This window comes from Archangium sp. (genome assembly GCF_036277355.1).
Taxonomy (GTDB): Bacteria; Myxococcota; Myxococcia; order Myxococcales; family Myxococcaceae; genus Archangium.
This window is the reverse complement of record NZ_DASUNC010000042.1, coordinates 56,128-111,168: the sequence shown is the minus strand read 5'-3', so window position 1 is coordinate 111,168 and position 55,041 is coordinate 56,128. Positions and strand designations below refer to the sequence as shown.

Genomic DNA, 55,041 nt, shown 5'->3' with positions numbered 1-55,041 from the left:
CCCGCGGCTGGACGTGCTGCTCAACAACGCCGGCCTCGTGCTCGACCGGCGCAAGGTGACGCCCGATGGCTTCGAGGCCACCTTCGCCACCAACCACCTCGCCCACTTCCTGCTCACGAATCTGCTGATGGACCTGCTCACGAAGAGCGGCCCCTCGCGCGTGGTGAACGTCTCCTCCGAGGGGCACCGCATGGGCTCGCTCGGCTTCCTCGATGACCTGCAGGCCGAGCGCGGCGGTTACAGCGGCATCAAGGTCTATGGCAACTCGAAGCTGGCCAACATCCTCTTCTCCCGGGGCCTGGCCAGGCGGCTGCAGGGCACGAAGGTGACGGTCAACAGCCTGCACCCGGGCGTGGTGCGCACCGGCTTCGGCCTCAACTCCGAGGGCTTCTTCAAGCACCTGGTGAAGCTGGCCGCGCCCTTCATGCTCTCGGCCGAGGGCGGCGCCCGCACCTCGGTGTACCTGGCCGCCTCGCCCGAGGTGGAGGGCGTGAGCGCGAAGTACTTCATCAAGAGCAAGGTGGCCCGCGAGTCCAAGGCCGCGCGGAGCGACGAGGGCGCCGAGACACTGTGGCGCAAGAGCGCCGAACTGACGGGGGTGGGACGATGATCGATCTCTACACGTTCACGACGCCCAACGGGCGCAAGGCGTCCATCGCGCTGGAGGAGCTGGGGCTGCCCTACGAGGTCCACGTGGTGGACATCACGAAGGGCGATCAGTTCAAGCCCGACTTCCTCGCCATCAATCCCAACAACAAGATTCCGGCCATCGTGGACCCCCAGGGGCCGGGCGGAAAGCCGCTGTCCGTCTTCGAGTCCGGCGCCATCCTGCTCTACCTGGCGGAGAAGACGGGGAAGCTGCTGCCGGCGGACCCGCGCGCGCGCTCCGAGGCGGTGCAGTGGCTGATGTTCCAGATGAGCGCCGTGGGGCCCATGCTGGGGCAGCTCGGCCACTTCAAGCGCTTCGCCCCGGAGAAGATTCCGTACGCCATCGAGCGCTACACGAAGGAGTCCGAGCGCATCCTGGGCGTGCTGGACAAGCACCTGGCGCAGCACGAGTTCCTCGCGCCCGAGTACTCGGTGGCGGATATCGCCACGTACCCGTGGCTGGCCGGCGCGACACAGTTCTACCCGGAGCTGCTGCCCGCGGTGCCCAACGTGCGGCGCTGGATGGACACCGTGGCCGCCCGCCCGGCCGTGCAGCGCGGCATGAAGGTGCCGGAGCTCGAGTAGCCGCCCAGGTGCCTGGCTTGAGGGGCACCATGAGTGAACCCGCCACGCCCTGAGCGCGGGCCTCGAAAGTCGTCGAGGTGAAACTCGCCCCCGGGGGCTCTTGTCCCCGGGAGCAGTCCGTCCGAGCCTCGGCACCATGACCACGGACCTCACCCGCATTCCGCTGCGCGGCAAGGACGGCTCCTTCCACGTCGTCGTCGAGTCGCCCCAGGGCGCCACGGTGAAGCTGAAGTACGAGCCGAAGCTCGGGGCCTTCACCGTCTCCAAACCGCTGGTGCACGGGCTGCGCTACCCCTTCGACTGGGGCTTCATCCCCAGCACCGAGGCCCCCGACGGAGACCCGCTCGACGCACTGGTGTATTGGGATCAATCCACCTACCCCGGCGTGGTGCTCCCCTGCCGCGCGCTCGGCGTGCTGAAGGTGGACCAGAAGAAGAAGCGGGGCGGTGGCCGGGAGCGCAATGACCGGTTGCTCGTCGTTCCCATCATCGCGGCACGCGCGGAGAACCTGAGCTCCATCCAGGAGCTGTCGCGCCGGGAGCGCCAGGAGCTGGAGCACTTCTTCACCGCCGCCGTCGCCTTCGCGGACAAGGACGTGCGCATCCTCGGCTGGGAAGGCGCGGAGGCCGCCGGGAAGATGGTCGGCAAGGCCGCCAGCGTGTACGAGATGAAGGCCCGGCGTTAGGAAGCGTGGAGTCATGCCTCACCCCACTCCCATCCGCGGGCTCGGCCCGGACAGCCGCCTGGAGGAGGCCGCCCGCCGCCTCGTCTCCAGCCGCCTGGCCGACGTGCGCCACGAGCAGGACACGCTCGACGGGCAGCTCACCGAGGACGCTATCCATGACATGCGCGTGGCCACCCGCCGCCTGCGCGCCGCGCTGAAGGTGTTCCGCCACCTGGGCGGACTGGCGCCGCTGGAGCGCGAGGTGAAGAAGCTCCAGGACGCCCTGGGCGAGGTGCGCGACATCCACGTGCAGGGAGCCTGGCTGAAACAGGCGGCCCGGAAGGAGAAGCCGGCGAAGCGGGCCGGCTTCGAGGCCCTGCGCACGAGCGTGGAGTCCCAGCTCGGTGCGAAGGAGCAGCAACTGCGGCGCGTGCTGAAGCGCTGGGACGCGCGGACGGTGCCCGCGCTCCTGGACGAGGCGGCGCGGTTGGAGGGACCCGGCCGGTATGGAGGCCAGCGTGTCCGCCGTCAGCTCCGCCGCCGCCTGCGGGAGGTGCAGCGGCTCATGGAGGACTACGCGGCCGCACCGGACGCCCCCACGGCCCATGAGCTGCGCAAGGAGGTGAAGAAGCTGCGCTACGAGGCGGAGCTCTTCCGCCCCGCCATGCGCCGGAGGATGGAGGCACTGCTGGAGGCGCTGGTTCCCCTCCAGGAGCTGCTGGGCGAGCTGCACGACTCGGATGTGCGGTTGGGGCTGCTCGAGGGTTTCGCCGCGAAGGGCACCGCCGCCGAGCGCACCGCCGCGCGCCAGTTGCAGGAGCGCGTCCGTGAGGAGCGGGCCGAGCGCGCCGCCCGGACGGCCCGTGAGCTGCAACGCTGGCACGCCGAGCGCCTGACGCGCGGCCTGCGCCAGTTGTTGGATTGAAGGGGCCCTGCACTCGGGACTACCCATGCGCACCGTTTGCGCGTAGAGGAGGCGCCCCCATGGCCGCCTGCGGACTCGACTTCGGAACCAGCAACACCGCCATCGCCCTCCCGGACGGGACGGTGCTCCCCATCTCGCCCGGTTACAGCGACCCCCGCCTCTACCGCTCCGTCATCTTCTTCCCCGAGGACGAGCGCGAGGTGTACACGGGCGCCCCGGCCATCGCCCGCTACCTCGATGACCACACGGGCCGCTTCATCCAGTCCGTGAAGTCCTTCCTGCACAGCGCCTCCTTCCGCGCCACGCAGATCCGCGGCCGCACCTGGCTCATCGAGGACCTCGTCGCCCTGCTGCTGCGCCGCGTCCGCGAGGCCGCCGCTCCCCACACCGGCGGCGCCCCCGAGTCCGTGGTGCTCGGCCGCCCCGCCCTCTTCTCCCCGGACCCCGAGGCGGATGCGCTCGCCGAGCAGCGTCTGCGCAAGGCCGCGGAGATCGCCGGCTTCACCCACATCCAGTTCCTCATCGAGCCCATCGCCGCCGCGCTCTCCTACGAGGCCCAGCTCACCCGCGACGAGCTGGTGCTGGTGGCCGACTTCGGCGCCGGCACCACGGACCTCACGCTCATGCGGCTGGGGCCCTCGCGCCGCGGCAACCCGGACCGGCGCGCGGACGTGGTGGGCTCCACCGGCGTGCGCATCGGCGGTGACCGCTTCGACGCCGAAATCATGCGCTACAAGCTGCTGCCCCGCTTCGGCGCCGGCTCCACCTACAAGGTGCGGGGCTTCAGCGACAAGCGGCTGGCGGTGCCCCAGCACGTCATGTCCAAGCTGCTCTCCTGGCACGAGATGTCCTTCATCCGTGAGAAGTCCACCCAGGAGCTGCTGGAGCTGATGCTCGAGTCCAGTGACAAGCCCGCCGAGGCCGAGGCCCTGTACGACCTCGTCATGGACAACCTCGGCTACCGGCTCTTCCGCGCCATCGAGGCCGTGAAAGTGCAGCTCTCCTCGCGGGAGGAGGCCACGCTCGACTTCGAGGAGGCCCGCATCCACCTGCACGAGCCCATCACCCGCGCCGAGTTCGAGGCCGCCTCCGAGCCCCTGCTCACCGAGCTGCGCCAGGTGACCGAGGGGCTGCTGGAGCGCTGCGCGGGCGCCGGCGAGGTGGACGCCGTCTTCCTCACCGGAGGCTCCTCGCAGATTCCCGCCGTGCGCCGGCTCTACAGCGAGCGCTTCGGCGAGGAGCGGGTGAAGACGAAGGACGCCTTCACCTCCGTGGCCGAGGGCCTGGGGCGGGCCGCGGCGTCCGCCTGAGCCCGCCGCGCCTCAGTGGCGCTGCACCCAGTCGAGGAGGGGCGTCCACACCGCGCTCTGCGCATCGCCGGCCAGGAAGAGGTCCGCGTGGCCGTAGTCCACGGCGCGGTACGTGCCCGGCAAGCGCTGCACCACATGGGCCGAGACGTCCGTGCTCCCCAGCAGGGAGAGGCTGTGCAGGCCGTAGCCGCCCACGCCTCCCGCGGCGCCCACGTACAGCACCGGCACCCGCACCTGCGCCAGGTTGTCGTCATACGGGACGTCCGGCGCACCGCACCACATGGCCAGGGTGTCCACCTGCTCGCCGATGCTCTGGTAGGGCGAGGCCTGCAGCAGGGTATCGAAGAAGAAGCGCTCGTCCGTCCAGGAGAGACCGGTGGGCAGGCCCTCCGCGCTGAACTGGCCGCCCGTCCAGTGGTAGGCCGGGATGACGGGCGGGGTCTGGAAGGCGTGGGTCGCCGCGCCGAAGAGGAGCGCCACCTCCCGGTTCGTGCTCCCCGCCAGAAGGCTCGAGGGCGCCGTGGGCTGGCTGATGGCGAGCCCCGCGAGTCCCTGCAGCGTCAGCCCCAGCATGCCGCCCTCGTACTGCCCCGAGGCCTGGGCCTGCGCGAGCGCCGCATGCGTCTGACACGCCGCCTGGCGCTCCTGCGTGGCACCGGGCGCGAACGCGTAGGCCATGTCCACGGGGATGAAGCCGCTCACGTGGCGATTGTCCGGCGGCTGCTGCGTCTCTTCATTCAGGTAGGCGTAGGAGACGGTGGCCCCCCGGCTCCAGCCCAACAGCGCTATCCGCCCCGAGCCGGCGCCCGTGTACGCACGCCACCCGCGCGCCAGGTACAGGCCCTTCCCCACGTCCCGGGCGTGCAGGCCCAGGTTCCAGTCCTTCATGAAGGAGAAGTCCGTCGTCCCGGCCGGCACGTTCACCCAGCGCAGGTCGATGCCCCACACATCCACGCCCTTGCGCGCCAGGAAGACGGCGATGGACTGACTCGCCGGCACCGCCGCGCTCCCCGCACTGGAGAGGAACGCGCCCCGGAACCCCAGGGCATCTCCATGCACCAGGAAGATCGACTTCTGCGTGCGCACCGGCGCCCACGGGCCCAGCTCGCGCACCACCCGGTGCAGGGTGATGGTGTCGTAGCTCCCAGGACCCACCCGCACGCGGTAGCTGTACTCGTAGAGGTCGTCCACCAGCTGCCGGCGCTCGGCATTGCCCAGCGTGCAGGGCTCGTCGGACGCGACCTCTCCACACTGCTCGTCGAGGCGAGCCGCGTCCCAGCGAGCCTCCCGGCGCTCCCACCTGTCGTCCTCGGCGCGAGCCTGCTGCGCGAAACCCAGCGCGCCCATGCAGAGCCACGCGGCCATCCTGCTCGAAATCCTCATACGGCGTTCCTTCCTCATGGAGCCCCCCCTATACAGGAAAACTGGTCATCCCAGTCAACCCTGACAACCCCAATCCCTGTCTTTCTTCAGCGGGATGTGAGGTCTTCTTGGAGGGCTCCGAGGAAAGACAGCTCAGCGCGTGCCGGAGAGCGCCGCGGCCTCGACGACGAGGTCCGCGTAACGGTTGCGAGGATCCGCGGGCAGGGTGCCATCGCGGGAGTAGAAGGTGAACTCGTCCCACTCATCCGGCCGCGAGTCATTCGCGAACATCCACGGGCCGCTGGCGCCCGCGCCGATGCGCCACGCACAGCGGAACCAACCGCGGTACATGGCCCGCCGCTCATCCAGCGAGAATCCCTCGGCGTTGCGCAGGGCGAACTCGCCGATGAACAGGGGTTTGCCCACCTCCCGGGCGATGGCGGCGTGCTCGGAGAACCAGTGCGCCCCGGCGCGGGCCGTGTCGTCCCGCTTCACCCCGTAGAGCTCCGGGTAGAAGTGCACGCTGGCGAAGTCGATGAAGGGCGAGGCCGTGTTGCGGCGGAAGCTGCTGCCTCCCTCGAAGAAGGGAGAGGACGCCGCGCCCCGCCAGAAGCGCTCGTCATAGCCCGCCAGCGAGGTGTCGAATCCCTCCTCCCCCGTGCCCACCAGGTGCCCGGGCGCGTACGCCTTCACCACCGCGGCCACCTCGTCCACCCAGGCGCGCATGGCCGCGCCCTCCGGATCCAATCCCTTGCCCCGGGGCTCGTTGAGCAACTCCCAGGCCAGCACGGCCGGGTGTTCCCCATAGCGCAGCCCGTCAAAGGTGTTCTCGCGCGAGAGCAGCCGGGCCACGTGCGCCTTGTAGTGGTCGATGACCGCACGCTCGGTGAAGAAGCGCGGATCTCCCTCCACCGGCGAGGGCAGCCCCGCCCACTCCACATAGCGCCGGGCTCCTCCATAGGCATCCCAGTAGTTGCCCAGTGGCAGGACGAGCTTCACGCCGTACGCGGCGGCGCGGGTGAGCACCAGGTCCAACCCGCGCAGGGAGACCTCGTCGTACTGCAGCGGTGCGAGTTGGATGGCGGAGTCGCCCCGCTTGTCGGCCGCGTCGTTGTAGCCGATGGTGCGCACGGCGTGGGCTCCGAGCGCCGACACCTTGGCGAACGTCTCCTCCACGGCGGGGGACTCGGTGCGGCCCCGCCGCAGGTCCCTCGCGGCCTCCTCCTGGAGGTAGTAGGCATTGAGCACCACCGCCGCGGAGGGCGCCGCGCCCAGGCGCATCGCGGGCGCCTCGGGGCAGTCCGAGGCCTCGTCCTGGAGCAACTCCAGGGAGTCCTCGCCACACCCCACCGCCGTGAGCAGCACTACCCACAAGACAGGAGCACGCATGCGCGACTCGCGGCGGAAGGGCACCATGCCCGAGCCACCGGAGCCTCACCTCCAGGCTACCGCGCACTCTGACACGGTGCCGCACTCCCGTGCCTGTCTTGTTGGCCCGTGCACGTCTTCATCGTCCCACAGACTCCGGGCTCACAGACCGAGCGCCTGACGCACCTCGGCCACCTGACGCGAGGCCCAATGGCGGCGGTGGTTCTCCAGGGTGGTGAAGCTGCGCGGCTCCATCCGGTCGATGTAGAGCATGCCATCCAGGTGGTCGATTTCATGCTGGAGGATGCGGGCATACCAGCCCCGCGCCTGGAGGGTGATGGGCTCGCCGTTCTCGTTGAAGGCCTCCACGCGCACGGCGCGGGCCCGCCGCACCAGCGCGGAGAAACCGCTGACGCTCAAGCAGCCCTCGAAGAACTCCACCGGCTCCGGGTCCTCCACGGTGAGGCGCGGGTTGATGATGACGTGGAAGTCCACCGGCTCGCGCTCCCGCGCGGCCAGCTCCTCGGGCGAGAGGGCCGCCTGGTACTCGGCCCGGTCCTCGATGACCGCGAGCCGCACGTCCACCCCCACCTGCGGCGCGGCCAGCCCCACTCCGGGCGCATCCCGCATCGTCTCTCGCATGAGGGAGATGAGCTGCCGCACCGCGGGGCTCGTCATCTCCTCGGGGGTGAGGTCTCTCGCGCGCCGGCGCAGCACCGGCTCTCCAGCCTGGACGATCTTCAGCATCATGGCCCACGAGGATACGCGGAGTGGCGCGCGCGCGGGCACTCCCGGCGAGCCTCGTGCCCGCTCGTGGACCTCGTGGGCTACACGCTGGAGGAGCCGCCCGGAGCCCATGGGGAGGGGCACGCGCCTCGTCTTCACGCAGGTGGGGGTACCGGCGGACAGCCACGGCTGGCTGGACGAGGACTGGCGCGGCACGTACTGGGGTCCCCTGGCGCGCTACCTGGCGATGCGGCGCCGGGGTTGAGCGCCGGGCGGCACGGCCCTACCTGTTGCCCACGGCGGTGGCCACGGCCGTAAGCGTGCGGAGCGCGGCGGGGGAGAGCGTGCGCACGAGGGAGGCGAGACGGCGCAGCTCGGGCGGGGCCTCTGGAACCGGGAGGGCGGCGAGGGCCTCGCGCTCGGAGGGATCGAGCCCCAGGAGCACATCCGAGGAGACGTTCAGGGTGGCGCACAGGCGGCAGAGCGTGGGGACGCTGGGAAGCATCTGCCCGCGCTCGATGCGGCCATAGACGGCGGGGGCGATTCCCACCCGGTTGGCGACCTCGGCCTGCGTGAGCCCGGATTGCTCCCGGGCGACCAGGACCGCACCGCCCAGCATCCGCTTCAATTTGCCGATGTCGTCCATGCGGGAGGATACTACCTCAAAAAACGGCCCGCGGGGAGTAACTTCCCAGGTTGATGCGCGTCACTCGAGCGGTGCCTTGCACACCCAGAGGTGATCGGCCGGAAATTGGGAGCAGCGCTGGTGCGGGCCACAGACCTCTCCCGCATCCGGGCCACACGTCCGCCGGCAGCCCCCCAGGAAACACACCAGGCCCTCGGGACAGGACTGCGTCTCGTCACAGGGCTTCAGGCATTCCATGGTGGCGCGCCACACTTCTCTTCCCGGCGTGTAATTCATGACGCATCGCAACCCGTCCGGGCAGGGATGCTGCTGGCAGTTGTCGCCATGGACGATCATGCATCTGGCTGCACCGGTCCTCGCCCCCACACACTCCTGGCCCGCGGGACAATCACCTCCCCTGCAGAACGGCTGGCAGGAAGGCGCATCCAGTCCAGCCCGGCAGACGAAGCCAGCGGGACAGCTCGAGGGCTCCTCCAACAGGCAGGGTCTGCCGCAATGACCACCCCCACAGAGCAACCCGGGTGCACAGGCCTCCTCCGGCTCGGCCGCGCTGTCGAAGCAGGGCTGCCCCTCTTTTTGAGAGCCAATCAGGACACACTGGCGTATCAGGGCGGCATCTCCTGGTACCTGCCGGGTCCGGCAGGTGAAGCCCTGCTTGCATTGCCGGTCCGTCTGACAATCGCTGTCGATACAAATCCGGTTTTCACCAGAGAAGAAATCCGCGCAGGCCAATGGAGGATCGCAATCCTTCGGCTCCTCGCAGGAACGCCCATACGTCAGGAGCGTGCGCCTCTCGTCCAGAGCAAGGATGGGAACGATCTTCGCGCCCTGGGGAGTGGCGGCCTGCCGCTGATACTCCAGAAGCCTGGCTCCGCAGTGATCGAACATGAACGGCAATGGCAGGAGCAGGCCAACGATGGCGCCAAGGACCGTGCGCCACTTCATCGGCACTCCCAGTGGCACTGCTTCGAATCCGCCGAACCATCACAGACCAGCTCCGCGGACTTGCCTTCGGGGCATCGCGGCGCCAGTTCCTTCTCCTGACGCCTCTGCTCCCTCCGCTCCCGCATCTGCTCCTGGATGTCCTCGCGCATCGCGTCGTCGAGGTACCCGCCCTTGCCGTAGATCTCCGGACACCCCGTCCCCAAGAACCCCGTCAGCAGCGCGATACCCAGCACGAACGGCCAACGCATGAAGCGCCCTCCTCGGTGGTGGGATGATACCCGGAAACGGACTCCGTGCCCGCGGCATCACCCATCAGGTCATGCGGTGGCACCCTACCAGAGCACGGCCTTCGCGCCACGGAGCCGACACCCCCTGTGTCTTTACCCTGCCCTCCATCTCGCCGATCATGCGGCCGCGTCCCGCAGCACCGTCTGGAGGTTCCCGTGGCGATCCCCACCGATGAGGCCTGGCAGCTGAGCCGGCAGTACAAGGAGAACGCCGCCGCCCACATCCTCCAGGGCCGGCCCGAGGAGGCCCTCGCCGGCTACCGCAAGGCCGTGGAGCTCAACCCCCACGACACCGCCGCCCGCCTCAAGGTGGCCGAGCTCCTCGCCCAGCTCGGGCACCGCCCGGAGGCCGTCCGCGAGTTCCACTCCCTCGCCATCCGCTACGCCGCCGAGGGCAACACCCTCCACGCCATCGCCGCCTGCAAGCTCATCCTCGCCATCGAGCCCCAGCACGCGGAGACCCAGGAGAACCTCGCCAGTCTCATCGCCATGCGGAGCGCCGAGGAGCGCCAGCCCCCCAGCGAACCCGAGCCGCCCGGTACGCCCCTGTTCTCCAAGCTCCCCCGCGACGTATTGCTCGCGCTGCTCGAGCTGCTCGAGATGCGCCGCGTGAACGGAGGCGAGCACATCCTCACCGAGGGCGAGCGCGGCCACTCCATGTTCATCCTCGTGCAGGGCACGGTGCGCGTGGTGCACGCCCCCGAGAACGCTCCGCCCCGCACGCTCGCCGAGCTGACCGAGGGCTCCTTCTTCGGCGAGATGGGCCTCATCTCGGACGCGCCCCGCACCGCCAGCGTCATCGCCACCCACGACTGCACCCTGCTGGAGGTGACGCGCGACATGCTCGCGCAGCTCGGTGCCCGCTTCCCCACCTTCGAGCGGGTGGTGCAGCAGTTCTACAAGGACCAGCTGCTGGACAACCTGCTCGAGTCCAACCCCGTCTTCCAGCCGCTCTCCGAGCAGCAGAAGCGCGCCATCGCCCAGCGCTTCCAGACGCGCACCGTGGAGCCGGGCACCGTGCTGCTCCAGCAGGGCCAGCGCAGCCAGGCGCTCCACCTGCTGCTGCGCGGACGCTGCTCCGTGGTGCACCAGGAGCCCGACGGCGGCGAGCGTCCCTACCCCGACATGACCGAGGGCGCCCTCTTCGGGGAGATCTCCCTGCTGCTCGACCTGCGCATCACCGCCACCGTGCGCGCCGCCACGGCGTGCCTGCTGCTGGTGTTGGATCAGGAGACCGTCAAGGAGCGGGTGCTCACCCACCCCGAGGTCCGCCGCGCGCTCACCCACCTCAGCCGCGAGCGCCTGGACCGGACCGCGGCCCTGCTCGCCGAGGGCGCCGAGGTCCGGGGCTCCTTCCTCATCTGAGCGCCGCTAGCGCTCGTAGATGGGGTTCTCCGACAGCCACGCGTCGAAGAGCGCGTCCGCGAAGGCCTTGCCGGGAATCACCGCGCCCTGGCTGCCCTCACCGGAGATCTGCAAGCCCTTGTCCGGCAGATAGGTGATGAGCAGCGTGTCGCCCTTGCGCACGCCCTTGAGCGATTGGACGAGCATCTCCGAGTGGCGCCTCATCTCCGGGGAGCGCAGCGCCCGGCTGTTGGAGAGGAACGCGCGGAAGGCATCCGCCAGCTGCTCGCGCTTGATGCTCCGCCGGAAGTGGAGCTGCAACTGCTTGGGTCCCTGGAAGGCGATGGCCTGTTGGGTGGAGTCCGGCTTCTGCTCCAGGTACAGGCCCCAGACGTAGATCTCGAAGAAGAGCTTCTTCTTGAGCTCCATGTGCTCCAACAGGAGCTGCTTGCCCTGGAGCGAGATGGCATCCGGCATCCGGACTCCCGCCATCACCTTGGCCTGGGCCGTTCCCGCCATGAGGGTCATGGCCAGCACCAGCCACCGCACACCCCGCCAACGCCTCCCCGCCGATACCGTCATGTTCTCTCGCTTGGGCTCCATGTCGTCGAAGGTGTTCATGCCCTGGAGGGTCGGCCAGCCTGCTTATTCCTGGATTGAAAGCGAGCGCCTGCCTGCCCGCCATCCTTCCCGTCTGTCAACCCTCCGGCTTGTCCGAGCCGCGTGGGCAGGTCCGGGCCGCCTGCCCACCTTCACCGCATGAATCCGTTCGATGAAGACAGACATGGCGAGCAGGAATTCCGTCCAGAGCTCATCGAAGGAGTGCGCACCGCGGCCATCCCCCTGAAGGACGACGACTCGGACTTCGACGCGCTCCTGGAGGGCATCGGTGACGCGCGCTTCGTGTTGCTGGGCGAGGCCACCCACGGCACCCACGAGTTCTACAGGGCCCGCGCCGCGCTCACCCGCCGGCTCATCGTCGAGCGGGGCTTCAGCGCGGTGGCGGTGGAGGCGGACTGGCCGGACGCGCTACGGCTCAACCAGTACGTGCAGGGCCAGGGCACGGACCCGGATGCGCGGCGGGCGCTCGACAACTTCGAGCGCTTCCCCCGGTGGATGTGGCGCAACCAGGAGGTGCTGGAGCTGGTGGAGTGGATGCGCGCGCACAACGCCGCGCGGGGCAAGGACGCGCCCCAGGTGGGCTTCTACGGACTGGACCTCTACAGCCTGCACGCCTCCATGCGCGAGGTGATCCGCTACCTGGAGACGAGAGATCCCGCGGCCGCCGAGCGGGCCCGCCACCGCTACGCGTGCTTCGACCGCTACGGCACGGACCCGCAGGCCTATGGCCACGCCACGGCGTATGGCTACGCGGACACCTGCTCGAGCGAGGTCCTCGAGCAGCTGCTGGACCTGCGGCGGCGCGAGGTGGAAGGAGTGCTGGAGCTGGATGCGCTCTTCTACGCGGAGCAGAACGCCCGGCTGGCGCAGGACGCGGAGGCCTACTACCGCACCCTGTTCGCCGGGCGCGACGAGTCCTGGAACCTGCGCGATACCCACATGGCGGACACCGCGGATGCGCTCGCGGAGTACCTCGGCCGCCGCTCCGGCGACCCGGCGCGCCTGGTCATCTGGGCGCACAACTCGCACCTGGGCGATGCGCGCGCCACGCAGATGGGAGACCAGGGCGAGCTGAACCTGGGCCAGCTGCTGCGCGAGCGCCATGGCCGGGAGACGTACAACGTGGGCTTCACCACGTACTCGGGCACCGTCATCGCCGCGCGGGAATGGGACATGCCGGGCCTGAGACGGCGGGTGCGGCCGGCACTGGGGGGCAGCTACGAGGCGCTCTTCCACGAGGTGGGCCTGCCCGGCTTCCTCCTGCGGATGGAGGACCTGGGCGAGGCGGGCGCGGGCCTGCACGAGCGGCGGTTGGAGCGCGCCATCGGCGTCATCTACGCGCCCCACAGCGAGCGCTACAGCCACTACTTCCACGCGGACCTGCCCGCACAGTTCAACGCGGTGCTGCACTACGACCTCACCAGCGCCCTGCAGCCCCTGGATCGCGATGCCGGCCATGAGGCGGAGGATGCCGCGGACACCTGGCCCTTCGGAATGTGAGCGAAGACGCTGCGAGGCGGAGGCGCTCGGGATATAGGAGGCGGCCGTGATTCTCGAGAGCTTCCAGGTGGGAGAGGGGCAGCGGCCCACGGTGCTGCTGCATGGTTTCCTCGGCACGGGGCGCAACCTGCGCTCGCTGGCCACGGCATGGAGCGCGGTGGACCCGAGCCGCCGCTTCCTCCTGCTGGACATGACGGGCCACGGCGCCTCGCCGCGGCTGCCGCCCGGGGCCACCCTGGCCACGGTGGCTGGCGACGTGCTGGAGACGGCACGCGCTGCCGGGCTCCAGGGGCCGCTGGAGCTGGTGGGGCACTCGCTGGGCGGGCGCGTGTCGCTCGCCGCGAGCCTGCGCTCCCCGGCCGACGTGGCCCGCGTGACACTGCTGGACATCACCCCCAGCCCCATTCCCACGCAGCTGTCGGAGAGCGGCAAGGTGCTGGAGATCCTCCGGGCCGCGCCTCCTGGCGCGCCGGACCGCCGGACGATGCGCACGGAGCTGACGGGGCGCGGGCTGTCCGGGCCGCTGTCGGACTGGCTCCTCATGAACCTGGAGCCGGCGCCGGACGGCACGGTGCGCTGGCGCTTCGACCGGGAGTCGCTCGCCGAGTTCCACGGGCGGGTGAATGGCGAGGACCTGTGGGCCGCGCTGACGCGTCCGGGCGCGAAGGTGCGCTGCATCCGCGGCGGCCGGGCCCACTACGTCTCCGACGCGGACCTGGCGCGGATGGAGTCCCTGGGCTGCCCGGTGGCCACGCTCCCCGGCGCGGGCCACTTCGTCCACGTGGACGCTCCCGAGGCCCTGCTGCGCTGGCTCACCGCGGGCTGAGCACCGGCTCACGCCGCAACAGGTAGAAGCCGGGCAGCAGCGGCAACCACGAGGTGGTAGGTGGCCAGCTGGAGCACCACCGCCACCAGCAGCCATCCCGGCCGGGCCTGCCGCAACAGTTGGAGGAAGCGCTCCTCCTCGGCATGGCGCGCGAGCACGAAGGCGAGCCCCCACCGCCCGCTGCCTGGGCTCTCGGGCTCGGCATCTCCTCCCCCTGGGCTCCGCCTGGTGCGGCCCTCGTGAGTACTTCCCACTCATGGAAGACGGGCTCGCACGGCGCCAGGAGCAGCAACAGGCGGGGGTGACGCCGAGCACCTCCCCACCCGCCCCCTCGCCCCCATGACGAGCCCCTCCCTCTTCATCTGGTTGGCGGTCCTCGCGGACGGGCTCGCGGGCCTGGCGGGCGGGCTCCTCTCCGAGCGTTGGCTGAAGCGGCACCTGGCGGCGCTGGTGGCCTTCGCGGCCGGGGCGCTGATTGGCGCGGTGTTCCTGGAGATCCTCCCCGAGGCGCTCGCCGTCGAGGGGCCCGGCGCCTTCCGTTGGGCACTCGCCAGCTTCCTGGCCCTCACCCTCCTCGAGTGGTTCCTCGGGCCCCATCACCATGACCACTCGGCCCACGCTCCGGGCCATCCCCACCACCATGACGGGGCCGTGAAAGCGCCCTCCACCGTGGTGCCCTCGCTGCTGGCGGCGGACGCGCTGCACAACATCGGAGACGGCGCGGCGGTGGCGGCGGCCTTCCTCGTCTCGCCCCAGGCCGGGGTGGCCACCGCGCTGGCGGTGATCGCCCACGAGCTTCCGCAGGAGGTGGGGGACTACGCGCTGCTGCGTGCCACGGGGCTGTCGCGCGCACGCTCGCTGCTGGCACTCGGAGGCGTGCAGCTCACCGCGGTGGCCGGAGCGGGGGCGGTGCTGCTGGGCTCGCGGTGGGTGGCGGGCCTGGAGGGCATCATCCTGGCGCTCGCGGGCGGCACCTTCCTCTACATCGGCGCCACGGACCTGTTGCCGGAGCTGCGCCACACGGCGGATCCGCGCTCCGCACGCGGCCGGCTGCCCGGCTTCCTCCTGGGCCTCGCGCTCGTGGCCATGGCGGGCGTCGTCGAGCGGCACGTGCTCGGCGCGCACGGCTGAGCCGTCACGTCCGGGAATCGACGCCTCCATCTTTCTTGGCAGCCCACTCCGGCTGCACTGGACACGACAGGAGGAGCACGCATGGACGCCACGATGGAAGCCGCACCCGTACACGTCATCCCGGAGACCCGCGCCGAGCCAGTAGCGCCCAACATGTTCGAGCTGTTGGGCCGGGGAGTTTCCATCCACTTCTCGACGACGAGCTTCACCGGAGAGCCGCGGTTGCACTACCAGGACTCCTGCCGGGAGGTGAACGCGAGCGGCGATGAAATCCGTCAGGAGGCGACGGAGCTGGGCACGTTGGTGACCATCACGCTCGAGCCGGACGCGGACGCGGGCTCGTTGCTCTTCACCGTGGTGATTCCGAGGGCCCGCGTCGATGGTCCCGAGCAGGAGGTACGCATCGAGACGCAGGGCTTCCTCACCCGCAGCCGGTTCTCCCGCCTGCCCACCGACGCCCAGTTGCAGACGTACATCGCCATCCCGCTCCGGGGCCGGGCCACCCGGGTCGATTTCTGACCGGAGAGCAGCCGGCGAGGCAGGGGCTCGCCCGGGTGCCCATCGCCGGGCACGCGCCGCATGGCAACGGTTACAGCCATGCAGCTCGGGTCCAGGCGCATGCTCGGTGAAATCCTGATGGAGCTGGGGCTCATCGACCGGGCCCAGCTCCGGCTCGGGCTGGTGCACCACCACGAGACCCGGGTTCCGCTCGGCCGGGCGCTGGTGCGCGAGGGGCTGTGCACCGAGGAAGACGTCCTGCGCGCCCTCTCCCTGCAGCTCGGCCTGCCCGCCATCGACCTGGATCGCGAGCGGTTGGATCCCAAGCTCACGCGCCTGGTGCCCAAGCGCATCGCCCAGAAGTACCGGGTGGTGCCGCTGCGGCTCGAGAAGGGAGAGCGCGTGGTGCTACACGTGGCCCTGCCCGCGCCGGCCTCGCTCGAGGCGCTGGACGCGGTGCGCGCGGTCTCCGGCAAGCCCCGCGTCGAGCCGCACCTCGCGTCGGACACGGCGCTGGGCCACGCGCTCGCCGCGCTCTATGGGCTCCAGGACGACGCCACCGAGCCGGCCTTCGGCACACCGGGCGCATCGGGTCCGGACTCGCCCTTGCTGCTCTACGCGTGGCCTCCCGTCACCGCCACCCTCATCTCGCGGGCGCTCGCGCGGCACGGCCTGCGCTCCAGGGTCGCCACGCCGCTGGAGGTCATGCACTCGACGTCCTCGGACATCGTGTTCGCCCCGGTGCAGGCCATGGAGGGGCTGCTGGCGGGAGAAGCACGCATCGCGGGGGCGTTGCTCCTCTCCGGCTCCTCCACGGACGAGGACCTCGAGCGGGCCCACCAGATTGGAGCGAAGGGCTACGTCGCCAACCCGTTGGACGGAGAGCTGCTGCTGCGCGCCATCCGCCGGCTGCGCTCCACACCAGGCGACACGTCGCAGCCCCTGTCGGGCCCGAACGGCTGAGCCTCCCTGCCCGGCCAGCCGTGCTCCGCCCCTTCACTCCGCGCGGCTATGGAGCCCCCGCTGGCATCCGGTAGAGTCCGCGCATCCATGAATCCGTTCCATGTGAGGGGGAAGATGCGTCCGACGTCGGCTGTCGCCAGTGGCGTGCTCTCGATGGTGTTGCTCGGCGGTTGCCCGAATCCGAGCCGCTCGCAGCTCCAGGAGCAGCCGGCGCAACCCGCCGCTCCGGCGATGAAGAGCACCCCGGCGCCGCTGTCGTCCGCTCCGGCACCGGCCCCCCAACGGCCCGTGACCGAGGGCCGCCTCATCGACTCCGGTTTGATCATCGAGACCTTCGCGACGCGGTTCGGGAAGAAGGATCTCAAGCAGGTTCCGTCGGAGGTCATCGACACCGGCATCTTCCGGCACGTCCCCTACCTCACGTACGAGACGTCCCGGGGCGAGCTCAACATCTACGGAGACCCGCAGCACCCGGCGGGCGTGGAGATCGGCATCTACGCGGGCAAGACCCGCACCAAGGAGGAGCTGCGCAGCCTGATGGCTGGACTGCTCCAGGAGGCCGCCGACCGGGAGATGGTGCACGGGCTGTCGCTCGACGAGGACAAGCTGGAGCGCGCGGGCCTCACGTTCGAGGTCACGCCGCCCACCGCGGATGAGAGCTATGGAGGCTGGTGGATCTCCATCTACGACGCGGCCGCCATCGACCGGGCCCGGGCCTCGGATGCCGAGCTGAAGACGATCGCCGTGGAAGCGCCGGCGCAGAAGGACAAGCCCCCGGCGGAGCCCAAGAAGCCGGCGCGCAAGGAGAAGGAGACGGGCACGTCGGATCGCGTCTACATCCCCGACTACAGCCGGGAAGAAGGCGCCTACGTCCGTCCGCCGCTGTAACTCGTACGAAGCCCTCGCCCGATTTCCCCTCTCCCCCCGGGAGAGGGACGGGGTGAGGGTATCGAGACTCCCGGGCTCCCACCGCTCGCCCGAGTGCCCGGGAGCCGTGCCTTGTCCGCGCTCCCGGAGGTGACGACCGTTCCAAGAGAGGCCCGGCCCGATCCCAGGCCCCGGGAGGCCGAACATGCTGCATCTCCGCGCACTGCACGCATTCCTGTGGTCGCTCTTCATCACTCCGGCGCTGGCGCTCGCCCAGCCGCCGGCCGAGCCCATCGAGCCCTACGAGGTCTACGACTCCACCCGCTGGGGTCTGGGCTGGCTCTGGCTCACGGTGCTCGCGGTCATCATCGTCGCGTTGGTGGCGTGGGGTCTGTCTCGAGACCGGACGCATCAGGGTCCGCCAGTGCCCCAGGGATGAATAGTCTTGAATCAGACCTCGAAGACAGACCAGGAGACGGTCATGGGACAAGGCAGCGGTGGAGGCAAGGGCAGTGGACAGGGCAGCAGCCAGGGCGGAGGCCAGAGTGGTAGCGGCCAGAGTGGTAGCGGCCAGAGTGGTAACAACCCCAACTGGCCGAGCACCACGGGCAACCCCTCCGGAGGCGGCCGAGGGAACGCGCCCCCGAAGAAGTAGTCCGTGACACCTACTGGTGCGCGGGAGAGCCCTCGGAGCCAGAGCCGGAGCCAAGGAGTGCATAGGGCAGGCGGACGAGCACACGGCCGATCCCGCGCACCACGACACGCCGCGCCTCCGCGTCCAGGTAGAGCTGCACACAGCAGCCCTGCGCGTAGAAGCGCAGTCCCTGCTCGTCCTGATAGGCGAGTTGCTTCCATCTGGCGTCATCCAGCGGCCAGTGCGCCGCAAGCTCCGCGATCCGCGCGAGCATCAGGTGGATGGTCGCGCACGTGCGCTCGGGCAACTCCTCCATCAAGGCGAACAGATGATCCGGCAGCTCAATGGCATAAGGCATTCCCTGAGGGTGGGAACCGCCCGTGTGCCCAAGTACTGTACTGGAGGCCGTTGACGCCCTCCGCGAGTGCCCATCCTGGCCTGCTCCCTCCCTCCCCTGTCAGTCCACCGCCATTCCTCCGCTTCAGGTTTTGACCTGAATCACGGCCGGGCCTGAGCCGCGCGTGCGGCCTCCCACGTGGGCCGGAGCGCCGTGGCAACCGCGGCCACCACCTCCCGCATCTTCCGCGCGTTGCGCGACAGGTGCGCGCCATGGGTCTCTCGAAGTAGTTCGAGGGCTGCGCCCGAGCCGTCGCGTCGTCCTCGGGAATGGGGAGCGTGCCGTGGTGGTACGAGGCCGTCATGGGCTGGAAGGGCTCGGCGCCCCGGCCCAGTTCGATGACGATGCACTTCACCGAGGCCGCGTCGCAGAACGCGCGGAAGCGCCGCAGGTCCGCCTCGGAGCGCGCGGCGACGGTGATGTGCGCCTCGAAGGCGCCTCCCTGGCTCTCGGTCTTGAACGGGTTCCCGGTGACGATCGAGCCAGACACGGCGGCACCTCTCTACGGCTGCGGCGCCTCGGGGCGCCAGTTCCACACGGCGGCCCTCCCTGTGTTCTCCGGCAGGAGGCTGCCATCCACCTTCTCCGGCCGTACATACCTGGTGAGGAACTCCACCCTGACAGCCTCGCCCTCCCGCCGCTCCACCCGCCAGACGGCCCCCTCCACCGGGTCCACGGCCCCATGGAAGCCGCCCGCCTGGAGCCGCTCCATCACCGCTGGGATACGGAAATCAGGAGCGGGACGGGGTTCCACCGGTGCGAGGGTAGCACCGATGCCGGGCCGCTCCGTCAACGCGAGCCGGTCAGTTCCGGGTCAGGCTGAAGTCATCCACCTGCATCCAGGTGTCGCTGGTGGCCCAGAGTCCCGCGAACAGCTCGACGCTGTGGTTCGCGCCGGAATTGAACTGGACCGTCACCTGGGTATAGCCAGACAGGGGTTGGGTCAGGTGGGTCTCGCTCAGGATGGGCCCACCGTTCAGCATCCGCGCGCCGAAATAGCCATCGTTGAAGTTGCCGGACGTCTTGAGCCACGCCCTCAGCGTGTAGAGCGTGTTCGGGACCACGGAGACCTCCTGCTTGAGGGCATTCCAGCCGGTGGTATTCCTCACCCAGCCGTTGTTCGCTCCCGTCCTGGCGTATCCGAGGTTGCGATCGATTCCCGCGTTGCCGTCGGCATACCAGGGTGAGGTCGCGCTCGAGGACGCCTGCTGCTCGAAGCCGGCATGGCCCACGAGGTTGGGGCCGCGGGTGAGGCTGACGTCATCGAGCTGCACCCAGGTGTCACCGTTCGCCCACATACCGCCGTACACCTCGAGCACCGAGTGGGGACCGGAGTTGAAGGACACGGTGAGCTGCGTGTAGCCCGTCAACGCGCCGAACGGAGTCTCTCCCACGATGGGGCCAGTGTTCACGCCCCTCGCCCCGAAGTAGCCCGCCGTGTTGTTGGCGGAGGTGCGCACCCAGCCTCGCAGCGTGTAGTCGGTGTAGGGCTGGACGGCAACGCTCTGTTTGAGGGCATTCCAGCCGCTGCTGGCGCGCACGTAGCCCGCGTCCTGCCCCGTCCGAGCGGTGCCCAGGTTGCGGTCGATGCCTCCGTTGCCCTGCACGTACCAGGGCGTCATCACGGGCGTGGCCGCCTGCGTCTCGAAGCCGGGCTCGGAGAGGAGGTTGTCGCCGAACGCATCGCTCGCCAGCGTGGTCCTCATCAGGAAGGTGTTGTACGGCGTCCACTGGGACATGACGAAGTACAGGTCAGTGCCACTGGTGGACCAGGGGTGGATGAACGCGTTGTAGAGGCCCGGGTAATCCGTCGCGCTCGCGAGCACCTTCTCCCCGCTCCACGGCCCCGTCAGCGTCGCCGAGTCCCGCATCACCACGGCCTGACGGTTCTCGTTCAGGTACGTCATGATGAACCGGCCGAAGTAGGAGTGGTAGGCCACCGAGAGCTCGCCCGCGCCCCCCATCGTCACGGGCACCGCCGCGCTCTGGGAGGCCGACCAGCCATTGCCATCCCAGTACCGGTAGTCATTGATGTTCAGCAGCGCGGTCTCGGGCACGCGGGCCAGGTACACGTTCCCGAAACGGCCATTCGGCGTCGCGTACAGGTAGACGAAGCCCCCGTTCTTGACGAAGGCGGCCATCTGGAAGTTGTTCGTCCAGGTGCTGGTGTTCTGCCACCGCGCACTCGGGTGTTTGAGCCAGTTCTGCCCGTTGTCGTCCGAGTACGCGATGCCGGCGTAGTTGGTGGACCACCTGCCCGCCTCGCCCCAGTTGTTGACGGACATGTAGTGGATGTAATGCCGCGCCCCCACGGTGACGCCCGCCGTCGGGATGACCGTGATCTCATCGAAGTTGATCTTCTTCGAGGGCAGGATCTCCTTCGCATGCCAGGAGTAGTCCTGGATCATCGTGGAGAAGGACAGGCCGTCCGACAGGGTCTTGTCGGCGGACCTCGCCAGCACGTTGCTGCGCCAGCCGCCTCCGCACCCGCCGTTCCCACACCAGCCATTGCCGAAGGTGTCACCAAACAGGACGAAGATCTCTCCGCCCCCCTTGTCCCACATGATGCCGAGGTCCGTTCCCATGACCTCGTAGTTCGTATGCGTTTGATTGGGATTGGGGAGGCTCTCTCCCGCCGGAGTCGCTCCCGTCACCCGTGAAACCCTCGTCACACTCGCTGGCGTGACCGCTTCGGCCGGGCTCGCATGAACGGCGGCTCCCAGGGCCAGCGTGAAGGCACACGACTTCCGCATCCACCCGTGATTCATGTCCGTCAACCTCCGTGCTTCATGACCCAGACTTAAACGAGAAAAACTTGTAGCACGTTATTTTCCAAGAAAACGTGCTTCTCATCGTCTGGGGAACACGGGCGGGGTTACCTACGTCCTCGTGAAACCGGGGGCGCGCACCGCCCAGGTGGCCGGGGGCACGTGGAAGACCCGTTCCAGACGGGCCATCAGCTCTTCAGAGCCGGCTCCTGTTCCGGCGCGGAACGAGCGGTGGAGGGGGCGGTGGCGACAGAGCCTTGAGGCCCTGGTCTCCCGTGAGCAATTCGACGTGGAACCCCCTGTCCGCGTAGAAATGAGCCACGTCCCGAATGGTAGCGTCGGCCAATGAGAGGCCCTGGGCCGCGAGCGAAGGCCACTGTCCGGCGAGCTGGCGAAGCTGAGCAGGACTCCAGAGAACGGACTGCTCGGCGAAGGCGGCATAGTGCTCCGTGCCATCCACCGCATGAAGCAGGATCTCACAGAGCTTCTGGCCCAGTTCGAAACGGTTCCCCGCGTTCTGGGCGATGTGGTTACCCGTCTCGATGATGCTCGCCAGGGGCAACACGAGCGTGGCGCCTGCCTCCAGATGCTGCTGGAAGAATGCGTCCACTCGGGTTTTGTCCCAGCGGTCCTCGTCAGGACCACACGTCTCCCGACCCGGGACTGAGAGCCAGATGCAGAGGATGGAGGTGTCGATGACGAGCACCGTCCGGCTCATGTCCTGGGCTCCTCTGCTTCGCGAGCCAGGCTCTGCTCCAACAATCCCTGCGCGGTCGTCCGCCCCAGCGGCGCCACCGCCAGCAGCCGTGGCAGCTCGCGCAAATCCTGGATGGGAGTGAGCAGGCTGGCTCCCGTCTTCGGGTCACGATGCGCGGCGATGACGAAGGGCAACATGTCCGCACCGAGCGCATCCAGGAGCGCGACGTTGTGCGTGGTGACGAGCACATCGATGCCACGCTCCGTCGCCACCTTCTTCAGCATCTCCAGAAGGAGCCGGGCCCGCGACGGGTGAAGACCATTGTCCACCTCCTCGATGACGAGAAGGCTCCCCCGCGGGCGGAGCATCAGTGCGGTCAGGATGGCTACGAAGCGCAAGGTGCCATCGGACATGCTCCGCGCGTCGATCTCCAGGGGCTCCTGGTCGGGAACCCAGCTCTCGCGACAGTAGAGCATCGCGTCCTTCTTGAACTTGCCGACAGTCTCCGCCCATACGTGGAGCGCCTCCCGCTCCGCGAGATGGGAGAGGTATTGCTCGAACGAGCGCCGAACCTGCTCGCGATCCGCATCGCCCAAAGCAGCAAGGACCCCCGCGACATTGGACCCATCGCTCAGAAGATTGCCCGCGAGCGGCACGTAGGAGCGCATGCGCGAGGGAGCGGGGTCGAGGATGAAAATGCCTCGGAGCGCATTGACGACGGCCTGGAGGCCCTGCCCAAGCGCCGCGCCCCCCAACGTACCACCCACGGCGAGTTGGCTGAGCGCAGAACTCGAGCGCTGGACGAGAACAACCACATGGGTGTCCTCATGCTTGATGAGGACAAGCTCCTCGAACATGGATACTCGAAGGTAAGGCTGCGTCACGAAGAGCCTTCCCTCGGACTGCGCGCTGCCCGCGGTGCTCTGCCGCCGAACATGGAGAGACTCATCCATCAAGACGGGATGAGATTCCTCCATGCCGACGGTCAGGCTGTAGCGATACTCAGTCCCCGCCTCGGGTCCCTCGACGAGCACGTCCAGCGTGAACCGCTTGGTCCCGATACGTGCCGCCCACTCCGTTCCGCCTCGCACCGCTGAAATCTTCGGGTCACCGCCCAGCGCCGTGGCGAAGTCCATCCCCCGCGCGCTCCGATGAAGGAACTCGAGCGCATCGAGCGCATTGGACTTACCGCTCGCGTTGAGCCCGATGACCACGGTCAGAGGGTCGATGAAGAGCGAGGCTGACTGGAAGCTCTTCCAGTCAGTGAGCTTGACTTCCTTGAGCATGGTCATCTGAAGGTAGCAGGACGAGTACCCGAGTTCAGGTGAATACGGGCCGGGCAAGACCCTCACCCCAGCCCTCTCCCAAAGGGAGAGGGGGCAGACACGGTGGCAACCCGGGGAGCTCGATACCCTCACCCCGTCCCTCTCCCGGAGGGAGAGGGGAAATCGGGCTCACCGCACCGCCCAGGTGGCCGGAGGCACGTGGAAGACCAGGTCCGGCCGGTCCACCGGTGTCAGGCTCGAAGCGCCCGCCTGCAGTGAGCCCGCCAGCGTGGGCACCACCCGGAAGCGCGCACTGAAGGGCTCGGCCGCGCCTCGGGGCGGCAGGGTGAGGCTCACCGCCCCATCCTCCACCTCGTAGGACGTCACCTTGCCCTCGTTCACCAGCGCATCCAGGCTCGCCCGGTCCACCTGCACCCCCGCGGGCAATCCCTGGCGCAGAGTGAGCGCCATCCCCGCGGGCGAGGCCGCCTGCACCGTCACCTCGGCCGGCATCCCCACCTTCACCTCCGCCGGGCCCTTCACCGCGAGCTCCAGCCCGCGCCCCGTCTCGCTCGCACGCCACGGCACGTAGGCCCCCAGCGTCAGGGAGAAGCCCAGCCCCGGCACCGCCGGCTCCGCGCGCACCGCCCACGTGTGCTTGCCCGCCGAGCCCGTGGCCGCTCCCTCCAGCGCGAGCACCTCGCGCAGGGCCTTCGCGTCGAACGTGCCCTCCGTCACCACCTTGCCGTCCCGCTCCAGCACCACGCTCACCTGGGACGGCAGCGGCTCCTTGAAGAGCGCCAGCGCCGCCTTCAGGCCCACGAGGTTGGCACGCCCATCACCCCATCCGCGCTCGGGCCGGTAGTCCGCGAGCAGCGAGGTGCCCAGGTCCGCCAGGGGCGCCTCCTTGTCATCCACGAGCGCCAGCACCGCGAGCGCCGTGGCCTCCGTCTCCGAGGGAACCAGCCCATCCGCGCGCACCACGCCCGGGCCCACCGGCAGGAACGCGGAGCCGTCCGGCCGCTTCTGGAGGGCCTCCCGCACCTGCTTGCGCAGCGAGTCCCGCACCGAGCCGGACACGCCCCCGCTCGCCAGCACCGCCGCCGCCGTGTAGCCGTCCTGCACCCGCGTCACATAGCGCTCGAAGGCACCCGCCACGCGTGCGTCGAAGCCCGAGGCCCTCCGGCGTCCCGCGTCCGAGCCCGTCCCGGCACGCACCGCCCGGGCACAGTCCGCCGTGGCCACCAGCAGCCGCTGCAACGTCCACCCGTCCGCGCCCTGGCACGTCCCATCCGGCCGCTGGGCCGAGGCCACCTGTCCCGACAGGCGCTCGCCCAGCCGCGCCAGCACCGGGTTGTCCGGGTGCACCAGCGCCGCCTCCGCCAACAGCGACGCCGTGGCCACGTCCGGCGCACGGCCCGCCCGCAGCACCCGCTGCCCGGCCAGCGCCGCCATGCGCTTCAGCGACTCCTCATCCGCCGTGCCGCCCAGCGACTTCAGCAGCTCCGGCGCGCGGCCAGCGAGCAGCAGCGCGTAGGCATCCTCGGCCGCGCCCCCGCGTCCGAACGCCGCGTTCAGCTCCGAGCGCAGCACGCCCAGCGCCCCCGGGAAGACGAGCAACCGCACCCGCTCGCTGCCGGCCACCGCGCTCTCGGGGCCCACCAGCTCCAGGGTGCGCGGCGCGGCCAGGGTGCCTCCGCGCGTCTCCACCACCGGCCGGCCCGTGGGCCACACGTCGAAGGTGCGCACCACCGAGTCCGTGCCTCCCAGCGAGGCCCGCAGCGTCACCGGCCCCGGCTGCGCCGTCCGCACCGTCACGTACTCCACCACGCTGCCCGCCGCCGGAACCGTCACCGTGCGCGAGCCGCCCTCTACCGCCGCGCCCTGCGCCTCCACCTTCAGCGGGCGCGTCACCGGCGAGCCCGTCGTGTTCACCACCTGCACCGGCACGCGCACCACGTCGCCCGCGCGCAGGAAGGGCGGCAACACCGGATCCACATAGGTGGGCAGCGTGCCCGCGAAGCTGCTCACCGCCCCGGCCTGCGCTCCCGAGCGCGAGTGCGCCAGCGCCAGCACCCGCCAGTTCGTCAGCCGGTCCGGCACCTTCACCGGCACCGTGGCGGAGCCGGACGCATCCGTCACCACCAGCGGCTCGAAGAGGAACGTCTCGGGGAACCAGGCCCGCCCCGGCGTGGCCGGCGCCTCGGGCTCGGACGCGGGCAGCGGCGGCGCGCCCGGCGCCTCGGCCTTCTTCATCGCGAAATCCTTCCCGCCTCCTCCCTTGCCGCCCCCGACCACCCGGCCCACGGACTGGGCGGGAGGGGGTGCCATCGGCGCCGCCGCCTCCTCCATCTCGTCCGCTTCATTCTGGCCGAAGGTCTGGAGGCTCTTCTTCGCGAGCATCCGGTCATCGCCCGCCAATGCGGCCGCGGAAGGGGCCTCGTAGCGCGCCAGGCCCCGCACGCACGTGTTCAGCGCGAAGCCCGCGACGAGGCACACCCCACCCAATACGAAGTAGCGCTTCATGGCGCCTCCCGGGCGACCCACGCGCCCCAGTTCTCGACGTCCTCGGGCAGCCGCGTGCCGTTCACCACCACCGCCCTCGGGTCGGTGAGGGCCAGCAGCTCCGGCGGCAGCCGCGACAGCTTCAACCGGCGGCCGTAGGCGTCCGTCACCGCCTCGCCGCGCTTCTCACAGGCCTCGAGCGCCTTCTCCCACAGCTTCGCCATCCCCGCCGGAGAGAGCGTCTCGCCCTGGGGCGCCGACTCCTCCCAGGCGCGCGCCTGCACCGTCAGCTCCGACAGCACCCGGTAGAAGGGCTCGGTCAGCTCCACGTCCGGCTCGAAGGGAGTGGACACCTGGAGCGACAGCCGCCGCTCACCGTCCTCCCGCTTCGGCACGCCCGACACCCGCAGCAGCGTGGCCGCGGCCGCGTTGGCCCCCCGGATGCGGCCCATGGCGAGCGCCGTCCCGTCCAGCACGTCGAAGGCCGGCGAGGCCACCGTGGGCGCCGGGCGCATGCCGTCCAGCGCCCCCGTCCCCGGCAGCGGCACCAGCTGAGACAGGCTCTCGTCCACGCCGAAGAGGCCCACCGCCGCCGGGCCGTCCTTGCCGTCCACCCGCGTGTGCACCTGGAGGTGCGCCAGCTCGCCGGGCGCGTAGGCCGTCTTGTCCGGCGCCACCTCGAGCGCCAGCTGCGCGCGCGGCGCCACGTACACCCGCGCCACCGCACCCGCCCAGCTCGCCTCGGCCCAGCCCTCGAAGTCCTCGGGCAGCCGGAAGCGCGCCGCCTTGTTCTCCACCTTCGCCTTCAGCTCCTTCTCCCCGGCCATGAGGAGGAGCTCCTCGGGCAGCTTCCCGTTGAAGTCCGGGCCGCGCAGCAGCTCGATGCGCACCTCGTCCCCCACCCGCGCCAGCACCGGCGTGGCCCGCAAACGCGCGGGCGGCAACCCCGCCGGGTGCACCACCCACTTCGTCGAGCCCAGCTCCTCCTTGCCCGCCTTCGCGCTCACCACCAGCTCGTAGCCGAGCAGCGTCGTCTCCTGGGCCACCTCTTCGTCGGAGCCGCTCCCCGCGGGCTCGGCGGTGAAGCGCACCACGCCCATGGCACTCCCGGGCTCGGTGCTCAGCACCAACCGGGAGAAGCGGGACTGGATGCAGGACAGGTGGGCGGAGGGCAGCATGTCCTCCTCCCGCGGCAGGGACGACCAGCCCACCTCCACCTCGCGCTGCTTCGGGCGGGTGCGCCAGGTGAGCACGGCCGGCAGCGCCGCGGACAGCGACAGGTTCGCGGGCAGGCACTCGCGCGCATCGAGCGCCGCGGCGTGCAGCGCCTCCTCCAACTCCTCGCTGGCACCGGCGACGTCGAGCACCTCGAACGTGAGCGAGGGCAGGCCCGGGTCGAGCACCGCCAGGGTGAGCCCCAGCATCCGCTCACGGCCGGGCGGCAGCGAGCGCCCACGCACCACCGAGGCGAGGCAGGAGCCCAGCGGCGAGCCATCCGGCACCACGTCCACCACCGAGCCCCCCGCGGCCACGCGCACGCCCAGCGTCACCTGGGTGGTACCCGCGTCGGGAGACACGAAGCGCGCACAGGGGCGCAGGGACTCCAGCCACCGCTCCAGGGCGAGCTGGTCCTCCAGCGCGGGCGAGCCGTCCTGCGAGAGGAGCTCCCGCACCGAGCCCAACCGCACCGGAGGCGGCGGAGGCGGGCGGCGCACCGGCATGGCGGGAAGGAGGACGTTGACGGGCGGGCCCGGGTCGAGCTGGAAGGAGGCCACGCCGTCCTCGTCCGTCACCGCGCGCACGCCCTCGTCCCGCGGGTCCCACGCGCGCTTCACGGTGAGCTCCGCGCCGGGCAGCAGCCGGCCGTCCGCGGTGGTGGCGCGCAGGTAGACGCGGTTGCTGTAGCCATCCGCCAGCCCGTCCGACAGCTCCGTCACGGCCGACACGGCGAGCGCGTCCTCGGCGAGCAGCACGGAAGCACCGCCCTGCACCTGGTCTCCCGCGGGGTCCGTGGCGGACAGCCAAGCGGAGAGGGTCGCCTGGCCGCGCAGGTCATACGGCACGCGCGGCAGGGTGAGCCGGAAGCGTCCCGAGCCATCCGTGCGCGCCTTCCGGGGCAGCGCGTCCTTCGCCTTCGCGTCGAGCCACTCGAGGGGCGCGGGCCACCGGCCCGAGGCATTCCAGGAGACGTCCACGGCCGCGTCCGCCACCGGCGCGCCCGAGCTGTAGACGACGCGGCCCTCGACGACGGGGGACTCGCCCACGCGCCAGAAGGGCCTGGTGCTGACGGCCTCCACGCGGAAGCGCGGCAGGGTGAAGGGCTTCACCTGGAAGGAGGCCTCGCCCGAGGCCTCTCCGCTCGTCCAGCGCGCCGTCCAGGTGCCGGTGGGCGCGCCGCGGTCGAGCGGGAAGTCCCCGGACACCACGCCCCACGGGCCCGCGGGCATGCGCTGCTCCAGCACCACCTCGCCGGAGGGGTCGGTGACGAACCACGTGCCCGGGCGTCCGTCGATGGGCGCGAGGTCCCTGGCGCGCAGCACCACCGCGCGGAAGCGGACCTGGTGGCCGGGCTCGTAGAGGGGCCGGTCGGTGAGGACGTGGACGCGGGCGGGAGCGTAGAGGGCCAGCGGCGCGTCCACGGTGCCGGTGCCGAGCGGCGTGGTGACGCGGGCGCGCAGCGTGTAGTCCCCATCCGGCAGTGCGGGCAGCTTCACCCGGGCGCTCAGGGCGAAGTCGGAGTCCCGCTGCTCCCAGCCCTTCTCGGGAGCGAGGGGAGACTCCTTGCCCCCGGCGTCCACGAGGAAGAGCGAGGCCTCCAGGCGCCGCACCGGGGCATTCAGCCGCACCCAGGCCTCCCCGGTGACGCCGTGGGCCTCGGCCGACACCTGGACGGTGCCCGTGGCCTCCCGGGCGAGCCCCTCGGCGCGCAGGCCCAGCGTCTGCCGGAAGTCTCCGTCCGGACAGCGGTACACCTTCACCCCCTGGAAGGCCCACGCGGACACGCACACGTCCGAGGTGGCCCACCTCACGAGCCCCACGGCGAGCACCGCGGCGATGCCGAGGGCGACCCGGCGATTGATACGGATGTTCATCAGCTCTCCCCAACCCGGCATCCTACGCCGATGGCCGTGGAATCCGCACGGGCAGGTGCCCGGACGCGCCTGCCGCCCAGGCCCGTGGGCGGAAACCACCACTGCCCCCGAGGGCGCATTGTCATCCACGCGCCACGATGAACCTTTGGCGCATGACACGCGCCTGGAGAGACCTCGCGGCCGTGGTGGTACTCCTGCTGGGGAGCACGGTCTGTCTGGCTTCCAGCCCATCGGCGAGCAGGCCCGGGCGGGAGGTCATGTACCGCTTCCTGGACGAAGGGGACCGGAAGAGCGCCGATCTCCTGCTGCTCAATCGCTGGCCGGTGACACGCTTTCCGGCCGTGGAGCTGCCCCCCTCGCCCACGTGGACGGAGAACCCCTTCAACGAGAAGTACTGGCGCTTCGAGTTCTACGGCCTGCGCCCCCTGCGCCACCTGGAGCGGGCCTGGCTCGACACCGGAGACGTCCGCTACCGGAACCGGCTCACCGCGGTGCTGGAGAGCTTCGTCGCGCACGGGCATGACTCCTCGTACGCCTGGGACAAACACACCACCGCCTTCCGGGGCATGTCGCTCGTCAACCTCTACGTGAAGCTGAAGTCGCGCGGAGCACTCACGCCCGCCCTGGAGCGCGGCTTGCGCGACCGCATCCTCGAGGTGGGCCATTTCCTCTTCGACCCGAGGAACTTCGAGTCCAATTACAACCATGGCCTCGCCCAGGCCGGAGCGCTGCTGCTCATCGCGGAGAACTTCCCGGAGCTCGCGCCCGCCTCCACCTGGCGCGCCACGGCCCTCACACGGCTGGATGGGCTGCTCGCGCGGGTGCTCGACGAGGACGGGGTGGAGGTGGAGCAATCACCCTTCTACCACTTCTATTTCCTGACGGGCTTCTGGGAGATCTACCGCTGGGCCCACGAGAACGGCATCGCGCTCTCCCCCACGGCGGAGTCCCGCATCCAGCAGATGCTCCGCTATGCCACGTACATCGTCCTGCCCGACGGAAACATCGCGATGCTGGGCACCAGCGTGATGCGCAACGTGCGCAAGTCCCAGGACACGCCCCGCTACGCGGAGATGGCCGCGCTGGACCCCTCCTTCGAGTACGTGCTCAGGGCCGGCCAGTCAGGCACACCGCCCACGCAGACCTCCATCCTCTTCCCCTCCTCGGGACAGGCGGTGCTGCGCTCCAGCTTCGGCACGGCGGCGGACTTCCTCCAGCAGACGCACGTGACGTTCGACGTGGGCCCCTACCGCACCAGCCACAGCCACCTGGATGCGCTCGCGTTGCAGCTCTACTCGGCGGGCAAGACGCTGCTGCCGGACTCGGGGCACTTCTCCCCCGAGCCCGGACCCGACTTCGACTACTTCCACGGCACCCGGGCCCACAACACCGTGGTGGTGGACGAGCGGGACCAGCGCGAGGGCTCGGCCCGGGCCGGGCTGACCACGAGCGCGGGCGGCTGGGCCTACCAGTCGGGCGCGCACGAGCTCTACGACGGCGTCCTGCACCGGCGCGCGGTGCTGTTGCTGAGGAAGGACCTGGTGCTCATCGTGGATGACCTGAGCAGCGCCACCCCCCACCTCTACGAGCAGACCTGGCACCTGCTGCCCGGCGCGGAGCTCCAGGTGGAGGGCCTGCGGGCGAAGGCCATCGAGAGCGGCTCGGGCCGGACGCTGCTCTCCGTGCACCAGTTGCTGCCCACTCCCGGCCTGGGGCTCCGCTGGCGCCGGGGAAGCACCACGCCCATGGATGGGTGGTACTCCGAGCGCTTCGAGAGCAAGGTCCCCAACTACGCACTGCGCTACCGGCGCACGGCGGCGCGGGCGCTGTACGTCACCGTGCTGGCCTCGGGCGAGCTGGCCAGCCTGCCCCTGCAAGGCGAGGTGCAGGGCAGCACCCGGAAGCTGCGGACCACGGTGTGCCTGTCCTGGGGCGAGGGCTATCTCGTCACCCTCGAGGACCTCACGGGCCCGGCGGAGCGGGTCACCGTGGAGCCGCTGCGTTCCTCCTGCCAGCTGTCCCGGTAGGCAAGCCCGGGCTTGACCGCGGGCCGGGGAGATGGTGTTTCCCCTCGGTCTCGCGGGCCGCTGAGCCCCGGAGGGAGCACGGGATGGCGTACATGCTGTTGATCATGGAGCCTGGAGAGCGGAAGCGGAAGCGGTCGCCCGAGCAGGGGCGTCGCGAGATGGAGCGGATGATGCGCTTCGGCGAGGACCTCAAGGCCCGTGGTTTGTTGAAGGCCAGCGACTCGCTCAAGCCGGATGCCGAGGGGGTGCGCATCGAGGTTCGCGGCGGCAAGCGCACCTTCAGCGATGGCCCGTTCACCGAATCCAAGGAGATCGTCGGGGGCTTCTTCCTCATCGATTGCAACACCCGCGAGGAAGCACTCGCCATCGCGAGCGACTGCCCCGCCGCCGAGTGGTCGACCGTCGAAGTGCGCGAGATCGGCCTCTGCTACGAGGGTTGAACCCCGCGCCGCGCCAGCACTTGCATCAGGGCCCGGGCAGCACGCACGTCACCTGCTCGAGCTCGCCCCACACGCGGAAGCCCGCACGCGCGTAGATGCGCTCCGCCTCGGGGTTGGACACCTGGAGGAAGAGCGGCACCGTGGCCCTGCGCTGCAGCCACGTCATCAACGCCGTCGCCAGGCCGCGCCGGCGATACCTGGGGCGCGTCGCCACCTCCTGCACCAGCGCGCAGCCCTCTCCCTCATGCAGGGCCGCCATCGCCGCGGGCACGCCGTCCACGCGGGCGAGGTAGTAGTGCGACGTGGGACTGGACACCAACCGCTCCAGGTAGCGCACCCGCCAGTCGCGTCCTTCCCACCCATCGGCCCCCGCTTGAACCTCCACCAGGGACGCGATCATCTCCGGGCCCGCCACCTCCAGCGTCACGCCCGAGAACAACACCGGAAGCGGCCGGGAAGCGCTCGGCGCCCAGTGCATGAGGCGCATCCCCTGCGAGTCCTTCTGGAAGCCTCGCGCCACCAACCGCTCCACCACGTCGCCCGGGGCGCTCAGGTCATCCACCCGCACCCGCGGCACCAGCCCTCGCGCCCGGTAGAGCGCCACCACCTCGTCGATGGCGGCCTCCGGCTCCTCCGCTCGCAGCCAGCGCGCGGTGTTCGCATCCCAGTGGCCGGGATTTCCCACCTCGTGGACGAAGAATCCCCACGGCCGTGACTCGACGGTGGCGAAGCGGCGGGCCAGCGTCAGATCGAGTCCCAGGAACTGCTGACGGAAGGCGGAATCCATGGCTGCGCTCCTCGGGGCCCACGGGCGCGAGACGTGCATTGCCAACAGAGGGGAGCCCCCGCGTTCGTGACGGGCGGGCTCCTCGAACGGAAGGGGCTCGCCTGCACGCCTGCTGCCCTCTTGCACCCCCTCTGAGAGACATATATCTTATAGGCACCAAGTCACTGGGACTTATAAAAATAAGGTCGTTACCCTCGCCATGGATGAACTGGACCACCGCCTCGTCGATCTGCTGCAGCGCGATGGGCGAGCCACGCAGCTGGAGCTCTCCCGCTCGGTGGGTCTGTCCCAGCCGGCGGTGGCCGAGCGCATCCGCAAGCTGGAGGAGCGAGGGGTCATCACCGGCTACACGGCGCGCGTGGACGCGTCGAAGCTGGGCAAGGACATCACCGCCTTCATCGGCGTGAGCATCGAGCACCCCAAGTACTTCGAGGGGTTCGCCCGCAAGGTGCTGGCCATGCCCGAGGTGCTCGAGGCGCACCGCGTCGCCGGACAGGACTCGTACATCCTCAAGGTGCGCACCCGGAACACGCGCACCCTCGACTCGCTGCTCGTGGAGACGCTGCGGACCATCTCCGGCGTCACGCGCACGCACACCACCATCGTTCTGACGTCCATCAAGGAAGAGACGTACATCCACGTCTCCTCTGAAGAGCTGAAAGGAGCCTGACCATGACCGCGGCCATCCATATCCCCGCTCCTCCGCCGTTGACGCTCGCCCAGCGCATGTCGCGGATCAAGCCCTCCGCCGTCCGGGAGATCCTCAAGGTGGCCGAGCGCCCGGACGTGCTCTCCTTCGCGGGCGGGCTGCCGGCGCCCGAGCTCTTCCCGGTGGAGGCCATCGCCCAGGCGCACGCCGAGGTGTTCGCCGAGGAGGGCCCCGCCGCGCTCCAGTACAGCACCACCGAGGGCTACGGACCGCTGCGCGAGTGGATCTGCTCGCACCTGGGCGGCCAGGGCATCCACGCGGCGACGGACCAGGTGCTCATCACCAGCGGCTCGCAGCAGGGCATCGACCTGGTGGCCAAGGTGATGCTGGACCCGGGTGACGTGGTGGTGGTGGAGAATCCCAGCTACCTCGCCGCGCTGCAGGCGTTCAGCGGCTACGAGGTCTCCTACTCCGTCGTGGGCAGCGACAAGGACGGCATGCGCGTGGACGAGCTGGAGGCGCAGCTGCACAGCGTCGCCCGCAAGCCCAAGCTCATCTACCTGGTCCCCAACTTCCAGAATCCCAAGGGCACCACCCTGTCGCTGGAGCGCCGGCACGCGCTGATCCGCTTCGCCCAGCGCCACCGCATCCTCATCCTCGAGGACAACCCCTACGGCGAGCTGCGCTTCCGGGGCGAGCACCTGCCGTCGCTGGCCTCGCTCGACACCGAGGGCGTGGTCATCAACCTGGGCACGTTCTCCAAGACGCTGGCCCCCGGACTGCGCATCGGCTGGGCCGTGGGCCCGCGCGAGCTCATCCGCGCGCTCACCGTCGTCAAGCAGTCGGCGGACCTGCACACCGCCACCGTCGCGCAGCGCGCCACGGCGCGGCTCCTGTCGCGCTTCGACTACAACGCCAACCTGGAGAAGCTGCGCACCGTCTACGGCGAGCGGTGCCAGGTGATGCTCACCTCGCTGGAGAAGCACATGCCCGAGGGCACCCGGTGGACGGAGCCGGATGGTGGCATGTTCGTGTGGGTGGAGCTGCCGCGGGGCATGAGCGCGGATGCCCTCTTCCCGCAGGCGCTCGAGAAGCGCGTCGCCTTCGTGCCCGGCGCCACCTTCTTCGCCGGTGAGCCGCGCCTGGAGTTCATGCGGTTGAACTTCTCCAACCGTCCGCCGGAGCTCATCGAGGAAGGCATGCGCCGGCTCGGCACGGTCATCGCCGCCGCCCGGAGTTGAGGTATCTCCCGCGGCCATGTCCGTGAACGAGAACACCTACGACATCGCGCTCGTCACCGCGCCCACCCTCCCCGAGTGCCTGCCCGACGAGCATCTGCTCGCCCGGGCACTCGCCGCCCGGGGCCTGAAGGCCGGGCCGGTCATCTGGGATGACCCGGCCGTGGATTGGAGCCGCTTCCGGCTCGCGCTCATCCGCACCGCCTGGGACTCGGACGCGCGCCGGGACGAGTTCGTCGCCTGGGCCGGGCGCGCCGGTGCGCGCTGCCCGCTGTGGAATCCGCCCGAGGTGCTCCGCTGGAACACACACAAGGGCTACCTGCGCGAGCTCGCGGCGCGCGGCATCGCCACCGTGCCCACCGCCTGGATGGAGCGCGGCTCGCGAGCGGACGTGAAGACGCTGCTCGCGACGCACGGTTGGAGTGACGCGGTGGTGAAGCCCGCGGTGTCCGCGGGCGCCCGGGACACGCTGCGCGTCCGCCGGCCCGAGGACCTCCCCGCCGCCCAGGCCCTGGTGGAGCGGGTGCTCCCGCACAAGGACATGATGGTGCAGCCCTACCTGCCCTCGGTGGAGGGCCATGGGGAGCGCTCCATCCTCTTCCTGGGCGGCGAGCACACCCACGCCATCAAGCGCCCACCCGCCCTCTCGGGCAACCCGGGCTACGACGCCACCGCCGCCGAGCCCGCCCCGTCCTCCGAGGACGAGCGCGCCTTCGCCCGCCGGGTGCTCGCCGCCACCGGCTTCGAGCTGCTCTACGCCCGGGTGGACGTGGCGCGGGACGAGCACGGGGGACTGCTGCTGATGGAGCTGGAAGTCACCGAGCCCAACCTCTTCCTGAGGCAGGGCGGGCCCCGGGCGGTGGAGACGCTGGCGGACGCGATAGTCCACAAGGCCCGTGGGATGGCTTAGCCTGCGGGCATGCCGACTCCGGAGAAGAAGCCCCGCGCGCCTCAGGACACGCTGCCGCCCCGGCTGAAGACGCTGCTGGAGGATCTCACCCACCGGGAGCTGGCCTCGCGGCTGGAGCGCGTGTACCGGGCCGCGGCGCTGGCCATTGATCGGCTGGGGCACCTCAACATCGTCAAGTACGAGCCCACCACCCTCGAGGAGAGCGAGGGGGCGGACCTGTCGCTGTGGGAGACGATGGCCCCGGCCATCCGGGACACGGTGGTGGACGTGAACGCCCTGGTGTCGGCCATCCACGAGGCCTTCCCGTCGTCGAAGGAGGCCGCGCGCGAGGGCGCGTGGCAGCCCCCACCGCCGGGCGTGGACGAGCGGCTGTCATGGGAGGTGGAGATGGTGCTGGGCGCGTGCGCGGGGCGGCTCTCCCGGCGCGTGGCGGACCTGGGCCAGCGGGTGCGGCGGCCCGAGGTGGTGAGCGACCGGTGGGCGCTGATGGCGGAGCTGCAGTCGTTCCGCGCGGACTTCCGCGCGCAGATGGGGGACCTCGTGTACCTCACGGCGGCGGCCTTCGCGGACGTGCGGCGCGAGGACGTGGTGCCGGGCTACCAGGGACAGGTGGCGGCGGCGGCGGTGCTGCGCGGCGCGGTGGCGGAGCTGCGGCGCTCGCTGCAGTCCCGGCTGGAGCGGGCGGCGGCCATGCTCCCCAAGGAGGGGCCGGGGCTGGCGCGGCGGCTGGAGGAGATGCTGGCGGCCTTCGCGGGGATGAACGCCTCGCTGACGATGAAGACGCGCGACAAGCGCCTGGTGGTGGAGCTGCGCGAGCGGCTGCGTGCGCTGGCCTCGCTGCCGGAGCTGACCGCGGAGGAGCTGTGGACGCTGGTGGAGCCCTTCCTCGGAGAGCTGGGACGGGTGGGCGCGGAGCTGACGCAGCGCACGCTGACGGCGCACGACCGGGCGGTGTGGGCGGCGTGCGGGGCCCGGCTGGAGCAGGCCTCCATGCACCTGTTCCTCAACTCACCGGGCGCCGAGCGGGTGATACGCGAGGCGGTGGAGGTCGCGGGAGCGCTCTACGGCCGGGCGCCGGTGTTCGACGCCTTCCTGCGCAAGGTGCGCGTGAGCCTGGAGCAGTCCTTCGATGAAGCGGAGCTGCGCGAGACGCTGGAGGTGTTCCGGGAGCGTCTCGCGGCCCTGCCCTTCACCTGAGGCGGGCGGGAGACTACTTGGACTCGGCCTTGGCGCCCTCGGGCAGCGCGGCGGCGGCCGGCACCGGGAGGCGCGGAACCACCAGGTTGCGGTACTCGGTGGCGAGGGTGTCGGGCGTCATCTCCTCCTGCCACTGCTTCGGGTTGGTGTTCCACCCGTAGTCCGCGGGCACCTTGCCGCCGCCCTGGTTCTTGTAACCAATCATCTCCGGGAACTTCGCGGACCAGCGGCCGGCTGGATCCGTCTCACGGGTGATGGGCTCGCGGTTCGGGCGGGGGGTGTAGTTGCTCTTGCTCATGAGGCGTGACTCCTAGCAGGTGCGCGGCCTCTCCGGAACCCCCACGAAGGCCCGGGAGATGCCCGGACCCCCGGGGCCTACGTGGGCCCGCTCGCCGCCCGCCCGGCGGAGGGGGCCCCGGCCCGGGAGCGCCGCCTCCGCCGCGACACCGGTGGCAACCAGCTCGGTCCCAGCTCGAACACCGCGGCGAAGTAGCGCGCCTGCGCCTCGCTCCCATAACGATAGCGCCGCACACCACCCCCCTCGAGGGTCACCTCCACCCCCCACCCCTTCCCACGCCGGCGAAGCGCGACTCGCGCAATCTCCATGCCCACCCTCCCCCCTCAGGAACGCCCTTCTCATGAAAGCGGCGTGCCAAGGCGAGCCCCTGCGTCCGGTGGGTTGCGGTGTGCGGCGGTGGACAGGTGACAGCGGGACGGTAGGTGCTACAGGCCCGCCTGCCTGCCCTCCGGCCGTGTCCGGAAATCGCGGCCCGGCGACTTGTGGCCGCACAGATGCCTGCCCTGGCCACCGGCGAACGCTCACGCCAATGACAGGAATTTTTCTCCCACATGGTGCTGTGGCAGTCTATCTATCTCTGTTAAGTACGCCACGCGCAATCGCACACACCACGGGAGCAGAATCATGGCCGCACGCAACCCATCGCTCAAGCTTGCGCCGTCGAGCTCCGCGCCAGCTCTTCCCTCCACGGTCCTCGGTTGTATCACTGCCTATGAGCCAGACCGGGGCGTCCTCGTCGACTTTCCCGGCAACCCGGGGGGTCCTGTACCAGCCCGGCTGCTCATCGGCGTCAGCATCGAGGCGCTGCGCAGGGCCGCAGCGTCGCGCTGCCCGGCGGCGTTGCTCTTCGAGAATGGAGATCCCACGCTCCCGCTCATCGCCGGACTGGTGCAACCTCCGGGCTCGCAAGAGGCCCGGGTGGATGGCGAACGAATCGTCCTGACAGGCGAGGAAGAAATCGAACTGCGCTGCGGCGATGCATCCATCTCCCTGCGCAAGGACGGCAAGCTCGTCATCCGTGGAGCCTATGTCGAAACTCGCGCCAAGGGCATGAACAGGATCAAGGGCGGCTCCGTCCAGATCAATTGAGCCATGCCAACCTCACCACATCTGCTGTTTTGGGATTTGATCGAACGGCACCTGGACGAGGCCGAGTTCCTGTGGGGGGTGTGGGAGCACAGCCTCCTCGCGCCGGACTACACCCTCGATGACGTGGCGAAGGAGTCCGAGGAGCGGTTGCTGGCGCACGTCGATGGACTCGTTGCCAATGGGCCAGAGGCCGCGCGCCGACTGTTGTTCCCAGCGCTCGAACATGGCGAGCCACACCGTGTGAGCGCGGCGGCCTTGGCGCTGCTGCAGAGCCCCGGGGAAGCGGGTGTCGAGGTCGTGATGACGGCACTGCGCACGCGGCCCAAACAACGCGGGCCGCTGACGCGAGCCCTGACCTGCGCGGAGCGGCCCGACCTCCTGGGGCGCCTGCGCGGACTACTCGCGGAGCTGGATCTGGACGTTGTCGCCGCAGCGGCCGAGGTCCTAGCCTTCCACCATGAACCACTGGGTACGACCCTTCCGGTGTTGCTGGCGAGCGACTCCCCGGTGGCGGCGCGGGCACTCGCCCTCCAGGCGCTGCCGCATGAGCCAGCCCCGGCACGGTACATGGCCGCGCTGCAAGCGGGTCTGGTGGATGAAAACCCCCGCGTTGCCGCGGCCGCCATGGAGGCGGGCTGCCGGCTCGGCGTGCCTGCGGCATGGCAGCGTGTGCGGGCACGCGCTGCGGACGCGGACAAGATGGCGATGCTACTGCTCGCGCTCGGTGGAGGGCCTGCTGAGCATGCGGCACTGAAAGCCGCGCTCGCCCATGCCGCGCATCGGCCAGCGGCCCTCTGGGCGCTTGGCTTCGTGGGAACGCCCGAGGCCGTGGATACGAGTCTCGAGCTGATCAATGACAAACAGTCCGGGCACCTCGCGGGGGAAGTCTTCTCGGTGGTGACAGGCGTCAACCTCGTGGAAGCACACTTGGTGGCGCCGCCCCCCGAGGAAGACGAGCCGCTCGACCACACGGCGGAGGATGACTTGCCTCGCCCGGACCCGGTGAAGGTGCGGCATTGGTGGATGCGGCACCGCGAGAAGTTCACCCCGGGTCAACGCTATCTCATGGGTGAGCCGCGCTCGCTCGCGGGAGTGTACGCGGCGCTCGCTCATGGACCGATGCGCCGCCGCCCGGCCCTGCTCCTGGATCTCCAGCTCCGTAGCTCCGCGAAGCCCGGCCCACTTCTTCAAACACGCGCTCCCACCTGGCGGCAATACAAAGCACTCGCGGCCCTGCGTGCTCTGGCGGCTACAGAAATCGACGTGCTCCGCCCACTCCTCTGATGCAGCGCTGGGCCTCCTCCTCGATGACTGAAGGACCTCTCCAGTTTCGCCATGGAACTCGTCAATAAATCCCGCCTCCCCATGGAAGTGACGACGGCACTCGACAAGAGTGGCCGGGAACACCTCCTGCTGGTCGCGAAAGCGACCTACCGCTTCGGCGACAGCGGTCACCCTCCCGAGCTCGCGGAGGAGTCCCATCCCATCTCCCATACCGATGCCTTCGTAGGTGAGCCCGGCCTCTCCGCACCGCTCTACGAGGCGGATCTCGCGTTGGCCAAGAAGCGGTGTGATGTCATCGTGGACGCGACGGCCCATGCACCGGACGGCAGGCCCGTCACCGAGCTCGACGTGGCCATCCGCGTCGGTTCGCTCGCCAAGCAGTTCCTCGTCATCGGCGACCGGACGTGGCAACGAGGCGCCTCGCGCGTCTCCATGAGCAGACCCCAGCCGTTCACCTCCATGCCGATACACTACGGCCGCGCATTCGGGGGGAGCCCTCGGCACCGCTCCGCGGACGAACAAGACACCTATCTGGCCAATCCCATTGGCAGAGGCTTCTGTTCCGATCCCCGTGCGGACCTCGTCGATCAGATGCCACTGCCGAACACCGAGAACGCCAACCACCGGCTCAGCTCACCGAACGACCAGGTCCAGCCACTCGCTTTCGGTCCCATCGGCCGCCATTGGCACCCGCGAAAGGATTACGCCGGCACCTATGACGCACGCTGGCGGGCAGACGTCTTCCCGCTCCTGCCCGATGATTTCAACGAAGCCTTCTTCCAATCCGTGCCAGCGGATCAACAGATGGACTTCGTCCAGGGAGGCGAGGAGGTAGCGCTGCGAAACCTCGTGCCCGGCAAGCCGCTCGTCACGTTCAAGCTGCCACGACCAGACCTGGCGCTGAAGCTCCTCTACACCTCGCACCGCGCCATCGAGCTGCCCCCCGTCGTGGATACCCTGTTCATCGAGCCAGAGGCCCAGCGCTTCACGATGGTCTATCGCACGGCGCTCCCGCTCGATCGCCGCGGCCTCTTCGGCGTCAGCATCGTCGCGGCGGGCCCGGTGTGCAAACGGTGGTGGAAATCCAAGGTGCTCGGCACAGGAGACTGCGGCTGCGGCGGCGACAGCGACAACGACCCCGGTGAGGACACGGAGGATGAGTCTGCCTCGCCAGCCTTCACGGATGGGCTGGAGGTCGAGCCGTGAAGCCACGCCTCCGCGTCATCGGCTCAGGGATGTGCTGTCCGGTGGGCTTCTCTGGCCGCACCGCGCGCGCGGCGATCCGAGCCCGACTTAATCGCTTCCTGGAGTCGGAATTCGTTGACGAGCAAGCCGAGCCGCTCGTCGTCTCCCGGCTCCCATTGGGAGACCTCTGGGGGCCGCGGCGCATCGCGACGATCTTCGAGGCCGCCCTGACGGATTGTGTGGGGGGTGCTCCAGACTTCAACCCCAAGTCCACCGCACTGCTGATGTTGGTCGCGGAGCAGGGACGCCCAGGGTACAACGAAGCGTGGGCCAGGGCCTGCATGACGACCTTCGAGAAGGTCACGGGGACGGCACTCTCCGCCGAGTCTCGTGTCCTCCCGTCCGGGCGCGCGGGGCTCGCCACCGCCCTGCGCGAGGCGCACACGTTGTTGACCACTGGCGGGCGCGCCCATCAAGTCGTGGTGGCTGGCGTGGACAGCTACCTCAACGCGGAGACCATCACCCATCTGCTCCGCAAACGCCGGCTCCTGACCGAGGAGATCAGCGAAGGCTTCATCCCTGGAGAGGCAGCAGGCGCACTGCTCCTAGGCCTGGAATCACCAGGGCAGAAGGGTCTTCACGTGCTGGGAATCGGCTCCGCCGAGGAGACCGCAACCATCGACAACGACGAGCCCGTGCGGGCCCTCGGCCTCACGAGCGCACTGCGCGAGGCGCTCGCCGCGAGCGGCTACCAGATGAACGACCTCCACTTCCGCATGGCGGACGTCAGTGGTGAGCCCCTCCTGTTCCGGGAGGCCGCCATGGCCAACACCCGCCTGCTGGACCACCGCGGGGGCCACTTTCCACTGCTCCACCTAGCCGACTGCATCGGCGAGACCGGCGCAGCCATTGGCCCGCTCTCGCTCGCTTATCTCACCGATGCCATGGCGCGTGGGTACGTGCCCGGCACGCGAGCGGTGCTTCACCTCTCCAATGACGGTGGAACACGTGCCGCGGTCGTGGTCGAGCACCTCTGAGACTCAACCCCTTTTCTCCTGACGAGAGAACATGCAAACCCACGTCTACGCGAACGGCCGCGAGATTTGCAGCCAAGCAGCGGATGGCAAGTCCGCGGCAGCGTTCCCCGATGTGTGCTGGAGCCCTCCCGGCCCACCTGCCGGCCCCGTCCCGGTGCCCTACCCAAACACCACCTTCGCGAAGGACCTCACGGACGGCACGCGCACCATCCTCATCTGCGGCACCATGGTGGCCCAGAAGGACAAGAGCTACTTCTCCACCAGCACGGGCAACGAGCCAGCCACATCCTCCTACGCCAAAGGTCTCAACACCGGCGTCATCAAGGGCAAGGCCTATTTCACGAGCTGGTCGATGGACGTGCTCGTCGAGGGCCTGAACGTCGCGCGCCATCAGGATCAGATGACGCACAACCACGCGAGCCCGGGTGGCAATACTCCGGCACAGGTGTACTTCGACGATGCCGCAAAGACGGCGAAGGGCCGTTGTGCCCAGGACTTGCAGAAGATCGACAAGGAATGCGGCCCAGAGCCGGAGGATGGCAAAGACAACGCCCAAAACCTACAGCGCGCCCGCAGGAACTTCCTCAAGAAGATGACCAAGCGCCTGGAAAAAATCACCGAGAACGTCAAGAACAAGCTCGACAAGAATGCAAATACCTCCTGGATGGAGCATTGTGACGGGCTGTGGCTCAAACCAAACACCCGCTATCCAGAGCAGATAAAGCAACTAACCGAGCAACTCGGCAACATCAAGGACGACCTGAGTTCTGTCACGTCCAGTCTGGTCAAGCCACTCGTCGAGAAGCTGGAGAAGGAACTTCTTGAGAAGCTCGGAAAGGAGGCCACGGAGCGGGCGCTCAAGCTGGGGGCACGCTCCGCTGCACGCTGGGCAGTAGGCGCGAGCGGTGCTGCAGTCGCGGGAGTCGGTGCCATCGTGACCGAAGGAATCGCGACGGCCTGGAACATCTACGACTGGGCTTCCACGGCCTACGAAGGCTACCAACTCTCAAAGACAGCATTGGCCTCCATCTCCGAGATCAAAGAAGTGATGGGCGACTTCGAGGGTGCGCTCAAGAGCATGGACGGTGTTCTGAATGAAGCGAAAAGGAACCCCCAAAAAGCGATGGCCGACGCGATGGACCTGTTCTCACGGCTCAATGCATGCACGCGCGCGCGCAGGTGCATCCTCGTTCCGTACAAGAACACCAGTTCCCTGAAGGCCATGAGGGGCACAGGCTGCTGTCCGGGGCAGACAGGCCACCACGTACTTCCCGACGAGATGACCAAGGGCGGCCACTGCCCGGGGTACAAGCCGGGCGATGCGCCAACGGTTTGCGTCGAGGGAATCAATAACTTCCATGGCTCGCACGGCAGGATCCACGACAAACTGGTCAAAGCCGTGGCGGACTACAAGGCAAGTGGTATTTTCTTCGAAAACACGGAAATGAGCTACGGAAGGGCCCGGGACATGGGAGTTGCAAGCATCATGCACACCTTTCCCGAGTCGAAATGTGACCCGGACTGCCTGAAAGCCCAACTCGACAGCTATTACAAAAACAAATGCATGGGCACAGTGCCTGCTGTCGCTGGCAGGAAGGGCAGCACGGGAGATGCCGAGGACGCAGGCGACGCCGGGGAGTAAAGAGTCCCTGTCCCGCCCCCCATCAGAACGAAGATATACATGCTGATCAACCAGAGCGACTACGAACGGTGTTTTGGCGGCTTCACCATCATTGATTGCGCCATTCGCAATCGGAACATCTTTTATTTTGTCACCCTGTCGGATTATGATGAGGATCAACGCCCACCTGCGGATGAGGATCGAACCACCCGGGTAGTTGTCTACTTCGCGGAGAGGCCAGCCAACAAGCGCTGGACCTACGTGTCCTATGAGGGCTATGCAGGAATGCGCGCTGGCGCATCCCAGCGGCCCAACGAAAAATTCATCGGCATCGACCGAGGCCGACAGGTCGTGACGATTGGTGGCGGTGCCCTGGAAAAAGAGCAAGACATTCCCACAGGGCGGCGCGGCCCGGCACGTGGCGGCATTCGGAAGATCCGGACCATCGACGGCCTTCTCCACGTGTGCACGGGGTATCGGGGCTTGGCACGCCGGGACGACCGCAACCAGTGGACGTCGCTCTGCACGGGGCTAGATTTCACGCCCGACCCGGACGTGGACTCGGGCGAGTACGGCTTCGATGATTTCGACGCCTTTGACCCCAACGACTTCTACTGCGTGGGCGGCAAGGGAGACGTGTGGCACTTCGACGGCAACGCCTGGGAGCGCATCGAGTTCCCAAGCAACATGGTGCTGGAGACGGTCTGCTGCGCGGGCGATGGCTGGGTGTACATCAGCGGCACGGGTGGAAACATCTGGAAGGGCCGGCGTGACAACTGGAAGCTCATCCACCGCGACCAGATGGCCCTGCCCTTCAAGGACATGGTCTGGTTCCAGGACCGGGTGTATTGCACCTCCGATTATGGGTTGTGGGAGATCGTGGGCGATGAGTTGCGTGAGTGCGATGTGCCCCCTCAAATCAAGATCAGCTCCGGCAACCTGGCGGTCGCGGACGGAGTGATGTTGCTCGCGGGCGCATATGGCTGCTCGTATTACGACGGCCTCACCTGGAAGCACATCCTCGACACTGCTGCGTTCTCACCCGTATCGCTGTAGCTCCCCGGGCGCTCCACTCTCATTTGAAAGACGGTGCTTCAACATGGTTGCTCGATCGCATGTCCATGCACTGGGAGAGTCCCCTCTCTTCGTGTTCGAGGTCGAAGGTTGCTCGGACCCCCTGAGGGTGGTCCGCTTCTCGGGAACGGAGGGCGTGTCGAGCCTCTTCGAGTTCCAGGTGGAGCTGGCCAGCACGAATCCGTACATCGACTTCGCGGATATGCTGGGGAAGTCGGCGCTCTTGACACTGCGTGGCGAGTTGGTGCCCAGATTCCTGAATGGGCTCATCAGCCGCTTCGAACAACTCAACGAACTGCCGCACTACACGCTCTACCGGGCCACGGTGACACCGTTGGCGTGGCGACTCGAGCAGCGCTACGACTGCCGGATCTTCCAGAAGCTGGACACTCCGGCCATTCTCAAGAAGGTCTTCGACACAGCGGGGATTCCGGCGGACCGGGTACGGTTCGTGCTGACGAACAATTACGAGCCGCGCGACTACTGCGTGCAGTACCGGGAATCGGATTGGGCCTTCGTCAGCCGCCTGATGGAAGAGGACGGCATCTTCTATTTCTTCGAGCACGCGGCGGACAAGCACGTGTTGGTGCTCGGCGACGGGAAACCCGCCCTGAAACCCATTGATGGACCGGATGCGCTGTGCTTCCGCCGGGAGACAGGAATGGTGGTGTTGGAGGACCACGTGCGCCGCTTCCGCTTCAGCGAGGAGGTCCGTTCGGGCAAGGCGACCCTGCGGGACTACAGGTTCAAGCAGCCGGGGCTGAAGATGGAGGTGGAACACAAGGCGGAGGTGGACTCGGACCTGGAGGTGTATGACTATCCGGGCGAGTACCAGGATCCCGCTCAAGGAACGCTGGCAAAAGGAAAGACAATCGCCAGGGTGAGGCTGGAGGCATTCCAGGCGACGAAGCGCGTGGGACGGGGAGAAAGCGACTGCGAGCGGCTGTGCCCTGGGCGGATGTTCACGCTGGAGGAGCACCCACGAGGGGATTACAACGGGCGCTATCTGCTCACCCAAGTGAAGCACGAGGGCCAACAGCCCCATGTCCTGGACGAGGAGTCCCAGGGCGGGGAGTTCAGCTACTCCAATGAGTTCATGTGCGTACCGCACCATGTGCCGTACCGGCCGGCGCGGGTAACGCCAAGGCCCCACGTCAAGGGCTCACAAACGGCGGTGGTCGTGGGACCCGCTGGCGAAGAGATCTACGTCGACGAGTGGGGCCGGGTGAAGGTGCAATTCCACTGGGACCGGCAAGGACAGATGGACGAGCACAGCTCGTGCTGGGTACGCGTGAGCCAGCTCTGGGCAGGTGAGGCGTGGGGAGCGATGTTCATCCCCCGCATCGGCCAGGAAGTCATTGTCGACTTCATCGAGGGTGACCCTGATCGGCCCATCATCATCGGCCGCGTGTACAACGGAAACAACCTAGTTCCCTACGCACTGCCTGCGGAGAAGACCAAGAGCACGATCAAATCCAACTCAAGCCTGGATGGTGGCGGCTACAACGAGCTGCGCTTCGAGGATGAGAAGGGGCAGGAGCAGGTCTTCATCCACGCCCAGCGGAACATGGACGTGCACGTGAAGAACGACTCATTCGAGGACATCCTCCACGACCGGCATCAGACGATTGGTAGCGTAGGCAAGGGTGGAAAGGTGGGGGATCAGAACGAACTGGTGTACCGGGACAAGAGTCTAACGGTACACCGGAACAGCCAGGAGCAGGTGGGCGGGAGCATGAAGCTCCTGGTGGGAGGTATCGACGGCGATGGAGACATCGACATTGTCATCAAGTCGAACCGGCTGGAGTTGGTGCACAAGGACAGCCATCTGCACGTGAAGCAGAACCTGAACGAGAAGGTGGATGAGACCCACTCGCATACGGTGGGCAAGGATCTGCAGGTGAAGGTGGGGCAGAGCACCGCGCTGGAGTCGGAAAAGGAGATCCATCTCAAGTCGACGAAGATCGTGATCGAGGCATCCAGCGGAATCACGCTGAAAGGACCGGGGGGGTTCATCACGATCGACGCACGAGGGGTCGCCATCAAGGGCAAGCTCATCCAGCACAACACGGGAGGCGCGGCCCTGACAGGAAGCGGAGCGAGCCCGACCGAACCCGCTGACGCGGTGGAGGCTCAGCCCACCATCCCGACCAAGGCCGACAACGGGAGTGCGCCATGAACCCCGGCGGGTTCGCGTTCCCAGCCGCCTGACACCACCACCTGCGCCTGCCCAGGGCGCTGGGTTATCGAGGGATTGGAGGGAGTACCCCCACCAGGGTGGCATGGTGTGCGGCGGTGGACTGGTACCGGGGACGGTAGGTGCTACAGGCCCGCCTGCCTGCCCTCCGGGCGTGTCCGGAAATCGCGGCCCGGCGACTTGTGGCCGCCGATTGCTGCGTTACGTGAAAGGCATGACCGGAATCACTGAGAAGAACACGGGTGACGCTGTCTCGGAGTTCACCCTTCCCGATGGCTGCATGCTGTGCGGCGGCGCGGTGACCATCCGCAGCACGCCGGGAAACGGCGCGCACAGCTACTGCCCGCACTGCCACTGGCTGTCGCGCACGCGGCTGCGCATGCGCAAGGAGGGCCTGGAGATCGCCTACGCCACGCAGGCCTTCGCGTAGGCCGCACCCAGGCTCTCAGTGCAGGAGCCACAGGGTGAAGGGCACCGTGGCGAACGAGAGCGGAATGCCCAGCCCCACCATGAGGGCGGAGAGCTCCGGGTCCAACCCGTTGTCCGCGGCGAGGATGGCGGCGGTGACCATGGGAGCCATGGCGGCCTGGAGAACGGACACCTCGAAGGTGAGCCGGCCCATGCCGGGCAGCAGCAGCAACAGGAGCGCGATGGCGAGCGGCGCCAGCGCCAGCTTGTAACCGAGCCCCAGCGCGAGCGCGCGCATCCGGCCCTTCACGCCCGAGGGCCGCAACTGGAAACCCACGGAGAAGAGCGCCAGCGGGGTGAGCAGATCTCCCAGCCGGCCGAGCACCACGTCCACGGCCTCGGGCCAGTGCCACGGGTGCAGGAGGAACGCCGTCACCAGGGCGAGGAAGGGGGGGAAGGTCACCACCTTCTTCAGCAGTGCCCCGGTGCGGGTGTCCTTCGCGGCGGCGTGCGAGGCGAAGAGCGTGGCCACCGTGCCCAGCACCAGGAACGAGCCGAGCTGATCCACGACGACGGCCACGCGCAGCGCCTCGCGGCCCATGAGGCCCTCGATGAGGGGCAGGCCCACGAAGGCGGTGTTGCTCAACCCGCCGGTGAGGACGAGCGCCGCCACGGTGCCGGGCGGAAAGCCCAGCCGCGGGCCCAGCGTGCGGAAGAAGAGCCACGAGCCACCGAAGATGAGCCACGGCGTGGCGGCGGCGGCGAGCAACTCGGGGGCGAGCGTGAGGCGGTGCACCGCGCGCAGCACCAGCGCGGGCAGGGCGATGTTGAGCACGAAGGCGTTGAGGGCCAACGCCGTCTGCTCCGGGAAGCGGCCGCTGCGCCGGGCGAAGGCACCCAGCAGGAGGCTGGCGGCCAACAGGCCCACGAGCTGGCTCACGAGGAACGCCTCCCGGAGGAACGCGTCGCGGGACGGCCCTCGCCGGACAGGAGCGGGCGCTCGCGGTGGATGAGCTCGGTGAGGAAGTGGAGGGTGGCGCGCACACGCGCGTTGTGCTGCAAATCCGGATGGACCACCAGCCAGATGTCACGGCGCAGCGAGGCCACGAGGGGCGCCACCCGCCGCAGCCCCGGCTCCCGGTCTCCGCACAGGCACGGCATCACTCCCACGCCCATGCCCGCGGCGGTGGCCGTCACCACCGACAGCAGCGAGTTGCAGCGCACCGCCACCCGGGCGCCGGCAGCGGCCTCGGCCAGCCAGCGGGACTCGGGCCACTTCGCCGCGGCGTCCGCGTAGCCGATGACGTCGTGCCCCGCGAAGCCCCGCGCCGGATCCGGTGCACCGCGCCGCTCCAGGTACGCCTCGGAGGCATAGGGGGCGATGGCGATCTCCCCCACCTTGCGAGCCACCAGCGTGTCCCCCTGGGGCCGGGTGAGGCGGATGGCGATGTCGGCCTCGCGCCGGGCCAGGTCCAGCGCGCCGTAGTCGGTGAGGAACTGCACCTCGATGCCGGGGTGGCGCTCGCGGAAGGGGGCGAAGCGCGGCAGGACGATGTCCACGGCGAAGGCCTCGGTGAGGGTGATGCGCACCACGCCCTCCAGGCGCGCGTCCTCGCCACTGGCCCGGCGCTCCACCGCGAGCGCCGCCGCCTCCATCTCCTCCACCGCCGAGCGGATGCCTCGCCCCGCATCCGTCAGCACCAGCCCCGAGGGCGTGCGATCGAAGAGCTTCGAGCCCAGCTCGTCCTCGAGCGCCGCGAGCCGCCGGCCCACGGTGGAGGCATCCACCTCCAGGTCCCGCGCGGCCGAGGCGAGCGTCCCCTCCCGCGCGATGGCGAGGAAGTAGCGGAGATCATTCCAGTCCGGCACGCCCTGCAAATTCGCATGCCCCCCCTGCAATCTCCAGCGTTTTCGCAAGGGGTGCTTCCGGGGCATTCCTTGGCTCGCCCGGGCCGCACGAAGCGGCCGGAGCCAGACCTCTGGAGAGAAACCATGAAGACGATGAACCGCCTCGCGCTGACCGTTGTCACCCTGGGCCTCGTGGCCGGCTGTGCCACCGCGGGAGGAGCGTCGGGGACGCGCGTGAAGACGAACGAGCTGACGGGCGCATGGACGAGCGCGGTGTGCGAGGCGATGCCCAACCCGGACGGCTCGAAGACGTACTTCAAGCGGAACTTCCAGCTGACGGAGAAGGACTGGTCGCTGAAGTTCGAGACGTTCGGGGACGAGGGCTGCACGGCGAGGCTGTTCACCGCGCGCTTCGAGGGCCCGTACACGCTGCAGAAGGACTCGGAGAAGGTGGAGGGGGCGACGGAGGGGAACTTCGGCTTCGCGCGGCACTACATGACGGCGCACGTACAGCCGGTGGCGGACTGGTTCCAGGGGGCGAAGTGCGGGACGGGGACGTGGAAGGTGGGCGAGGAGCAGGAGACGAGCACGACGGGGTGCGTGTTCCTGAGGCCGGTGACGGCGTGCGGAACGGACCACGACATCGTGAAGGTGGAGGGCAACCAGCTCTTCTTCGGGAAGCGGCCGGCGGACGGTGACATGTGCACGCCGGACAAGCGCCCCACGGCCCTGACGCCCGTGGCCGTGGTGCGCGGCTGAGCCACTCCTCCCTCGCCCACCGGGAGAGGGGTCGGGGGTGAGGGTGCCACGGCTCCCGGGATGAGCCCGTGTACCTCTTGTCGCTCTGGGAGAAGACGGGCTCCCATGGTTCGATACACCCTGCGCTCGAGGAGGGGTTCACCATGCAACCGTGGAGCATCGGCATCGTCTGTGCCCTGATCTGGACCCTCCCGGTAGCAGCCGCAGAGCCGAAGGAGACCCAGCCCGAGCCCACCTCGTGGAGCCCCTCCGCTCCGCTTCAGGCCTCCGCGCTGTTCGCCGCAGGCGGTGGTGAGCCCGCGAGCCCTGACCGCGGAGCCTGGATCTCGAGCGATGGAAAGAGCATCGCCTTCTTGAACCGCGAGTCCTCTGCCGCCGAAGGCACCGCCCGCGCGCTGGTCGTGAAGGATGTGGAAACGGATGCCGTCGTCTTCGAGAAGGTGCTGTTCTCAGAGGAAGAGAGTCTCCGCCGAAGCGGACCGGAGCTGGAGCGGCTGGCGAGGTCCCGTGCATGGGAGGCGCGTTCCTACCTGGGCCAGCGCGAGTGGAAGCCCCTGCTCTACCGCGAGAATCCTCAACATGACGCGGAGTTCTTCTCGGATGCCTGTTTCATCCAGCGGCAACGTCCGAAGCGCTCGGTGTCCCTGGAGGATCTCAAGCTCTCGTACCAGGAACCGCGGCTCCAGATCTGGCGCCGGGGCAAGAAGGTGCTCGACCGGCGTTTCCCCTCCTGGGGAGTTCGCCAGCAAGGGTGCGAGCACGCCAGTCCCTCGTGGCTGAATGGCACCTTCGTCAACCTGGAGCGGAACGTGGTGCTGATCGAACTCGGCTTCTGCGGAGTGGACAGCTGCCCCGAACCGCCAGCGGCGTTCCACGTGCTCCGCCTCCCTCCGGACAAGTCTCGCGCGGCAAGCACGCCTCCCACTCAGACGAAAGCTCCGCCCCAGGGCCCGTTCGTCGGGTATGAGAAGCCGAACGCCGTCAGCGCGTCGCTCTACGCAACCGGGTTCCCCGCCATCTCGGAGGACGGGACGCTCGTAGCCCTGGCGGAGGTCTTCGCGGATGGTGAGCGCAAGGACCCCAACCTGCTCATCACCGTACGCAACTCCCAGACCAACGAAGTCGCCTGGAAACTGCCTGTGCTCGAAGCCGGAGAGGTGTCACCCGTTCAGCGCTCATTGCCTCTGTCCCAGGCGCTCGACAAGAAGGTGCTCGAGAGGATCCGGCAGGTGAATGACTCCCTTGGCAGGACACAATGGGTGACGCTGGAGGAACAGCCCCTCCAGCCCATGATGACGGAGAGCTGCCAGCAGGCTCCTACACAGAAGCTGCAGCTGCCCCAACTGGAGATGACGTTCAACCAGGGTCATTTGGTGCTGAAGCGGGCCGGGAGCGCTCCACCCATCGAGCTGAAGCTGAATCGCGGAAGCGACAGCGGAGCGGACGCGTGCAAGGCGGCCAGCCGAATCTTCATGGACACCGCCTACATGGACTCCACCAGAGGAGTCGTCCTGTTGCGCCTCACCACGTGCGGCGACGAAGCATGCCCGGCCCAGGACAGGTGGTATCATTCCATCAAGCTGCGTTGAGCGGGCGCAGCCTCGCGCTTCAGGCCGGGAACATGCGCCCGCGGAGTTCCTCGAGCCCACGCGGCGAGCACAGCTCTTCCGAGAAGAGTACGTCGAGCGCACGCTGGGCCAGCCCAGCCGCGGACGCTGCGACGAGCACCCGGCCACACTCCTCGAGCTGCTCTCGAATCAGGCCGATCTCGCCGTACATCTCGGCGAGCTTCATGCGGTCCTCGACCGACAGGTCACGCTTCATCTCCGCGATGACCTGGCGCAGCTCCACCGTCTTCCCATCCGCGCGCTGCACCGTGGGCTCGGGCTCCTCATCATCCAGGTCTTCGGCGAGCAGCGGCCAGATGTCCGTCAGCAGCGCGGAGTCCTGCACCAGCAGGTGTCCCACGCGCTGGGCACACGCCTGACACGAGGCGCCAGCGAAGCGCGGCAGGTTCAGCGCCGGAGAGGCTCCAGCGCCACAGAGCAGACAGGTGGCCAGGTCGGTGGTGGGCTCCATGGGGCACTCCCTTAACGTCCTCGCCCGGCCAACGCCATCTCCACGCGTCCCTCTGTCACCTTTCTACCTGGCTGCCCCCCGGGTGAGCCCCGGAACGCCCCTCTTCAGCGCTCCACTCCCAGCAACGCCGCGAACAGCTCACGCGGGTCGATGCTCGCCGGGAGCCCAGAGACTCCTCCGTCGTTCACCTCGACCACCATCCAGCGGCCGTCCTCGAGCATCGCGACATCCATGGTGAAGAAGCGCGCATCAACCTTCCGCGCGAGCCGCTCGAACGCCGAGAAGTCCGGGACGTCGACATCGAAGTCATCGTAGGACTCCGCCGCCAGCAGCCGCCCACGCCCGAAGAACAGCCGGAACTCCAGGTGCGCCGGCCCGCTCGGCGTCCGCCCCCGCACCTTCAACGGCAGGAAGCGCCTGACCACGAAACCCCGCTCGAAGCGGTCCCCGCGCTCCTCCAGCAGGTTGCCGCAGATCCGCTCGAAGTCCTCTCCCCGTGCTTCGCCGCCGGGTGTTGCTCCACTTCACCCGCGTGCCGGGAGCGGAGACCCCCTCTCTTGGAGGACGGACCCGCGCTGCGTTACAACTCGCCGCGCCGCTCCTCCTTCAGCCCTGGAGACTCCCCCGGTGAAAGTCGTTCATTCCCCGCTGCACGCCCGCCATGACGGCGGCATGGAACTGCATCGCGGCGAGCTGGTGCCGTGCTTCGAGATGCCCGTGCGCGTCGACTACATCCTGAAGGCCGTGGAGCGCGCCGGACTCGAGCTCATCGAGCCACGCTCCTTCGCCCACGAGTCCCTGCTGCGCGTCCACGACGCCGGGTTCGTCGAGTTCCTGCGCACCGCCCATGCGGAGTGGCGCTCGCTCGGCAAGCAGGGCTTCATGCTGCCGAGCGGTTTCCCCGCCCGCAGCCTGCGCCGGGACCACATCCCCTCCGGCATCAACGGCAAGATGGGCTACTACGCCTTCGACTCCAGCACGCCCATCGTCGAGGGCACCTGGGACGCCGCGCTCGCCGCCGCCCACTGCGCCCTGACCGCCGCCGCGCTCGTCTCCGAGGGTGAGAAGGGCGCCTATGCCCTGTGCCGACCGCCCGGACACCACGCAGGACACTCGGTGTACGGCGGCTACTGCTTCCTCAACAACGCCGCCCTCGCGGCCCAGCACCTGCGTGACCGGGGCTTCGCCCGCGTCGCGGTGCTCGACGTGGACTACCACCACGGCAACGGCACCCAGGACATCTTCTGGGAGCGCTCCGATGTGCTGTTCATCTCCATCCACGCGACCCCGGAGACGGACTATCCCTACTTCCTCGGCTATGCAGACGAGCGCGGGGCCGGCGCCGGAGAGGGCTACACCCTCAACCTCCCCCTGGCCCGCGGCACTGGCTGGAAGGAGTACGGCGCCGCCCTCGGAGCCGCGCTGGATGCCATCGGGACGTTCTCGCCCGACGCCCTGGTGGTGTCGCTCGGCGTCGACACCTACGAGGGCGATCCCATCAGCGCCTTCAAGCTCGCCCAGGAGCACTACCCGCTCATCGGACAGCGGCTGGCCGACCTGAAGCTGCCCACGGTGTTCGTGCAGGAGGGCGGCTACGCGGTGGATGAGATCGGCACCAACGTCGCCGGGGTGCTGGAGGGATTCCTGAGCCGGCGCTGAGCTCAGGGCCGGTTCTGGGTGACCGCCGAGAAGCGCGAGGATACGCCGCACGGGGACTCCAATCCGGGGGAAGTGCGGCGCGAGGGTAGTGCAACCCCCGGAGGGCGGGCCAGCCTTCAGCTTCCCCCGGGGAACCTGCCCTGGAGGCGTGCGCGAAGCACCGCCCCGAGCACACTCGCCGTGTCCTCGGGCAGACGCGCGAGGTGCGTGTAGAGCGTCTCCTCCACCTGCGCGAGCGTCTCCGGCGGCACCCCGGCCTCCCTCATGCCCACGAGCACGGTATAGGCCGCCAGGCCGAGCGGCTCGGCGAAGCCTCCCGACTCCTCCCAGAACTCCTCGAAGCAGGGCACCGCCTCTCCGGAGGCGACTCGCATCAGGCGCCCCACGTTGACCTCCCAGTACGCCCGGTACGCGTCCTGGGCCTCGGGGCTCGGGAAGGGACCCTGGCGCACCTCGATGCGCGTGCCCTCTCCGGAAGGCTCGAGCACCAGGGAGACGCGCGTCGTGCCGGTGCCGTACTCCCCGCCGTCCCACGACAGCTCCATCAACAAGCCCCGGCCCGGGAACACCTCGAGGATGCAGCCCTTCTGGACCCGGGGCGCGCCCTTCGCGTCGAGCACGTTCACCTGGAACGGCTCGCCCGCCTCCACGTCTCCCTCCTCCCCGAGCCGCTGGCCGCCCGGAGGCGCCCCGTACCAGCGCCGCATCAGCAACGGGTCCTCGATGGCCGCGAAGACCCGCTCCAGGCTCTGCGCCACCCACCACTCCATCGTCAGCTCGCTCATGCCGCCACCACCCCCGTGCGGGTCCGCAGCTCCATCTCGGGCACCCGCGCGAGCAGCTCTTCCGACAGACGGTACTGCTCCACCACCAGGCTGATGCGCGCCGCCGAGAGCCGCGGGGCTCCGGCCTGGACCGCCACCACCTCGTGCACCAGGTCTCCCCGGAACGTCACCAGCGCGCCCGGCCTCGGCTCCAGCACCGCCACCTCCCTGCCCCGGTGGTACAGCCGCAGCGCGCCTCCCGCGAGCTGCTCGGGCACCTGGACGTAGAGCACGCTCACGGCGATGGGACAGTCGATGCCCGCCCCGTAGAACATCATGCTCTTGTCCAGGTGGTCATCCACCCCGCGCCCGTTCTGGATGAGCAACGGGTTGAGCAGGAACGCGTTGCAGCCCGGCAGCAGCGCGGCGTCGAGGAACGGCGCGAAGGCGGGAAAGCGGTCCTTCACGTCGGAGACGGCCTCGCGCCGGAACGTCACCGAGAAGCCATAGGTGCCCGAGAACTGCGACGTCAGGTTCGTCTCCCCGAGCAGCGAGGAGCCCAGGATGTAGGACCGGATGGCCTCGAGCTCACCGGGAGGCAGGGCCTCGGGTGTGCGGCGGAAGAAGGTCTGGAGGCGGAAGGCCCCGCTCCAGGGCGGTTGGAAGCGCATGCGAAAGTCTCCGGTCTCAGCCGGATCCTACGCGGGCACCCACTCGCGGAGTAGGGGGGAAACCCGCCGCTGGCGCCCACGGGCCTCTTCCCGCAAGCTGCGCCCCGTCATGAAGCACCTGTTGGGGCGACTGAGGGCGGAACTCCAGGCGACGGCGGGAGGACTGCCGGGCACGTACTGGTACCTGTGGACGGGCACGCTGGTGAACCGGCTGGGCTCCTTCGTGGTGCCCTTCCTGGCGCTCTACCTCACGCGCGAGCGCGGCTTCCGGGTGGAGGAGGCCGGCATGGTGGTGTCCCTGCACGGCGTGGGCGGCGTGCTGGCGGGGCTCGTCGGCGGGACGCTGGCGGACCGGGTGGGCCGGCGCAAGACGCTGCTCTCGGGGCTGTGGCTGGGCTCGGCGGCGATGCTGTCCATGGGCTTCGCCCGGGAGACGTGGCACATCTGCGTGTCCGCCTTCCTGCTCGGCCTGCTGGGCGAGCTGTACCGGCCCGCGGTGTCGGCGGCGATCTCCGACGTGGTGAAGCCCGAGGACCGGGCACGCGCCTTCAGCCTGCTGTACTGGGTCATCAACGTGGGCTTCGCCATCGCCCTGCCCCTGGCGGGTCTGGCCTCGCGCTTCGGCTTCCTCGTGCTCTTCGTGGCGGATGCCTGCACCACCTTCCTCTACGGAGTGCTCGTCTGGTGGAAGGTGCCGGAGACGCGCCCCGCCCAGGCGGCCCCGGCAGCGGAGTCCTCCCGCCGGCTGCCCTCGCTGGCGCCCTTCCGGGACGAGGTGTTCCTCGCCTTCGCCCTGTCCATCGTCCTCACCTCCATCATCTTCTCCCAGGGCAACGTGACGCTGCCGATGGACCTGACCGCGCAAGGCATGTCGCCCGCGATGTTCGGCACGGTGCTGGGGGTGAATGGCGTGCTCATCGTGCTGCTGCAGCCCTTCGTCGGCCGGGCGCTGGGCCAGATGCGGCGCGCGACGGCGCTGGCCTGGGCCTCGGCACTGACGGGGCTGGGCTTCGGGCTGCACGCGCTGGGCGCGAACCCGTGGCTGGCGGCACTCGCGGTGGGGGTGTGGACGCTGGGAGAGATTGCCCAAGCGCCCGCGGCCTCGGCCGTGGTGGCGGACCTCGCGCCCACCGAGCAGCGCGGCACCTACCAGGGCGCCTACTACATGCTGTGGGCCCTGTCGGCCAGCATCGCCCCCACGCTCGGCTCGTGGGTGCTGGGGCGCTTCGGCTCCTCCGCGCTGTGG

General features: G+C 69.1%; 55 protein-coding genes and 1 pseudogene (2 of these 56 cut by a window edge). 33 read left to right on the top strand and 23 right to left on the bottom strand.

Annotated elements, in window-relative coordinates; genetic code table 11:
• The 5 genes from VFZ09_RS10990 to VFZ09_RS10970 form a co-directional block, all read left to right on the top strand.
• On the top strand, nucleotides 1-610 hold the 3' portion of the coding sequence (locus VFZ09_RS10990; protein WP_329727481.1) for an SDR family oxidoreductase. It extends 239 nt beyond the left edge of the window; 610 of the gene's 849 nt are visible here — the last part of the coding sequence; its start codon lies beyond the left edge, outside the window; its stop codon occupies nucleotides 608-610.
• Nucleotides 607-1,233, top strand: coding sequence for a glutathione S-transferase N-terminal domain-containing protein (locus VFZ09_RS10985; RefSeq protein WP_329727480.1), 627 nt, complete (start codon nucleotides 607-609; stop codon nucleotides 1,231-1,233). The genes VFZ09_RS10990 and VFZ09_RS10985 overlap by 4 nt, the downstream gene beginning before the upstream one ends.
• Nucleotides 1,234-1,369: 136 nt before the next feature.
• A complete protein-coding gene (locus VFZ09_RS10980; protein ID WP_329727479.1) occupies nucleotides 1,370-1,918 on the top strand; it encodes an inorganic diphosphatase in 549 nt (182 codons plus the stop codon).
• A 13-nt stretch (nucleotides 1,919-1,931) separates the two neighbouring features.
• Nucleotides 1,932-2,822: a CHAD domain-containing protein gene (locus VFZ09_RS10975; protein WP_329727478.1), complete on the top strand. Its 891-nt coding sequence runs from the start codon at nucleotides 1,932-1,934 to the stop codon at nucleotides 2,820-2,822.
• Between the two features lie 59 nt (nucleotides 2,823-2,881).
• Nucleotides 2,882-4,132 (top strand): Hsp70 family protein, encoded by a 1,251-nt coding sequence (locus VFZ09_RS10970; protein WP_329727477.1) that lies wholly within the window; start codon nucleotides 2,882-2,884, stop codon nucleotides 4,130-4,132.
• Between the two features lie 12 nt (nucleotides 4,133-4,144).
• Here VFZ09_RS10970 and VFZ09_RS10965 read toward each other — a convergent pair whose 3' ends face one another.
• From VFZ09_RS10965 to def, 3 genes are all read right to left on the bottom strand, one after another.
• Nucleotides 4,145-5,497, bottom strand: a complete 1,353-nt coding sequence (locus VFZ09_RS10965) for a hypothetical protein (protein ID WP_329727476.1) — start codon at nucleotides 5,495-5,497, stop codon at nucleotides 4,145-4,147.
• A 150-nt stretch (nucleotides 5,498-5,647) separates the two neighbouring features.
• A complete protein-coding gene (locus VFZ09_RS10960) occupies nucleotides 5,648-6,883 on the bottom strand; it encodes a cellulase family glycosylhydrolase (RefSeq protein ID WP_329727475.1) in 1,236 nt (411 codons plus the stop codon).
• A 141-nt stretch (nucleotides 6,884-7,024) separates the two neighbouring features.
• Nucleotides 7,025-7,612 carry a peptide deformylase gene (gene def / locus VFZ09_RS10955; protein WP_329727474.1) on the bottom strand — a complete coding sequence of 196 codons (588 nt, stop codon included), beginning with the start codon at nucleotides 7,610-7,612 and terminating at the stop codon, nucleotides 7,025-7,027.
• 106 nt (nucleotides 7,613-7,718) lie between these two features.
• Here def and VFZ09_RS10950 point away from each other — a divergent pair, with 106 nt between their 5' ends.
• Nucleotides 7,719-7,853 (top strand): hypothetical protein, encoded by a 135-nt coding sequence (locus tag VFZ09_RS10950; protein WP_329727473.1) that lies wholly within the window; start codon nucleotides 7,719-7,721, stop codon nucleotides 7,851-7,853.
• An 18-nt stretch (nucleotides 7,854-7,871) separates the two neighbouring features.
• Here VFZ09_RS10950 and VFZ09_RS10945 read toward each other — a convergent pair whose 3' ends face one another.
• Nucleotides 7,872-8,234: a helix-turn-helix transcriptional regulator gene (locus VFZ09_RS10945; RefSeq protein ID WP_329727472.1), complete on the bottom strand. Its 363-nt coding sequence runs from the start codon at nucleotides 8,232-8,234 to the stop codon at nucleotides 7,872-7,874.
• Nucleotides 8,235-9,175: 941 nt separating this feature from the next.
• Nucleotides 9,176-9,427: a hypothetical protein gene (locus VFZ09_RS10940; RefSeq protein ID WP_329727471.1), complete on the bottom strand. Its 252-nt coding sequence runs from the start codon at nucleotides 9,425-9,427 to the stop codon at nucleotides 9,176-9,178.
• Between the two features lie 195 nt (nucleotides 9,428-9,622).
• Between VFZ09_RS10940 and VFZ09_RS10935 the strand changes: the two genes are divergently transcribed.
• Entirely contained in the window at nucleotides 9,623-10,831 is a 1,209-nt protein-coding gene (locus VFZ09_RS10935; protein WP_329727470.1) for a cyclic nucleotide-binding domain-containing protein, read from the top strand.
• Nucleotides 10,832-10,837: 6 nt separating this feature from the next.
• On the opposite strand, the gene VFZ09_RS10930 is transcribed toward VFZ09_RS10935, so the two are convergent.
• Nucleotides 10,838-11,431 (bottom strand): chalcone isomerase family protein, encoded by a 594-nt coding sequence (locus tag VFZ09_RS10930; protein ID WP_329727469.1) that lies wholly within the window; start codon nucleotides 11,429-11,431, stop codon nucleotides 10,838-10,840.
• A 138-nt stretch (nucleotides 11,432-11,569) separates the two neighbouring features.
• On the opposite strand from VFZ09_RS10930, the gene VFZ09_RS10925 reads away from it, so the two are divergent.
• Together VFZ09_RS10925 and VFZ09_RS10920 are read left to right on the top strand one after the other, a co-directional pair.
• Nucleotides 11,570-12,931, top strand: coding sequence for an erythromycin esterase family protein (locus tag VFZ09_RS10925; RefSeq protein ID WP_329727468.1), 1,362 nt, complete (start codon nucleotides 11,570-11,572; stop codon nucleotides 12,929-12,931).
• Nucleotides 12,932-12,977: 46 nt separating this feature from the next.
• Entirely contained in the window at nucleotides 12,978-13,757 is a 780-nt protein-coding gene (locus VFZ09_RS10920) for an alpha/beta hydrolase (RefSeq protein WP_329727467.1), read from the top strand.
• A gap of 8 nt (nucleotides 13,758-13,765) precedes the next feature.
• Here the strand turns inward: VFZ09_RS10920 and VFZ09_RS10915 are convergent, their stop codons facing one another.
• The gene (locus VFZ09_RS10915) at nucleotides 13,766-13,915 is read right to left on the bottom strand and encodes a hypothetical protein (protein ID WP_329727466.1); all 150 of its coding nucleotides are present in this window, start codon (nucleotides 13,913-13,915) and stop codon (nucleotides 13,766-13,768) included.
• 181 nt (nucleotides 13,916-14,096) lie between these two features.
• Between VFZ09_RS10915 and VFZ09_RS10910 the strand changes: the two genes are divergently transcribed.
• The 6 genes from VFZ09_RS10910 to VFZ09_RS10885 all read left to right on the top strand — a co-directional run bounded on the left by VFZ09_RS10910 (nucleotide 14,097) and on the right by VFZ09_RS10885 (nucleotide 17,871).
• Nucleotides 14,097-14,888 (top strand): ZIP family metal transporter, encoded by a 792-nt coding sequence (locus VFZ09_RS10910; RefSeq protein ID WP_329727465.1) that lies wholly within the window; start codon nucleotides 14,097-14,099, stop codon nucleotides 14,886-14,888.
• A gap of 81 nt (nucleotides 14,889-14,969) precedes the next feature.
• Nucleotides 14,970-15,407, top strand: a complete 438-nt coding sequence (locus VFZ09_RS10905) for a hypothetical protein (RefSeq protein WP_329727464.1) — start codon at nucleotides 14,970-14,972, stop codon at nucleotides 15,405-15,407.
• A gap of 99 nt (nucleotides 15,408-15,506) precedes the next feature.
• On the top strand, nucleotides 15,507-16,349 hold the full coding sequence (locus VFZ09_RS10900) for a hypothetical protein (RefSeq protein ID WP_329727463.1): 843 nt from the start codon (nucleotides 15,507-15,509) through the stop codon (nucleotides 16,347-16,349).
• Between the two features lie 114 nt (nucleotides 16,350-16,463).
• Nucleotides 16,464-17,237 (top strand): hypothetical protein, encoded by a 774-nt coding sequence (locus VFZ09_RS10895; RefSeq protein WP_329727462.1) that lies wholly within the window; start codon nucleotides 16,464-16,466, stop codon nucleotides 17,235-17,237.
• Between the two features lie 184 nt (nucleotides 17,238-17,421).
• Entirely contained in the window at nucleotides 17,422-17,655 is a 234-nt protein-coding gene (locus VFZ09_RS10890; RefSeq protein ID WP_329727461.1) for a hypothetical protein, read from the top strand.
• A gap of 42 nt (nucleotides 17,656-17,697) precedes the next feature.
• Nucleotides 17,698-17,871 carry a hypothetical protein gene (locus tag VFZ09_RS10885; RefSeq protein WP_329727460.1) on the top strand — a complete coding sequence of 58 codons (174 nt, stop codon included), beginning with the start codon at nucleotides 17,698-17,700 and terminating at the stop codon, nucleotides 17,869-17,871.
• 10 nt (nucleotides 17,872-17,881) lie between these two features.
• Here the strand turns inward: VFZ09_RS10885 and VFZ09_RS10880 are convergent, their stop codons facing one another.
• The 7 genes from VFZ09_RS10880 to VFZ09_RS10850 form a co-directional block, all read right to left on the bottom strand.
• Nucleotides 17,882-18,208 (bottom strand): hypothetical protein, encoded by a 327-nt coding sequence (locus tag VFZ09_RS10880; protein ID WP_329727459.1) that lies wholly within the window; start codon nucleotides 18,206-18,208, stop codon nucleotides 17,882-17,884.
• Between the two features lie 541 nt (nucleotides 18,209-18,749).
• On the bottom strand, nucleotides 18,750-18,962 hold the full coding sequence (locus VFZ09_RS10875; protein WP_329727458.1) for a hypothetical protein: 213 nt from the start codon (nucleotides 18,960-18,962) through the stop codon (nucleotides 18,750-18,752).
• Between the two features lie 88 nt (nucleotides 18,963-19,050).
• A complete protein-coding gene (locus VFZ09_RS10870; RefSeq protein ID WP_329727497.1) occupies nucleotides 19,051-21,000 on the bottom strand; it encodes a DUF4185 domain-containing protein in 1,950 nt (649 codons plus the stop codon).
• Between the two features lie 211 nt (nucleotides 21,001-21,211).
• Nucleotides 21,212-21,733: a hypothetical protein gene (locus tag VFZ09_RS10865; protein WP_329727457.1), complete on the bottom strand. Its 522-nt coding sequence runs from the start codon at nucleotides 21,731-21,733 to the stop codon at nucleotides 21,212-21,214.
• Entirely contained in the window at nucleotides 21,730-22,998 is a 1,269-nt protein-coding gene (locus tag VFZ09_RS10860; protein WP_329727456.1) for an AAA family ATPase, read from the bottom strand. Before VFZ09_RS10860 ends, VFZ09_RS10865 begins: the two co-directional genes overlap by 4 nt.
• Before the next feature lie 168 nt (nucleotides 22,999-23,166).
• Nucleotides 23,167-25,503: an alpha-2-macroglobulin family protein gene (locus tag VFZ09_RS10855; protein WP_329727455.1), complete on the bottom strand. Its 2,337-nt coding sequence runs from the start codon at nucleotides 25,501-25,503 to the stop codon at nucleotides 23,167-23,169.
• Entirely contained in the window at nucleotides 25,500-28,574 is a 3,075-nt protein-coding gene (locus VFZ09_RS10850; RefSeq protein WP_329727454.1) for an MG2 domain-containing protein, read from the bottom strand. Before VFZ09_RS10850 ends, VFZ09_RS10855 begins: the two co-directional genes overlap by 4 nt.
• A 257-nt stretch (nucleotides 28,575-28,831) precedes the next feature.
• Between VFZ09_RS10850 and VFZ09_RS10845 the strand changes: the two genes are divergently transcribed.
• Together VFZ09_RS10845 and VFZ09_RS10840 are read left to right on the top strand one after the other, a co-directional pair.
• Nucleotides 28,832-30,601 carry an alginate lyase family protein gene (locus tag VFZ09_RS10845; RefSeq protein WP_329727453.1) on the top strand — a complete coding sequence of 590 codons (1,770 nt, stop codon included), beginning with the start codon at nucleotides 28,832-28,834 and terminating at the stop codon, nucleotides 30,599-30,601.
• A gap of 83 nt (nucleotides 30,602-30,684) precedes the next feature.
• The gene (locus VFZ09_RS10840; RefSeq protein WP_329727452.1) at nucleotides 30,685-31,041 is read left to right on the top strand and encodes a YciI family protein; all 357 of its coding nucleotides are present in this window, start codon (nucleotides 30,685-30,687) and stop codon (nucleotides 31,039-31,041) included.
• Nucleotides 31,042-31,066: 25 nt separating this feature from the next.
• Here VFZ09_RS10840 and VFZ09_RS10835 read toward each other — a convergent pair whose 3' ends face one another.
• On the bottom strand, nucleotides 31,067-31,828 hold the full coding sequence (locus tag VFZ09_RS10835) for a GNAT family N-acetyltransferase (RefSeq protein WP_329727451.1): 762 nt from the start codon (nucleotides 31,826-31,828) through the stop codon (nucleotides 31,067-31,069).
• A 199-nt stretch (nucleotides 31,829-32,027) separates the two neighbouring features.
• On the opposite strand from VFZ09_RS10835, the gene VFZ09_RS10830 reads away from it, so the two are divergent.
• Genes VFZ09_RS10830 through VFZ09_RS10815 form a run of 4 tightly spaced genes read left to right on the top strand, consistent with a single transcriptional unit; the run spans nucleotide 32,028 to nucleotide 35,822 of the window.
• The gene (locus VFZ09_RS10830; RefSeq protein WP_329727450.1) at nucleotides 32,028-32,498 is read left to right on the top strand and encodes an Lrp/AsnC family transcriptional regulator; all 471 of its coding nucleotides are present in this window, start codon (nucleotides 32,028-32,030) and stop codon (nucleotides 32,496-32,498) included.
• Between the two features lie 2 nt (nucleotides 32,499-32,500).
• A complete protein-coding gene (locus VFZ09_RS10825) occupies nucleotides 32,501-33,718 on the top strand; it encodes a PLP-dependent aminotransferase family protein (protein ID WP_329727449.1) in 1,218 nt (405 codons plus the stop codon).
• A gap of 16 nt (nucleotides 33,719-33,734) precedes the next feature.
• Nucleotides 33,735-34,625, top strand: coding sequence for a hypothetical protein (locus VFZ09_RS10820; RefSeq protein ID WP_329727448.1), 891 nt, complete (start codon nucleotides 33,735-33,737; stop codon nucleotides 34,623-34,625).
• A gap of 9 nt (nucleotides 34,626-34,634) precedes the next feature.
• Complete coding sequence (locus VFZ09_RS10815; protein ID WP_329727447.1) at nucleotides 34,635-35,822, top strand: hypothetical protein; 1,188 nt, start codon at nucleotides 34,635-34,637, stop codon at nucleotides 35,820-35,822.
• A gap of 13 nt (nucleotides 35,823-35,835) precedes the next feature.
• On the opposite strand, the gene VFZ09_RS10810 is transcribed toward VFZ09_RS10815, so the two are convergent.
• Both VFZ09_RS10810 and VFZ09_RS10805 read right to left on the bottom strand, forming a co-directional pair.
• Nucleotides 35,836-36,120, bottom strand: a complete 285-nt coding sequence (locus VFZ09_RS10810; RefSeq protein ID WP_329727446.1) for a hypothetical protein — start codon at nucleotides 36,118-36,120, stop codon at nucleotides 35,836-35,838.
• 77 nt (nucleotides 36,121-36,197) lie between these two features.
• Nucleotides 36,198-36,428 carry a hypothetical protein gene (locus VFZ09_RS10805; RefSeq protein WP_329727445.1) on the bottom strand — a complete coding sequence of 77 codons (231 nt, stop codon included), beginning with the start codon at nucleotides 36,426-36,428 and terminating at the stop codon, nucleotides 36,198-36,200.
• A 316-nt stretch (nucleotides 36,429-36,744) separates the two neighbouring features.
• Between VFZ09_RS10805 and VFZ09_RS10800 the strand changes: the two genes are divergently transcribed.
• From VFZ09_RS10800 to VFZ09_RS10765, 8 genes are all read left to right on the top strand, one after another.
• Nucleotides 36,745-37,209 (top strand): DUF6484 domain-containing protein, encoded by a 465-nt coding sequence (locus VFZ09_RS10800; protein ID WP_329727444.1) that lies wholly within the window; start codon nucleotides 36,745-36,747, stop codon nucleotides 37,207-37,209.
• 3 nt (nucleotides 37,210-37,212) lie between these two features.
• On the top strand, nucleotides 37,213-38,493 hold the full coding sequence (locus VFZ09_RS10795) for a TIGR02270 family protein (RefSeq protein ID WP_329727443.1): 1,281 nt from the start codon (nucleotides 37,213-37,215) through the stop codon (nucleotides 38,491-38,493).
• A gap of 51 nt (nucleotides 38,494-38,544) precedes the next feature.
• Entirely contained in the window at nucleotides 38,545-39,699 is a 1,155-nt protein-coding gene (locus VFZ09_RS10790) for a DUF2169 domain-containing protein (protein ID WP_329727442.1), read from the top strand.
• A complete protein-coding gene (locus VFZ09_RS10785; RefSeq protein ID WP_329727441.1) occupies nucleotides 39,696-40,715 on the top strand; it encodes a hypothetical protein in 1,020 nt (339 codons plus the stop codon). Before VFZ09_RS10790 ends, VFZ09_RS10785 begins: the two co-directional genes overlap by 4 nt.
• Before the next feature lie 31 nt (nucleotides 40,716-40,746).
• Entirely contained in the window at nucleotides 40,747-42,357 is a 1,611-nt protein-coding gene (locus VFZ09_RS10780; protein WP_329727440.1) for a PAAR-like domain-containing protein, read from the top strand.
• 39 nt (nucleotides 42,358-42,396) lie between these two features.
• Entirely contained in the window at nucleotides 42,397-43,392 is a 996-nt protein-coding gene (locus VFZ09_RS10775) for a hypothetical protein (RefSeq protein WP_329727439.1), read from the top strand.
• A 91-nt stretch (nucleotides 43,393-43,483) separates the two neighbouring features.
• Nucleotides 43,484-45,589: a type VI secretion system Vgr family protein gene (locus VFZ09_RS10770; protein ID WP_329727438.1), complete on the top strand. Its 2,106-nt coding sequence runs from the start codon at nucleotides 43,484-43,486 to the stop codon at nucleotides 45,587-45,589.
• Nucleotides 45,590-45,821: 232 nt separating this feature from the next.
• On the top strand, nucleotides 45,822-46,037 hold the full coding sequence (locus VFZ09_RS10765; RefSeq protein ID WP_329727437.1) for a hypothetical protein: 216 nt from the start codon (nucleotides 45,822-45,824) through the stop codon (nucleotides 46,035-46,037).
• A 15-nt stretch (nucleotides 46,038-46,052) separates the two neighbouring features.
• Here VFZ09_RS10765 and VFZ09_RS10760 read toward each other — a convergent pair whose 3' ends face one another.
• Both VFZ09_RS10760 and VFZ09_RS10755 read right to left on the bottom strand, forming a co-directional pair.
• Complete coding sequence (locus tag VFZ09_RS10760; protein ID WP_329727436.1) at nucleotides 46,053-46,955, bottom strand: AEC family transporter; 903 nt, start codon at nucleotides 46,953-46,955, stop codon at nucleotides 46,053-46,055.
• The gene (locus tag VFZ09_RS10755; RefSeq protein WP_329727435.1) at nucleotides 46,952-47,884 is read right to left on the bottom strand and encodes a LysR family transcriptional regulator; all 933 of its coding nucleotides are present in this window, start codon (nucleotides 47,882-47,884) and stop codon (nucleotides 46,952-46,954) included. Before VFZ09_RS10755 ends, VFZ09_RS10760 begins: the two co-directional genes overlap by 4 nt.
• A 123-nt stretch (nucleotides 47,885-48,007) precedes the next feature.
• Between VFZ09_RS10755 and VFZ09_RS10750 the strand changes: the two genes are divergently transcribed.
• A complete protein-coding gene (locus VFZ09_RS10750) occupies nucleotides 48,008-48,622 on the top strand; it encodes a hypothetical protein (protein ID WP_329727434.1) in 615 nt (204 codons plus the stop codon).
• A 143-nt stretch (nucleotides 48,623-48,765) separates the two neighbouring features.
• Nucleotides 48,766-50,211, top strand: a complete 1,446-nt coding sequence (locus VFZ09_RS10745; protein WP_329727433.1) for a hypothetical protein — start codon at nucleotides 48,766-48,768, stop codon at nucleotides 50,209-50,211.
• Nucleotides 50,212-50,230: 19 nt separating this feature from the next.
• On the opposite strand, the gene VFZ09_RS10740 is transcribed toward VFZ09_RS10745, so the two are convergent.
• Nucleotides 50,231-50,701 carry a hypothetical protein gene (locus VFZ09_RS10740; RefSeq protein WP_329727432.1) on the bottom strand — a complete coding sequence of 157 codons (471 nt, stop codon included), beginning with the start codon at nucleotides 50,699-50,701 and terminating at the stop codon, nucleotides 50,231-50,233.
• Nucleotides 50,702-50,805: 104 nt separating this feature from the next.
• Nucleotides 50,806-51,180: pseudogene (locus tag VFZ09_RS10735) on the bottom strand (ATP-grasp domain-containing protein); the annotation flags it as partial.
• Between the two features lie 148 nt (nucleotides 51,181-51,328).
• Here VFZ09_RS10735 and VFZ09_RS10730 point away from each other — a divergent pair.
• Nucleotides 51,329-52,360, top strand: coding sequence for a histone deacetylase family protein (locus VFZ09_RS10730; RefSeq protein ID WP_329727431.1), 1,032 nt, complete (start codon nucleotides 51,329-51,331; stop codon nucleotides 52,358-52,360).
• A gap of 116 nt (nucleotides 52,361-52,476) precedes the next feature.
• Here VFZ09_RS10730 and VFZ09_RS10725 read toward each other — a convergent pair whose 3' ends face one another.
• Together VFZ09_RS10725 and VFZ09_RS10720 are read right to left on the bottom strand one after the other, a co-directional pair.
• On the bottom strand, nucleotides 52,477-53,145 hold the full coding sequence (locus VFZ09_RS10725; protein ID WP_329727430.1) for an SRPBCC domain-containing protein: 669 nt from the start codon (nucleotides 53,143-53,145) through the stop codon (nucleotides 52,477-52,479).
• Nucleotides 53,142-53,795, bottom strand: a complete 654-nt coding sequence (locus tag VFZ09_RS10720) for a 2OG-Fe(II) oxygenase (protein WP_329727429.1) — start codon at nucleotides 53,793-53,795, stop codon at nucleotides 53,142-53,144. Before VFZ09_RS10720 ends, VFZ09_RS10725 begins: the two co-directional genes overlap by 4 nt.
• Before the next feature lie 109 nt (nucleotides 53,796-53,904).
• On the opposite strand from VFZ09_RS10720, the gene VFZ09_RS10715 reads away from it, so the two are divergent.
• Nucleotides 53,905-55,041, top strand: partial view of an MFS transporter gene (locus VFZ09_RS10715; RefSeq protein ID WP_329727428.1) — the 5' portion only. Its footprint extends 123 nt past the window's final position; 1,137 of the gene's 1,260 nt are visible here — the first part of the coding sequence; the start codon lies at nucleotides 53,905-53,907; its stop codon lies off the right edge, out of view.

Coding starts and splice junctions, on each gene's coding strand:
- VFZ09_RS10840 (WP_329727452.1), top strand. CDS start 30,685: ATGGCGTACATGCTGTTGATCATGGAGCCTGGAGAGCGGAAGCGGAAG.
- VFZ09_RS10780 (WP_329727440.1), top strand. CDS start 40,747: ATGCAAACCCACGTCTACGCGAACGGCCGCGAGATTTGCAGCCAAGCA.
- VFZ09_RS10970 (WP_329727477.1), top strand. CDS start 2,882: ATGGCCGCCTGCGGACTCGACTTCGGAACCAGCAACACCGCCATCGCC.
- VFZ09_RS10905 (WP_329727464.1), top strand. CDS start 14,970: ATGGACGCCACGATGGAAGCCGCACCCGTACACGTCATCCCGGAGACC.
- VFZ09_RS10750 (WP_329727434.1), top strand. CDS start 48,008: ATGAAGACGATGAACCGCCTCGCGCTGACCGTTGTCACCCTGGGCCTC.
- VFZ09_RS10930 (WP_329727469.1), bottom strand. CDS start 11,431: ATGAACACCTTCGACGACATGGAGCCCAAGCGAGAGAACATGACGGTA.
- VFZ09_RS10795 (WP_329727443.1), top strand. CDS start 37,213: ATGCCAACCTCACCACATCTGCTGTTTTGGGATTTGATCGAACGGCAC.
- VFZ09_RS10980 (WP_329727479.1), top strand. CDS start 1,370: ATGACCACGGACCTCACCCGCATTCCGCTGCGCGGCAAGGACGGCTCC.
- VFZ09_RS10885 (WP_329727460.1), top strand. CDS start 17,698: ATGGGACAAGGCAGCGGTGGAGGCAAGGGCAGTGGACAGGGCAGCAGC.
- VFZ09_RS10950 (WP_329727473.1), top strand. CDS start 7,719: ATGGGGAGGGGCACGCGCCTCGTCTTCACGCAGGTGGGGGTACCGGCG.
- VFZ09_RS10800 (WP_329727444.1), top strand. CDS start 36,745: ATGGCCGCACGCAACCCATCGCTCAAGCTTGCGCCGTCGAGCTCCGCG.
- VFZ09_RS10880 (WP_329727459.1), bottom strand. CDS start 18,208: ATGCCTTATGCCATTGAGCTGCCGGATCATCTGTTCGCCTTGATGGAG.
- VFZ09_RS10975 (WP_329727478.1), top strand. CDS start 1,932: ATGCCTCACCCCACTCCCATCCGCGGGCTCGGCCCGGACAGCCGCCTG.
- VFZ09_RS10900 (WP_329727463.1), top strand. CDS start 15,507: ATGCTCGGTGAAATCCTGATGGAGCTGGGGCTCATCGACCGGGCCCAG.
- VFZ09_RS10910 (WP_329727465.1), top strand. CDS start 14,097: ATGACGAGCCCCTCCCTCTTCATCTGGTTGGCGGTCCTCGCGGACGGG.
- VFZ09_RS10790 (WP_329727442.1), top strand. CDS start 38,545: ATGGAACTCGTCAATAAATCCCGCCTCCCCATGGAAGTGACGACGGCA.
- VFZ09_RS10765 (WP_329727437.1), top strand. CDS start 45,822: ATGACCGGAATCACTGAGAAGAACACGGGTGACGCTGTCTCGGAGTTC.
- VFZ09_RS10820 (WP_329727448.1), top strand. CDS start 33,735: ATGTCCGTGAACGAGAACACCTACGACATCGCGCTCGTCACCGCGCCC.
- VFZ09_RS10960 (WP_329727475.1), bottom strand. CDS start 6,883: ATGCGTGCTCCTGTCTTGTGGGTAGTGCTGCTCACGGCGGTGGGGTGT.
- VFZ09_RS10965 (WP_329727476.1), bottom strand. CDS start 5,497: ATGGCCGCGTGGCTCTGCATGGGCGCGCTGGGTTTCGCGCAGCAGGCT.
- VFZ09_RS10825 (WP_329727449.1), top strand. CDS start 32,501: ATGACCGCGGCCATCCATATCCCCGCTCCTCCGCCGTTGACGCTCGCC.
- VFZ09_RS10850 (WP_329727454.1), bottom strand. CDS start 28,574: ATGAACATCCGTATCAATCGCCGGGTCGCCCTCGGCATCGCCGCGGTG.
- VFZ09_RS10860 (WP_329727456.1), bottom strand. CDS start 22,998: ATGCTCAAGGAAGTCAAGCTCACTGACTGGAAGAGCTTCCAGTCAGCC.
- VFZ09_RS10845 (WP_329727453.1), top strand. CDS start 28,832: ATGTACCGCTTCCTGGACGAAGGGGACCGGAAGAGCGCCGATCTCCTG.
- VFZ09_RS10720 (WP_329727429.1), bottom strand. CDS start 53,795: ATGCGCTTCCAACCGCCCTGGAGCGGGGCCTTCCGCCTCCAGACCTTC.
- VFZ09_RS10740 (WP_329727432.1), bottom strand. CDS start 50,701: ATGGAGCCCACCACCGACCTGGCCACCTGTCTGCTCTGTGGCGCTGGA.
- VFZ09_RS10835 (WP_329727451.1), bottom strand. CDS start 31,828: ATGGATTCCGCCTTCCGTCAGCAGTTCCTGGGACTCGATCTGACGCTG.
- VFZ09_RS10775 (WP_329727439.1), top strand. CDS start 42,397: ATGCTGATCAACCAGAGCGACTACGAACGGTGTTTTGGCGGCTTCACC.
- VFZ09_RS10940 (WP_329727471.1), bottom strand. CDS start 9,427: ATGCGTTGGCCGTTCGTGCTGGGTATCGCGCTGCTGACGGGGTTCTTG.
- VFZ09_RS10815 (WP_329727447.1), top strand. CDS start 34,635: ATGCCGACTCCGGAGAAGAAGCCCCGCGCGCCTCAGGACACGCTGCCG.
- VFZ09_RS10855 (WP_329727455.1), bottom strand. CDS start 25,503: ATGAAGCGCTACTTCGTATTGGGTGGGGTGTGCCTCGTCGCGGGCTTC.
- VFZ09_RS10810 (WP_329727446.1), bottom strand. CDS start 36,120: ATGAGCAAGAGCAACTACACCCCCCGCCCGAACCGCGAGCCCATCACC.
- VFZ09_RS10890 (WP_329727461.1), top strand. CDS start 17,422: ATGCTGCATCTCCGCGCACTGCACGCATTCCTGTGGTCGCTCTTCATC.
- VFZ09_RS10865 (WP_329727457.1), bottom strand. CDS start 21,733: ATGAGCCGGACGGTGCTCGTCATCGACACCTCCATCCTCTGCATCTGG.
- VFZ09_RS10945 (WP_329727472.1), bottom strand. CDS start 8,234: ATGGACGACATCGGCAAATTGAAGCGGATGCTGGGCGGTGCGGTCCTG.
- VFZ09_RS10895 (WP_329727462.1), top strand. CDS start 16,464: ATGCGTCCGACGTCGGCTGTCGCCAGTGGCGTGCTCTCGATGGTGTTG.
- VFZ09_RS10745 (WP_329727433.1), top strand. CDS start 48,766: ATGCAACCGTGGAGCATCGGCATCGTCTGTGCCCTGATCTGGACCCTC.
- VFZ09_RS10805 (WP_329727445.1), bottom strand. CDS start 36,428: ATGGAGATTGCGCGAGTCGCGCTTCGCCGGCGTGGGAAGGGGTGGGGG.
- VFZ09_RS10870 (WP_329727497.1), bottom strand. CDS start 21,000: ATGCGGAAGTCGTGTGCCTTCACGCTGGCCCTGGGAGCCGCCGTTCAT.
- VFZ09_RS10985 (WP_329727480.1), top strand. CDS start 607: ATGATCGATCTCTACACGTTCACGACGCCCAACGGGCGCAAGGCGTCC.
- VFZ09_RS10830 (WP_329727450.1), top strand. CDS start 32,028: ATGGATGAACTGGACCACCGCCTCGTCGATCTGCTGCAGCGCGATGGG.
- VFZ09_RS10925 (WP_329727468.1), top strand. CDS start 11,570: ATGAATCCGTTCGATGAAGACAGACATGGCGAGCAGGAATTCCGTCCA.
- VFZ09_RS10725 (WP_329727430.1), bottom strand. CDS start 53,145: ATGAGCGAGCTGACGATGGAGTGGTGGGTGGCGCAGAGCCTGGAGCGG.
- def (WP_329727474.1), bottom strand. CDS start 7,612: ATGATGCTGAAGATCGTCCAGGCTGGAGAGCCGGTGCTGCGCCGGCGC.